Below are 55,572 nucleotides of genomic sequence, written 5' to 3' on the forward strand. Positions count from 1 at the left end.
CACACCGGAAATGAACGGGTCGAACTGGAAGAACCAGTCGTAGCCGTAGCGGTCGTAAATAAAGTCCGAGAGGTGGTTCACCATCACCTGGCCGCCAAAGTAGAACAGCAGCATCATGACCAGATCCGGCACGCCGCGGATCACAGTGGTATAGGCGGTGGCGATGCTCTTGGCGACAACGTTGGATGAGAGCTTGGACGAGGCGCCAAGCAGGCCGAGAAACAGGGAAAGGGCAAGGGACAGGAACGCCAGCTCTACGGTGACGACTGCGCCGTCCAGCAGTTCCGGGCCGTAGCCTTTGAGGTCGAACATGGAAGTATCCGGTCGGGCGGGGCGGCCGGCGTGGCCGCCCCTGTCACGTTACATCTTGACGTCGTAAGCGAAGTATTTCTTCATGATGGCGTCGTAGGTACCGTCTTCCTTGATCTTGTCCAGGGCTGCGTTGACCTTGTCCGCCAGGTCGGTGTCGCGCTTGCGCATGGCCACGCCAACGCCTTCACCCAGCTTGACCGGCTTGCCCACTTCCACGAAGGCGTCCTTGGTCAGGATGGTCTGCTCACCCACCGGGTAGTCCACGAAGACCACGTCCAGGCGCTGACCTTCCAGATCGAGGACCATGTCGTCCGCGGTGGTGTAGCGCTTGATGGTGGCAATGCCGCCGAAGGTTTCGGTGGCGTAGGTGTCCATGGTGGTGCCACGCTGAACGCCGATGATCTTGCCTTTCATTTCGTCTTTGCTGGTGACGTCGGCGTCGAAGCCTTTACGGGCAAACCAGCCGCCCGGGGTGTTGTAGTAGGGCTTGGAGAAGTTCACCCGCTCCGCCCGCTCGGGCGTGATGGACATGGAGGACATGATGGCGTCGAATTTGCGGGCCAGCAGGCCGGGGATCATCCCGTCCCAGGACTGGATCACGAAGTCGCACTTGGCCTGCATTTCCTGACACATGGCGGTGGCCAGCTCGACTTCGAAGCCGGTCAGGTTGCCGTTCTCATCTTTGTATTCAAACGGCTCGTAGGGTACGTCGAACGCAATGCGCACTTCGTTCCAGTCCTTCGCCTGGACGGAACCGGCGACGAGGGCGAGAGCACAGCTCGCGGCGACAAACAGTTTCTTCATGGGTCACTTCTCCAGTGAGTTGCCTTGTGGGCTTATCGTTGTGTTGGAAGTTTGCGGTTTGCTACCGATTCAAGATAGCACCGGTGATCAGAAGTTGGGAGCCAGGAACTGTTTCATCCGCTCGGAACTGGGGTGATCAAACACCTGCTCCGGGGTTCCCTGTTCTTCTATCACGCCCTGATGCAAAAACAGGACCTTTGTGGACACATCACGGGCAAATGCCATTTCGTGGGTGACCACAATCATGGTCCGGCCCTCTTCGGCCAGCCCCTGCATCACCTTCAGAACCTCGCCCACCAGCTCCGGATCGAGGGCGGAGGTGGGCTCGTCGAACAGCATGACTTCCGGCTCCATAGCCAATGCCCGGGCAATGGCCGCTCGCTGCTGCTGGCCGCCGGACATCTGGGCCGGGTAGTAGTCCTTGCGTTCGTAGATGCCGACTTTCTGCAGGTAGGCCTCGGCGCGCTCAATCGCTTCCTTTTTGGGGACCTTGAGTACGTGCACCGGTGCCTCGATGATGTTCTCAAGCACCGTCATGTGAGACCACAGGTTAAAGCTCTGGAACACCATGGACAGGCGGGCACGGATCAGTTCCACCTGGCGGTTATCGGCCGGGATGCGCTCGCCGCGACGGTTCTCGGTGAACCGTATCGGGTCACCGTGCACAATAATGTCACCGGAGGTGGGGGTTTCCAGAAGATTGATGCAGCGCAAGAGGGTGCTCTTGCCGGAGCCGGAACTGCCGATCAGGGACACCACGTCGCCCTTGCGGGTTTCCAGTGATACACCCTTTAGAACCTCGAGCTGATCGAAGGTCTTGTGAATGTCTTTACAGATCAGGGGCGCCTGGTCCGCCATGGGTGACTCCTGAGCGTTGATCAAAGGCGCCTGTTTTACGGACTGTGGCGGCGGAAATCAAGACCTGATTGCCCGCCCGGGTGCCCCGGGGGCAGCGGCACAGCGGGCACCGGCGCCCGTATCAGAGGCGTTCCTTCCCGTTCCATATCCCGCAGCGCATCGGCCACGAAGCGCACGTGGGCCATGGCCACTTTGCGTGCGGCCAGGGGCTTGCCGGCGGTGACCGCCTCGAACAGCTGGCGGTGATGCCGCTCGATCGTCTTGCGCATGGTCTCGCGGGGATTGAGGTTGGACACCGCCGCCTGCACCGTCAGCAGCATCATATTCTTCAGGCCGCTGAGCACATGCACCAGGATAGGGTTGTGGGAGGCCTCCACAATGGCCAGGTGAAAACCGTGGTCGGGCCGGGCGTTACTGAGGGGGTCGGTGTCTTCCAGGGCCCGGTAGGCCTTGGTGATGCGGTGCCGGTCCAGGTTGGTGGCCCGCTGGGCCGCCAGGAACGCGGCCTGGCCTTCCAATTGCTCGCGGACCTCCAGCAGGTCGTAAAGGGTGCGCGGGTGGCCCTCGAACAGGTGCATCAGCGGGCTGTGTTCGCTGACGTCAGAGGTGCCGGGCACCAGGCTGGCCACAAACGAGCCTTTGCCGTGGCGGGTTTCAATCACGCCCCGGCCCTGGAGCTCGTGCAGCGCCTCGCGGATGATGGCCCGGGACACCTGAAGCCGGGCGGCCAGCTGGCGCTCGGACGGGATTTTCTGGCCAGGTGCAAGCCCGCCGTCGAGGATCAGGCGCTCCAGCCGATAAGACACTTCCTGGGAAATCGCCATGGGGAATACCTGTTCTTGTCGTTTTTAGGGCCTGTGGTCAGACCAGTGCGGCGTTCACGGCAGGGAACAGAGGCCCTCGTGTCCAGGGCGCCGAACGCAGTAACTATGGCCGATTCCGGGCATTTCGTCTATTTGCGATGCCGGAAAAACTGGTCTGACCAGTGAGCCTGTGGCTGGACTAAACCGCGATTGGCGACGAATATTTTACCGGATACCGGCGCGGCCGGTGTTGCTCTGACGCTGACATAAAAACAACGCTTACGGAGACGTCTCAATGATTTCCATAATAAAGACGCGTAAACACAGTGACTCGGGCGAGAGCGCTGCGCCCCGTCGTCGCTTCCTGAAAACCGCGGTGACCGGCGCCGCCCTTGCGGGCGCGATGCTGTTCGGTGCCGGCCAGGCCCAGGCAGCCACGACCTGGAAAATCCAGTCGGTGTGGGACGCCGGCACGGTGGGTTACACCCTGTTCGAAGAGTGGTGTAACAGCATCAAGGAAAAATCCAACGGCGAACTGATTTTCAAACCCTACCCGGCCAAAGCCGTCGCCGCTGACAACAACGCGCTGTTCGACGCCGTTCGCAACGGTGTACTGCAGGGCATGAACCCGTTCACCCTGTACTGGTCCGGCAAGATTCCGGCCTCTGTGTTCCTGACCTCCTACCCGGCCGGTCCGGACCAGCCCGCCCAGTGGGACACCATGTTCTACTCCCTGGGCCTGTTGGAAAAGACCCGGGAAATATACAAGAAGTACGGCCTGTTCTACGTGGGCCCGATCCAGCACGACGCCAACATCATCCACTCCAAGAAGCCGGTCAACAGCCTGGATGACCTCAAGGGCATGAAGATCCGTCTGCCCGGCGGCATGGTGGCGGAAGTGTTCCAGCAGTTCGGCGTGTCCTCCGTGAGCCTGCCGGGTTCTGACATCTTCCCGGCGCTGGAGAAAGGTACCATCGACGCGGCCGACTTCGTAGGCCCGGCGGTGAACTACGAGCTGGGCTTCTCCCAGGTCACCAAGTACATCCTGTTTGGACCTCCTGGTGTGATGTCCATCTACCAGCCGGTGGACCTGATGGACCTGACCGTGAACCTGCGGGCCTGGAACGCGCTGGATCCGAAACTCCAGCAGTTGGTTGAGGACGAGCTGCGGATCTACTCCCAGAAGCACTACCTGACCATCCAGAAGCGTAACGTGGAAGCCATGGAGAAGTTCAAGGCCGACGGCAACACCGTTACCCGTCTGAGCCAGGAAGACCTCCAGAAGTTCCGCCGTGCCGCCATTCCCATCTGGTACGAGTGGGCCAACAAGGATGAGGACGCCAAGGCCGTGTTCCAGCTTGAGCTGGACTACATGATGAACGACCTGGTGGGCTACGTGAGCAAGGAAGACCTGGAAGCCGCCAAGAAAGAAATGTAATCGCTTCAATCAACAACAATAAACCGCGGGGAAGGGCAGGGAGCGCCTGCAAAACAGGGCTCTCTCCCTTCCCCGCGTTGCGACTGAAATGGTGACGCTATGTCTGATTTAAGTGACTTCGGTTTCGTGCTGCCGCACTGGTTCTACTGGGGCTGGCTGGCCATCATGCCGTTGATCATGATCGCCTTGGACCGCCGGGCGTCCAAGCGGGGCGTTCAGGCCATGGACAAGAACGCTGAGGCCAACGAAAAGCTTCAGCAGATCGAGGCGGAGATCTCCAAGACGATTCAGTCGGATTACCAGAACGGGCTGACCCGGGTGATCGACTGGTTCAGTGAAAAGTCCGGTCTCTTCATTGCCTTCTGGACGGTGAACGCGGTGGTGTTCTACTTCTTCGAAGTGACCATGCGCTACATCTTCAACATGCCAACCATCTGGGTGCATGAAGCCAGCTACCTGCTGTTCGGCATGCAATACCTGCTGGCCGGCGCCTATGCCATGCTCCACGGCGCTCACGTTCGGGTAGACGTGGTGTACAACCTGCTGCCGGTGCGCGGCCGGGTGGGCATGGATATTTTTACTTCCATGTTCTTTTTCATGTTCTCCATCGCCCTGGCCATCACCGCCTGGACCTTCTTCAAGGATTCCTACGGCATGGATGAGCGTACGGTGGAGACCTGGGGCATCCAGTACTGGCCGGTGAAGGCCATGATGCTGCTGGGCGCCGTGCTGATTACCCTGGCGGGCCTGTCCAAACTGATCAAGGACATCGCCCTGTTCGTGAAGCTTGGCCGGGAGCCGCAAGCATGAGTGCGACGACAACTGTTTCCAAAGCCGGCGACGGCACCAACCTGCGGGGCAAACTCGGCACCTGGCTGATGATCATCGCCACGGTGGCCCTGGGCTTCGTGATGTGTGTTGAATTCATCAACATCCTGTTCTACGACCCGTACAGCGACGACCACTTCCTGTTCAAGCTGGCCGGAAGCCTTGCCGGTGTGGACATCGGCACGCTGACCTACCTGATGTTCGGCTCCCTGCTGGTGGCCCTGATGGCGGGCCTGCCGCTGGCGTTCGTCACCGGCGGTCTCGGGGTGGCGTTCATCTACCTGGTGGGCGACGGCATGATGCTCAACATCATCCCCAGCCGTATCTTCCCGATGATGACCAACTCGGACCTGGCGGCGATACCGCTGTTCATCTTCATGGCGTCCATGCTCGAACGGGCGGGCCTGATCGAAGAGATGTTCAACGTGGTCTACAAGTGGATGGGCGGCGTCGGTGGCGGCCTGGCCATTGCCACCATTCTGGCCTCCACCATCCTGGCGGCCATGGTCGGCGTTATCGGCGCGGCTGTGGTGACCATGGGCATTATCGCCCTGCCGGCGATGCTCAAGCGCGGGTACGATCATAAGATCGCCCTGGGCTCGATCATGGCGGGCGGCACCCTGGGTATCCTGATTCCGCCGTCGATCCTGGCCATCCTGTACGCGGTGGTGGCCCAGCAGTCGGTGGGTGAGCTGTACCTGGGCTCGGTAATCCCGGGCATCCTGCTGTCCAGTCTTTACGTGTTCTACGTGTGGATCCGCTCCACCATCAACCCGCAGCTGGGCCCGCCCATTGCCAAGGAAGACCGGATCAGCTTCAAGCAGAAAATGGGTTTGCTGAAAGACCTGATCGCCCCGCTGATCCTGGTGTTCCTGGTGCTGGGCCTGCTGTTCGGCGGTATCGCCACCCCGGTGGAAGCCGCCGGTATCGGCTCCTTCGGTGCGATCCTGGTGGCCATGAAGCACAAGGTGTTCAGTGTCGCGACCCTGCGGGATGCCTCCGTGACCACCGCCAAGGCGTCCGCCATGGTGCTGTGGATCATGTTCGGTGCCTCCGTGTTCGTGGGCTTCTACATCCTTCAGGGCGGCCAGGACTTCATCACCCGGTCCATCCTTGGCACCGGCCTGCACGCCTATGGCATCCTGTTCCTGCTGATGCTGCTGCTGGTGGTCCTGGGCATGTTCCTGGACTGGGTCGGCATCCTGCTGCTGGCGGTGCCCATCTTCATCCCCATCGTCCAGGCGCTCGAGTTCCCCGGCCTGTTCGGTTTCCCGGCGGTTCCGGGTGACGACGTGGTGCTCTGGTTCGGCGTGCTGTACCTGGTGAACATGCAGATGTCGTTCCTGAGTCCACCGTTTGGGTACGCGCTGTTCTACATCCGCGGCGTTTGCCCCCCGGAAATCTCCATGGGTACCATTTTCAAATCGTCGCTGGTGTTCCTGGCGATCCAGGCATTCGGCCTGTTCCTGTGCATCCTGATCCCGGGGATTGTCACCTGGCTGCCGAACCTGGTTTACGGTTAAACAAGAGGAGTAACTGACTATGTTGACGATCAACCGGCTGGACATTGCCGACGCCCGCATTCTGATTGAAGGCGCCGCGCAGAAAGCCCGCGAGATCGGTGTGCCCATGTGCATCGCCATCGTGGACGAGTCTGGCAACCTGATTGCGTTCGAGCGCATGGACGGTGGCAAGATCACCAGCGTGACCATAGCCCAGGACAAGGCGTTCACCGCCGCGGCGGCCAAAAAGGCCACCCACGATTACAACAAGGTGAACGTACCCGGCAGCCTGGCGTTTGGCATCCACACCGAAGTGGGCGGGCGCATCAGCTCCGTGGGCGGCGGCCTGCCGGTGATCGTCGACGGTGAGGTGGTCGGGGGCATCGGTATCAGCTCGGGCACGCCCCAGCAGGATATGGACTGCGCCCAGGCCGGCCTCGACCATTTTGAATCCCAACGCAAGTAACCGCTTATGAATACCAAGGCCAAGGCCAGCAAGGCCCAGCTGGCAGAACAGTTCCGGTCGTTTATCGACCCGGACTACGTGATCACGGACGACGAGACCCTCAAGCCCTACGAGTGCGACGGTCTGGCCATGTACCGCGAGATGCCCATGCTGGTGGTGCTGCCGGAAACCGTGGAGCAGGTGCAGCGGGTGATGCGCATCTGCCACGACAACGACGTGCCGGTGGTGGCCCGTGGCGCAGGCACCGGCCTGTGCGCGGGTGCCATGCCCCACAAGGAAGGGGTGGTGCTGTCCATGGCCAAGTTCAACCAGATCCTGAAGGTCGATCCGCTGGCCCGGACCGCGCGCCTGCAGCCGGGGGTGCGCAACCTCGCCATCAGCGAGGAGGCGGCTCAGTACGGCCTGTACTACGGCCCGGACCCGTCGTCGCAGATTGCCTGCACGATTGGCGGTAACGTGGCCGAGAACTCCGGCGGCGTGCACTGCCTCAAATACGGCCTGACCGTTCACAACCTGATGAGCGTGCAACTGGTGACCGCCGAGGGAGAACTGGTCACCCTGGGCAGCGCCGGCCTCGACAGCGCGGGCATGGATTTGCTGGCCCTGTTCACCGGCTCCGAAGGCCTGCTCGGCGTGGTCACGGAAGTGACCGTCAAGCTGCTGCCCAAGCCGGAAGTGGCCCGGGTGATCATGGCGGGTTTTGATAACATCGAAAACGCCGGCGACGCCGTGGGCTCGGTGATTTCCGAGGGTATTATCCCCGGTGGCCTGGAAATGATGGACAGCCACGCCATTGTTGCCGCCGAAGACTTCGTGCACGCGGGCTACCCGCGGGATGCCAAGGCGTTGCTGCTGTGCGAAGTGGACGGCACCGAAGAGGAAGTGGACGAGCACATTGCCGCCGTGGAGGGGCTGTTCCAGCGCCTCGGCGCCACCTCCATCCGCACCTCCCAGAGCGAGGAAGAGCGCGCGCTGCTGTGGAAAGGCCGCAAGGCCGCGTTCCCGGCGGTGGGCCGGATTTCCCCGGACTACTACTGCATGGACGGCACCATTCCGCGCCGTTACCTGGCGCATGTGCTGCTGGAAATGGAAAAGATGTCCGATCACTACGGCCTGCGGGTGGCCAACGTGTTCCACGCCGGCGACGGCAACCTGCACCCGCTGATTCTGTTCGATGCGAACGTGCCCGGTGAGTTCGAAAAAACCGAGGCGTTCGGCAGCAGCATCCTGGAGCTGTGCGTCAAGGTCGGTGGCTGTATTACCGGCGAGCACGGTGTTGGCGTCGAGAAGATCCGGCAGATGGCGGTGCAGTTCAACGACGAGGAACTCCAGCAGTTCCACGACGTCAAGGCCGCGTTCGATCCCACCGGTATCCTGAACCCGGGCAAGGGCGTGCCCACGCTCCGGTTCTGCCAGGAATACCGGTCCATCGACCACAAACAGCCGCCTCAACCCTCTCAACCGGAACCCACGGACGCTGCCCATGGCTGATCTGACCCAATCGTTGCAGGAGCAAGTGCTCCAGGCCCGCAGCAACGGGCGCAAGCTGAACATCGTTGGCGGTGGCACCAAGGCCTTCCTCGGCCGTGACGCCGACGCCGATGCGGATACCCTCAGCCTGGCCGAACACACCGGCGTGGTGGAATACCATCCGGTGGAACTGGTACTGACCGTTCGCGCCGGCACCACTCTGACGGAGATCGACGCGGTGCTGGCCGAACAGGGCCAGTGCCTGCACTTTGAACCGCCGCGTTTTGGCGATGCCACCACCATTGGCGGTACCCTGGCGGCGAACCTGTCCGGCCCGGCACGGCCCTGGACCGGTTCAGTGCGGGACCAGGTGCTCGGTGTGCGCCTGCTGAACGGTAAGGGCGAGCACCTGCGCTTTGGCGGGCAGGTGATGAAAAACGTCGCCGGCTACGACGTCTCCCGGCTCCAGGCCGGTGCCATGGGCACCCTGGGCGTGATTACCGAGATCAGCCTGAAGGTGCTGCCGAAACCCGCCGCCACCGTCACTCTGGTGGAGGAGATGTCCCTGGCGGAGGCCATTCCCTACATGAACCGGCGGGCCGGTGAGCCCAAGCCCATCAGTGGCGCCTGCTGGTGGGACGGCAAGGTGTACCTGCGTCTGTCCGGCGCCCGGTCTGCCGTCGATGCCACGGCCCAGAAATGGTCCGGTGAGGTTCTGGCGGACGCCGATGCCTTCTGGCAGCAGGTCCGGGATTTTCAGCACCCGATGCTGGCGGACACAGACTCGCCCCTGTGGCGGTTCTCCGTAGGCGCCACGGCGGACTTGCCGGAGCTGGACGGGCAGTGGCTGGTGGATTGGGCCGGCGCCCAGCGCTGGTACCGGGGACCGGCCACCATGACCGACCTGGAGCCGATCGCCCGGCGCGCGGGCGGACAGGTCAGCCTGTTCCGGGGCGGCGACCGCTCCGCCGAGGTGTTCCCGACCCAGCCGGACGCCCTCAAGGCGATTCAGCGCCGGGTGAAATCCTCGTTTGATCCTGACGGCCTGTTTAATCCCGGCCGTCTCTATCGCTGGTTGTAATCATGCAGACGAATCTCGTTCAACAATTTGCCAATACCGCCGAAGGTCAGGAGGCCGAATCCATTCTGCGGGCCTGCGTGCACTGCGGTTTCTGCACGGCCACCTGCCCGACCTATCAGGAGCTGAACGACGAGCGTGACGGCCCCCGTGGCCGCATCTACCTGATGAAGATGTTCCTGGAGGGGCAGGAGATCACGGAGAAAACCCGGGATCACCTGGACCGTTGCCTGACCTGCCGCAGCTGTGAGACCACCTGCCCGTCGGGCGTCCAGTACGGTCGCCTGGTAGACATCAGCCGGGGCCTGATTGAAAAAGAGCTGCCCCGTGCGCCGAAGGACAAATGGCTGCGCTGGGCGCTGGCCCGGGTCATCCCCAACCGTCGGCTGTTTGGTTTCCTGCTGAAACTGGGCCAGACGTTCCGCCCGATCCTACCCGGCGCCCTGCGCACCAAGGTGCCGCCGGCCAAGACGGCACGGCCCTGGCCGGCGGGCAGCCATAACCGGGTGGTGCTGGCCCTGGCTGGCTGCGTCCAGCCGTCCGCCACGCCCAACACCAACGCGGCGGCCGCACGAGTGCTGGATCGTCTGGGCATCACCATGGTCGAGGCGCCGGAGGCCGGCTGCTGTGGCGCGGTGAACTATCACCTGTCCGAGCACGAGAAAGGCCTGGAGCGGATGCGCCAGAACATCGACGCCTGGTGGCCGGCTATTGAAGCGGGTGCCGAAGCCATCATCATGACCGCGTCCGGCTGTGGCGCCATGGTGCAGGACTACGGCCACCTACTGAAGGACGATCCGGCCTATGCGGCTCGGGCGGCGAAAGTCAGCGAACTGTGCATTGACCTGGGGGCGTTCCTGCTCAAACAGGACCTGGAGCCCCTGAAGGTGGCCCAGAGCCCTGGCAAGGTGGCGTTCCATTGCCCCTGCACGCTGCAGCACGCGATGAAGCAGAGCGGCGTGGTGGAGCAGGTGCTGACCCGCGCCGGCGTTGAGCTGGCACAGACCAAAGACAAACACCTGTGCTGCGGCTCGGCCGGCACCTATTCGGTGACCCAGCCGGAGATGAGCCAGAAGCTGCTGGCCAACAAGCTTAAGGCCCTGACCATCGACAATCCGGACCGCATCGTCACGGCCAACATCGGCTGCCAGATGCATCTGGAGACCAAGGCCCAGGTGCCCGTGCAGCACTGGATTGAGCTGCTGGACCGGTAAACGCGTTTTGATCACCTGAATTCCGGCTGACCCCGGACCCGGGGGCGGGCGCAGGATGCGTTCCGCCCCCTTCTTTTTTTTGGCGGAGCCCAGGCGTTTTCCCCGGGTCGCCCTGGCCGCTATACTGCCCGCTCATTCAAAAACCACAGGATGTGGACCATGTTGCCAAGGACGCTGGCGCCCGCCGTGTTTTGCCTGCTGTTTTCCCCCGCCGCACTCAGTGCGATCTATCAATGGACCGATGCCTCCGGCGCGGTGCATTTCTCCGACCAGCCACCCCGCCCGGGCAGCGGCCAGGCCGCGGTGCCGGCGACGGCCATTGAACTGAACGCACCCTCGGTGGTGCCGATGTCCGATAACCTGGGGCAGTCCCGCCGGGTCAGTGCCACCCGCCGTTCGGTGGAGGGCCTGCTGGCCCGCCCCAAGGGCACCGGGCGCACGTCGGCTGGCCCGAGCCGCGAGGCTCAACAAGCCACCTGCGACGGCTACCGCAAACGCTTGGCCCGCATCCAGAGCCGCCTGCGAGCCGGGTACAGCGTGTCCCAGGGCAACCGCCTGCGGCAACAGCGCCGGGAAGCCAGCCAGGCTTACAGCCGGGAATGCATTCTGAACTGAATGGCGAACGCTGACGCCGGTCCTGCTGGACCGGTCGCCCGACCCCGTCTCAGGCGGTCCGCTTGAAGCTCGCCAGAACCACGGCGGCGGTCACAAACAGGCTGCCAAACAGGCGGTTCATCTGCCGCTGGCGGGCGGGGGTGGTCATGAACCGGAACAGCTTGCTGGCCAGCAGCGCGTAGCCGGACATCACCACGCAATCCACCAGAATCAGGGTGGCGCCCATGGTGGCCAGTTGTGGACCCTGGGGCGCGCCGGCGGACAGAAACTGGGGGAACAGGGCAATCAGAAATACCGTCGCCTTGGGGTTGGTGAGATTCACCAGTACGCCGTTCCAGAATTGCTGGCGGTGGCTGGCGGCGGGTGCATCCTCACTGCCTGCGGCGATAACGGGCTCCCGCCACTTCTGAATACCGAGCCAGATCAGGTAGGCTACCCCGGCCCACTTGATCACCATGAGTGCGGTCGTGGAGGATGCCACCAGCGCGCCCAGACCGGCCCCCACCATCACAATCTGCAGGCCATAGCCGACCTGTTGGCCAAGGATGACCGACGCCGACCGCCGCAGGCCAAAGCGCAGGCCATTGCTCATGGAGTTCACGGCGCCGGCGCCGGGGGACAGGCTGATCAGCAGGGCAGCCATAAGGAAGGTGAGCCAGACGGTCAGGGTCATAGTGACGGGTTCCGGTAATCCGAAGGTTTGAATCGGTACGTGGGCTGATAGAGGGTGATAGACTCCACGGTTTTGATCGTAAACTAACAAATTCAGGCCTGCCAAGTCCCAGGCCTTTCTATCCTGTTTCCGGAGTCGTTGATCTTGCCGCACTTTCAACTTGCGATTCTGTTGGGCATGACCGTGGCCCTCGGTCCACTGGCCCTGGACGCGTACCTTCCGGCGTTTCCCAGCATTGCCGGCACCCTGGGCATCGCCCACGGCCAGGTGGGCTTGACCCTGAGCGCGTACGTGGCCTCCCTGGGGCTGGCGCAGCTTGTGGGCGGGCCGCTGTCTGACCGCTACGGCCGGCGGCTGATCCTGATGGCGGGCCTGACCGTGTTCGCCGGCGCCTCCCTGATGGTGTCCCAGTGCCAGAGCCTGCACGAGATGATGGGCTGGCGGTTGATCCAGGGCATTGGCGGCGCCTTCTGTGCGGTGTCCGTGCCGGCGATCGTGCGGGACCAGACCAGTGGGCAGGACGCCGCCCGGCTGTTCGGCATGATCGGCCTGGTGATGTTCATTGCGCCGGCGCTGGCGCCCTCGATGGGCTCCCTGATGCTGGCCATCGCGGACTGGCCGGCGATCTTCTGGACCCTGTCGGGCTACGCCGTGCTGCTGGCGCTCGTGCTTAATCTGGCCCTGTTCCGTCGGCTGCCGGTGAGGGCGCCGGTGCGGACCCCGCTGAGTACGCTGGTGACCAATTACTCGCTGGTTCTCCGGCACCCGGTGACCATGCGTTTCATCGGGCTCCAGTCTCTGTGCTTCAGTGCCATGCTGGTGTTCATCACCAACGCGTCCTACATCTATCAGGACTGGTTCGAGCTAAGCCGCAGCGCCTTCTCGGCACTATTTGCGGCCAATATCGCGCTGATGGCGACGTTGAACCTGCTCAACCGCTGGCTCCTTCAGCGTTTTGAATCCGTGACAATCCTGCGGGCGGTTGTGGCGGTGCAGGCGCTGGCGATTTCGGCCCTCGTTCTGGTCAGTTGGGCCGGCCTGCCGGTGTGGGCAGTCGCCGCCTGCATCATCGCCAGCGTGGGCTGTATGGGGGCGATTGTGCCGAACAGCATGGCCAACGCCCTGGAGTTCTTTCCCCACCTGAGCGGCACCGCCGCCGCCATGCTGGGGGCCACCCAGTTTACCGTTGCCGGGCTGATCAGCGCGCTCTCCACGGTGATCTTCGGTGAGTCCCTGTTGGCCATCGTCGGCACCATGGCTGCCTGCGTGTTTCTGGCTCTGTCACTGGCCCTGGGCGCGCCGGCTGCTGTTCAGAAGGCGGTTGCTGCCAGATAGCCCGTGTACCCGATGAAGGTGGCCAGCAACAGGCCGCCTTCGACGCGATTGATGCGCCCCGGCCCGCGGAACCCGTAGCCGATGACGAACAATGCCAGGGTCAGGGCGGTCATCACCGGCAGGTCCCGCACCAGAATGTCGTCGGGTACCCGCATCGGATGGATCAATCCGGCGATACCTACCACCGCCAGGGTGTTGAACAGGTTGGAACCCAGAATGTTGCCCAGGGCCAGGTCGTGCTCGCCTTTTCGGGCGGCCAGAATCGACGACGCCAGCTCCGGCAGGGACGTGCCTACCGCGACAATGGTCAGGCCGATGAACAGATCACTGACGCCAAAACCGTGGGCCACTGCCACCGCGCCCCAAACCAGCAGGCGCGAACTCAGAATCAGCAGCACCAGCCCAGTCACCAGCCAGAACAGGGCCGGCCGCAGCGGCATGGGGTGGGCCGCCAGTTCGTCGCCTATGTCGGCGGCCAGGGCGTCGTCCGGCCTGGACCGGCCGGTCCAGATGCTCCATCCCAGCAGCGCGGCAAACACGACCATCAGGCTCACCGCATCCCAGCGGCTCAGCCAACCGTCCAGCAACTGCCAGGCAGCGCCCAGGGTCACCAGAGTCAGCACCGGGAGCTCTTTTCGCATGACCTGGGAGTGCACGGCGATGGGAGCCATCAGCGCGGTAATCCCCAGGATCAGCGCAATATTGGTGATGTTCGAGCCATAGGCGTTACCCAGCGCCAGCCCCGGATTGCCCTGGGAGGCGGCGAGCGCTGAGACAACCATCTCCGGTGCGGAGGTGCCAAAGCCCACGACAATCATGCCGATCAGCAGCGGCGGCATGCCAAAGTGCCGGGCCGCGGCTGCTGAGCCATCCACAAACCGATCGGCGCTCCAGACCAGCAGTGCGAGTCCGGCGACGATGGCAATCAAAGGCATTAACATCGGTAGATTCCTTCTAACCCTGGGGCCGGCCATGGGAGCCGGAATGGCGCCATTGAACGGCAGGCTGTTCCGGGGTGCAATTACCCAGAACTACCTATGGCGCCCGCGAGGCCTCTGGCGCGCCAGATATTCCCCGGGCCTGGAGGTCAGGAGCGCCGTTGCCCGGAACGGGCGTCAGTGCGATGATCACGGGAACCAATAACAAGAACCGAAACGATTGACGGTGTCTTGGCCGTCGTCGAGCGACCCCGGGGGTGTCAGGACGTGTTCATCAAGGTCTCGAAGGGGTTGGCCGACCCGGCCATGCCCATTGGCCGCACCCGGCTGTCGGTGCTGATTGGCGCCGCGCTCATTCTGCTGTTCATGATCGCCGATCTCGAGCTGCTGCCTGCCCGGTTGCACGATGTCTATGTGTTTAACCGGCTGGCCATTCAGTTGCCCCTGGTGCTGGCGCTGCTGGCCTTCAGCTTTCATTCTGCCTTTCACCGATTCTGGCCGGTGGCGGTGCTGCTCACCATCGTCGGGCTGACATACGCGAACTACGGGCTGATTTATCAGTGCTGGGTGAAGGCCTCATTCAACTTTCCCTACGAGGGGACCCTGCTCTACGCCTTTTTCGGTTTCTTTGTCATCGGGCTGTCGTTTCGCTACGCCCTGGCCCTGATGCTGGTCAGCTCCATCGGGTTTATCGCGCTGACGGCGGCCCTGCCGATCTACGGTGACCGCACGGCCATCGCCAACGGGTTTGTCGTCGGCTCCCTGTTTATCGGTGTGATTGGCCGGTACGGCATTGATTCCCTGATGCACCAGCTCCAGAGCGCCAACGAGCAGTTGGTTGCCCTGAGCACCACCGATCCTCTTACGGGGCTGCTGAACCGGCGGGCGCTCATGGACGATGCCGGCGCCCTGTTGTCGGTCGCCCAGCGATCCGGCCAGAGCGTGGGCGTGTTCATGCTGGATATTGATCATTTCAAGCAGTTCAACGACGGATACGGCCACCAGGCGGGCGACCGGATCATCGCGGATCAGGGCCGAACCCTGGCGTCGGTGTTCCAGCGGGCGGGAGACGTGATCGGCCGTTACGGCGGGGAGGAATTCCTCGTGGTGGTGTCGGGGCTTGGCCTTGATACCTGCGAGCGCAAGGCTCTGGAACTGCTGCGTTACTGGCGGGGCCAGGCGGTTGCCAACGAGCAGGCGCCGGCGCCGGGTATTGTGACCTGTTCGGTGGGTGTCTGCTGGCTGGCCCCCGGATTTGACGTGTCTCTGGACGAGGCCATCCGGCAGGCCGATGAAGCGCTGTACCGCGCCAAGGCTCGGGGTCGGAATGCCGTGGAGGTGGTGGCGGACGCGGTATCAGCGAGAGCTGAGCGAGCCAGTGCCTTCACGAAACGGTAACGCTGACCTGTTGGTATAGGGCCCCATCACGGACGAGCCGGTCGCGGTCTGCCCAGGCCCGCTGCCCCACCTCAGGATGAGATCCACCCCGCTCAGCAAACGAAGGTGCCACAGTGTCGGCGATGAATGATGTTCTCCGATCCGTTGCGGTTCAGACGCTCTGGCAAGGGGAGGCGGTCGAGTTGCTGGCCATTGGCCAGACGGATGAGACCGGCTACCTCTCGCCGGGCTATTTTGAAGTGCGGCTCGCGGATGGCGCCGTGCTTTACCAGACCCGCAGCCGCAACGCCGCCCACCATTATCTGACGCTGCTGCTGGGGGCCGATCAGGCGTTCGCCGCCTGAACCTCAGCCGGTGCGGAACCGCTCCACAAGGGTCGACAGGGCCTCGGCGTTAGCGAGCAGGGTTTCCGCCGAGACATTGCTCTCGCGGCCCTTCTCGCTGGTTTCCTTGGATTTGTCGGAGATGGTCACCAGCCGCTGGGTAATGTCTTCGCAGACGCTGGTCTGTTCCTCGGAGGCGGACGCCACCTGCTCGTTCATCTGATTGATCTGGCCGATGGCGTCGACCACCCGTTCAATGGCTTCCACCGCCTCCTGATTCGCGCTCAGCGCCTTGCCGCTGCGCTCGGTGGAGGTGCGGATGGACTGTACCGCTGCGGACGCTTTTTTGGTGAGGTCGGTGATGGTGTTGGCGATTTCCTCGGTGCTCTTCTGGGTCTTCTGGGCCAGGTTGCGGACTTCATCCGCCACCACCGAGAAGCCCCGACCGTGCTCGCCGGCCCGGGCCGCCTCAATGGCCGCGTTCAGGGCGAGCAGGTTGGTCTGCTCGGCAATCGCATTGATCACCTGGATCACGGTGTTGATGGAATCCACCCCTTTGCCCACTTCCTCAACCTCATAGGCCGAGGCGCCGATGTCGTTGTTCAGGGCGTTCATCTCGGCCGCGGCGTTGGCGATGATTTCCTTCGAGCGGGTGGTCTCCTTGGAGGCCTCGGAAGCGGAGCTGGCGGCACTGGCGGCACTGGCCGAAATCTCGCTGGCGGCCGACGTCATCTCGGTCACCGCGGTGGCGACCTGGTCGGTTTCCGCGTCCTGATCGCTGACCAGCCGGGACAGCGCGGTGGTGTGCCGGGTAATGGTCTCGGCGTTCTGGTGGGTGAGGGCGGAGTTTTTCTTTACGTCCTGGATCAGGCCCGCGAGCAGGGCCATGAAGGTGTTGATGTGCTCCGCCAGTTGCCCCAGTTCGAAGCGGTCGTTGACCGTGACCCGGGTCGTCAGGTCGGCGTCGCCGGCCGAGAGCTGCTCCACCGATCGGGAAATGCTGGCGATGGGCCGGCTGATGGTCAGGCTGATGGCGTAGCCGATGATGCCGGCCAGGATCACCACCAGGGCGGCGATACCGGCGAACGTGGCGTTGCTGGCCTGCACGCTGCTGCGGCCCGCCTCGGACAGGCTGTTCAGCACGGTGGACACGTCGTCCAGGTAGAAGCCCGTGCCCAGCATGATGCCCCAGCGATCCAGGTAGATGGAGTAGGACTCCTTCGGTTCGGCTTCTGAGTCGTCCTTGCCCGGGCGCGGGAACCAGTAGGTGTAGTACCCGTCCCCATTTTTGGCGGCGTTCACCAGCCCGCGCACCAGGTAGTTGCCCCGCTTATCCTGGAGGTCCCAGAAATTCTCGCCAAGGCCCTTGTCCGACTGGCCCAGCAGCACGCGCTTGCCGTCGTCCGTGTAACCGAAAATGTAGCCGCTGTCGCCGAACTTCAGGTTGCGCAGGATCGGCAGGGCATCGTCCAGGGAGCCGCCGTTCTCGTAGATGTGCTTGATGGACGCGTAGGTCATGTCCATCAGCTCCTTGAGTTCCTTGCGCTGCAGGTCGGTGACGCTCGATTCGACGCTCGCCATTTCACTGTCGACCAACTGGCCGGTCTGGTAGCGGACGGTAAAGAACAGTGCGACGGCCATCAGGATGACCGGCAAGAGCGCCAGGATGAGTAGTCGGTTTCGGATGGAGATGGGCATGGTGGTTTCAGAACCCGTTGACGTGGTTGTTGTGCCGCGCCGGCGCGGCATCGAAATTGACCGCACCGGCGCTGTCCGTGCCTGACTGTCCGCTCCCTGATGTTCAGTATATCGGCGATTGGCCGAAGGCCTTTAACCAGTCATGTTTCGGAATGTGTTTACCTGTAACCGGTTCTGGCATGTCGCCTGAGGGCGGCCGTGGCGAGCCGGGAAAACGGCGGTCAGTGCCCGCCGCTGGCGCCTGCCCTGGGCGGATTCATGAACAACAGCAGGGGGACGGCCACCAGGTAAATGATGCCCATCCACAGGAAGATGTCGTTGAACGCCATGGTCTGGGCTTCCGTGCCGATCCGCTGGGCCAACAGGGCCACCGCCCCCGCCTGAGGGTCTGGAGAGGCGCCGGTGAGCGTGAGTTGAAGGCTTTGCAGCCGTTCGAGCACCACCTCACGCCCGGTATCGATGTGGGGAATCAGCGCGTTCCAGTGCACGTCGAACTGGACGTCCCGGGTGGTGTCCAGCATGGCCAGGCCAACGGCGCCGCCGAGGTTACGCAACACGTTGAACAGCCCGCTGGCGTTGCCCACCTCGTGCTTGGGCAGGGTGCCGAGGGCAATCCGGGTGATGGGAATGATACAGAGCACCAGCCCGATACCCCGGATAACCTGCGGCCAGAAGAAGTAGTCGTAGCCGGCCTGGCTGTCCAGCGTGGAGTTCATCGCCGTTCCAATCCCCACACAGGTCAGGCCGACCGCCAGGAGAATGCGGGGGTCCATGTAGTCCGACGCCCGCCCGGCCACCGGCGCGAAACAGAACATGGCGGCGCCGGTGACAAACATGATCTCCCCGATCTGCAGGGCGTTGTAGTGGCGGACCACGCCAAAGAACTGGGGCATCAGGTAGGTGAGCCCGTACAGGGCGATGCCGACACAGAACCCGAGGCCGGCGCCGATGGCAAAGTTGCGGTTGCGGAACGCCCGGAGGTCCACGATCGGGGTCTCCACGGTCATCACGCGGACGAAAAACGCCACCGCGGCAACCACGGTCACGAGGCTCAGGGAGCGGATCAGGGTGCTGTCGAACCAGTCGTCGCCGGGACCTTCTTCCAGCACGTATTCCAGGCAGCCAAGAAACGTCGCCATCAGGGCCAGGCCGACCACGTCCAGCCGGCGAATCAGGCGCCGGTCACCGGTGTCGATGTCCAGCGTGTTCCAGACCGCAACACTCACGAGGATGCCCGGCAGCACGTTGACAAAGAACAGCCAGTGGTAGCTCAGGGTCTGGGTGATCAGGCCTCCGACGGTCGGCCCAATGGATGGGGCCATGGTGGCGACCAGCCCCATCACCGCCTGAACCATGCCAAGCATGCGGCTGGGGAACACCGAAAAGCTGACCGCGTAGGCAATGGGGATCATGGCGCCCCCGAGGAATCCCTGCAGGGCCCTCAGGGCCACCAGCACGGGCAGGGACGTTGCCAGGGCGCAACCGACGCTGGCCAGCGTGAAACCCGCGCAGGACAGCACAAAAGCCACCCGGGTGGACAAAATGCGGGTGAGCATACCGGACAGGGGAATCATGATCACTTCGGCGATCAGGTAGGCGGTCTGCACCCAGGAAATCTGGTCCCGGGTGGCGGACACACCGGCCTGGATCTCGTTCAGGGAACTGGCGACGATCTGGATGTCCAGAATCGCCATGAACATGCCGAAAACAACGGCGATAAACCCGATGCGCTGCTTCCAGCTGGGCACCTGCTCGCTCACGGCTGCGACGGTCCTTCCTGGGCCTCGGCCTTGTGGGCAGGGCTGGCGGAGCGATAGCTGTCGCCGCTCGCGGGCTCTCGCGTGTCGACCGCCGGGATGACCGACAGGCCCGGCCGGAGTTTGGGCAGTGCCTCGGCCGGCCCGGTCAGGCGAATGCGTACGGGCACTTTCTGGACGATCTTGTTGAAGTTCCCCGTGGCGTTATCCTGGGGCAACAGGCTGAACTGGGTGCCGGTCCCCGGTGAGAGGCTGTCGACCACGCCTTCAAACACCTGATCCGGGTAGGCGTCCACGTGCACCTCCACCGGCTGGCCGATGGCCATGCGGCCAATCTGGGTTTCTTTGAAGTTGGCCACCACGTAAACATGGGGAATGGGCACCAGGTGCAGCAGGGTACGGGCCGGTTGTGCCATGGCGCCGGTCTCGACCGTCAGGTCGCCGACCACGCCGTCCGACGGCGCCCGAATCACGGCTTTGGCCAACTGATCGGTCGCGTCGGCCAGATTCGCCTGGGCTTGCACCAGCTGGGCCTCAGCGCTGTCGATGTCGGACTTGAGCACCGGCATTCTGAGCCGTTCCGCCGCCAGCGTTGCCTCAGCGGCCTTGCGCCGGGCCACGGCCACCGCGTAATCCGCCTCGGCGTTCTGTAGCGTCTGCTCCGAGCTGTAGTTCCGGGCCTTCAGGGCTTTGGCGCGCCCCAGGTTCAGTTGGGCGCGGTGTTCCTCCGCCTGGGCGGAGTCAACGTTGGATTGCGCCTGCGCGATGCGGGACTGCTGCAGCGCTACCTGTTGCCGGGCTTTGGTGAGCGTTGATTGGGCCAGGTCCACGTTGGCGGCAGCGGCGTTCTGGCGGGCTTTCAGGCCCGTATTGTCCAGGGTCACCAGCACATCACCCTGGTGAACACGCTGGTTTTCGGCCACCGGAATGCTCGTGATACGGGCGCTGATATCGGGCTGGATGGCCACGGAATCGGCCCGTAGATAGGCGTTGTCGGTTTCCTCGATAAACCGGCCGACCCGGTACCAGTGCACCGCGTACGGGGCCCCGGCGATCAGCAGGACGATGACGAGGCCGGCGGCGCTCAGTTTTTTGACGGTCACATTCCACCTCGAAGCGTAATCAGTGTTACACTTCGAGAGTGTAATGGATGTTACACTTAGTGCAAGTGGTATTCTGTCGGTGAGTCAAAATTGGAGCGTTGCATGACGTCTGCGGTTTCCATTAAAGCGATGACCCCTCGCGGCCGGGAGCGCGCCGAGCGCATACTTGCGGCGGCCACGGCGGTGTTTCTTGAGCAGGGCTATGGCGCCGCTACCATGGGTGAAATTGGTCGGCGGGCGGGCGGTTCCATGCAGACGCTGTATCGCCTGTTTGGCAGCAAGGAAGGATTGTTTCAGGCCATCATGGCGCAGAAAGGCGCCACGGTGTACGGCCAGATGGAAGACCCCGCCATTTATGAAAAGCCGCCAGAGCAGGCACTGTTTGAGCTGGGGATTCGGCTGAACGAGTTGATCCTGAATCCGGAAACCCTGGCGACGCACCGGATCGTCATGCTTGAGGGGCCGCATCATCCGGAACTGCAGCGCATCTTTCACGACAGCGGCCCAGGCCGTACCCGCCAGGTGCTGGCCCGGTATTTTGCGGCGGAGTGCCAGCGGGGACGGCTACGGCTGGCCAATGTGGACGCCGCCGCCGGCCAGTTCCTGGACATGGTGAAAGGCGCCTATTTTCTGCCGGCCATCCTTGGGCGCCTCGACGCCAGTACCGAAATCGACATTCCCGGCTCGGTGCGCCAGGCGGTCGATATTTTCCTCTACGGCGCGCTCACCCGCTGAGCGCCCGACAGTCCCTGCCCTCAAGTCCAAGCCCAAGCCCAAGCCCTGGCCGCAGACGGCGGTCAGGGCCCGACGACGTACCCCAGGGATGCCGGCAGCCACAGGGCGATGGCCGGGAACGCCATCACCAGCAGCAGGCTCACCAGCATGGCGCCGATGAACACCAGCGACCAGCCGACGGTGTGTTCCAGTCGAATATTGGCAATGCGGGTGGTGACCATCAGGTTTACCGCCACCGGCGGCGTAAACTGCCCAATGGCGATGTTCATGGCCAGCAGGATGCCGAACCAGACCGGGTTCCAGCCAAAGTGATTCATCATCGGCAGCACGATGGGAATCAGGATCAGGTAGATGGAAATGGCGTCCAGCAGCATGCCGGCAATCAGTACCAGCACCATGACCAATCCCAGCAGCACCCAGCCGTTGTCGGACAGGGACAGCAGCGCGTTGGCCAGGTGGCCGAAGGTGCCCAACGTGGTGCCGGCCCAGGCAAAGATGCCCGCCAGGGCGATGATGAACATCACCACGCCGGAGGTCAGCGCCGCCTCGCTCATCAATTGCCACAGGTCCTTCAGGCTGAGATTTCGGTACACCAGGCACCCCACCACCAGGCCGTAAGCGACCGCCACCACGGCGGCTTCCGTGGGGGTGAACAGGCCGGAGCGGAGCCCGCCCAGAATGATGACCGGGGCAAACAGGGCCGGAATGGCCGCCTTGAAGCTGGGCCAGAGGGCCGGGCGCTCCACGGTGGCGGGATCTTCCCAGCGGTATTTGCGGGCGAAGAACAGGGCCGGCACCAGCAGCGACAGGCCGGCGAGGATGCCGGGGAACAAACCGGCGGCGAATAGCGCCCGCAGATCCACTCCCGGCACCACAATGGAATAGAGGATAAGCGCGATGGACGGCGGAATCAGGATGGCGGTGGACGAGGACGCCGCAATCAGCGAGGCCGAAAACGGCTTCGGATAGCCCGCCCGTTGCATGCTCGGCAGCATCACCATGGCCACCGCGGCGGCGTCCGCCGGCCCGGAGCCGCTCATGCCGCCCATGATCAGGCAGACCAGCACCGCCACCACCGTCAGCCCGCCGTGGCGGGGGCCGATCAGGGCCTGGGCAAAGCGCACCAGGCTGGCGGCCACGCCGGCCCGTTCGAAGATCAGGCCAGTGAGGATGAACAGGGGGATCGCTATCAGCGGGTATTTCGCCACGCTGTTGTAGGTGTTGGTGCCGAAGGTGCCGAGCATGGCCGGCGGCAGCCCCGCCACAATGCCCACCAGCCCGCCAAAGCCCAGGGCCATGGCCACCGGCACGCCCAGCAGCAGGGCGGCCAGGAACGCGATGATCATCAGCCAGTCAGGACTCATGAATCACCTCCGGCTCGGTTTTGCCCCGCAGGCGGTCCACCAGGTTCTGGGTGAGCCGGATCAGAATCGCCAGCGACAGCACCGGCAGCCAGATCACGTAGATCCAGTTGGGCAGGCCCAGCCCCGGTGACAGCGACTCCCACTGGTACTCCTGCCAGGCAAAGGTGCTCCCGTACCAGACCATCACGCCGAGCACTGCCACGCCCACCGCCCACTGCAGCACGTATACCGCCTTGCACAAGGCGGGCGGCAGCCAGTGCTCGATCAGTTCGATGCGGATGTGCTGGTTGTGCCGTGCGGCAACGGCAGCACCGCCGAAGGTGAGCAGTACCAGGCAGAACACCGAGAATTCCTCGGTGAAGGCGAAGGAAGCGTCCGTGGCGTAGCGGACAATCACGTTGCCAAGGCTGATCACACAGATAGCGGCAAGGGCCAGAGTGGCCAGCCAGGATTCCGGCTGGAAGGAGCGGGGACGGCGCGACGGCATGACAACTCCGGTGGTTCAGGGCGCGCCCGCCGGGTAGCGGGCGCGGAGCTGGCCGGCAGGCGCCGGCCAGGTTACAGGCCGATAACGGGGCTGGCCCGTTATCGGGTTACTGGGCGCGGTTGGCGACTGCGTCCTGGGCCTGCTTGACCAGGTCCTCGCCAATGCGGGGCGTCCAGGTGGTGTAGACGGACTGGGTCGCCTTCACGAACGCGTCGTGTTGGGCCTGGGTGAGCTCGGTGACTTCCACGCCGCGGGCCTTGATGGCGGCCAGGGTGTCATCCAGCTCGGCGCGGGACTTTTTGATTTCCCACTGGCCGGCGTCGATGGCGGCCTGCTTGAGCAGTGCCTGGTCTTCCGGGCTGAACTGGCTCCACACCTGGTTGCTTACCGCAAACACCAGCGGGTCTGCCATGTAGTGCCAGAGGGTCAGGTGGGTCTGGCCAACCTGATCGATGCGGGCCACGTCAAACACCGACAGCGGGTTCTCCTGGCCGTCTACCGCGCCGGTGGTCAGGGCCGGTTTCGCGTCCGCCCAGCTCATCTGGGTGGGGTTGGCGCCCAGGGTGGTGAAGGTGTCCTGGAACAGGGGAGAGCCTACTACGCGGATTTTCAGACCGTCCAGATCCTTGGGCTCGCTGATGGTGCGCTTGGAGTTGGACAGCTCCCGGAAGCCGTTCTCGCCCCAGGCGAGGGGCGTGACGCCGCGCTTTTCAATGGCGGCGAAGATCGCCTTGCCGGCGTCGCCCTGGGTGATCGCGTCGATGGCGGCGTAGTCCGGCATCAGGAAGGGCAGGGAGAACAGGTTCAGCTCCGGCACCTGGGGTGACCAGTTGATGGTGGAGCCCACGGCCATGTCGATCAGGCCCGAGCGCATGGCGGAGAACTCCTTGGTCTGATCGCCGGCCACCAGCTGGGAGTTGCTGTAGATCTTCATGTTAATGCGCCCGTCTGAGCGCTCTTTCACCAGCTCGACCCACTTGTCCGCCGCCTGGCCCCAGGGAAACGCTGAGGGCAGTACCGTCGAAACGGTGTACTCATCTTTATACTGGGCGTTGGAGGCGGAGCTGAACAGGACCGTGGCTGCGACGGCAGCCCACACAGAGCAACGTTTCAACATGTTGTTTTCCTTGTTTTTTCGTTTGGGTACTTCTACGAGAACGCGGCGATCAACCGGTGGGGAAGGCCGTCATCGATTATAGGAAGGCGCCAGACGGACTGCAAAACATGAGAAGGTCACTCACTGTATACGGCACGCCACTTCCCGATTATGCTGAGGGCCACCATGAGAGAAGAATTTGGTTTCCTCGAACTGCAGCAGCGCATTCACGAGCTGATCGCCCGTAACGCGCCGGTGCCCGACACCCTGGCGGACATTGCTCGCCTGGCGGAAACCCTGCTGCCCGGTGCCATCGTGTCGATCATGCGCTATGAGCCGGAGTCGGATACCCTGAACCTGGTGCCCAGCCCCCGGTTCTCCGCTCAGTTCACCGAATCCCTGCAGCGTATTCCCCTGGGGCCGGATAAAGGCACCTGTGGCACCGCCGCCCATCAGCGGTCCCTGGTGATCACCCGGGATATCCGCGAAGACCCGCGCTGGGATGGATATCACGACGTCGCCGAGAGCGAAGGCGTTCGGGCCTGCTGGTCCATGCCCATCGTCACCGGCGATGACGAACTGCTGGGCACCTTCGCCACCTATTACCGCAACCCGACCGCGCCCTCCGCCGAGGCTCAGGCCCATCTGGCCCGGGGCGCGGGCCTGGTGGCGCTGGCCTTTTTACGGGAGCGGGACCAGCGCGACCACCGGGCGCTTTCGGAGTGGCACCGGACGCTGTTCGAGAACCACCCGGACGGTGTCTACACCTTCAGCCTGGACGGCCTGTTCCGAAGCTGCAACGCCGCCCTCGAGCGCATCACCGGCTACCCGGAGAGCGCGATGCTCGGGCAGCATTTCCGGGGCTTTGTGGCGCCGGCCTATCAGGACCTGACCCAAGGCTATTTCGACCGGGCCTGCCAGGGCGAGGCGGTGACCTACGAGACCCGGGGCATCCACGCCAACGGCCACGAATACTTTCTGGAGATCACCAACTTCCCGGTGGTCATCGACGGCGAGATTGTCGGGGTCTACGGCGTCTGCCGCGACATCAGTCGCCGCAAGGACCGCGAGGCAAAGCTGGCGTTTCAGGCCAGCCACGATCTGCTGACCGGATTGCTCAACCAGGTGGCCTTCACCGAGGCTCTGACGGTCGCCGCGCAGACCTACCGGGAACAGCCCGGTCGGCTGGCGGCGGTTATGGTGAACCTGGATGGCTTTAAACCGATCAACGCCGAACTGGGCCATGTTGCCGGTAACGCGGTGCTGGTGGAGACCGCCCGACGCCTCAGCGAGGTTGTTTCACCGACCGAGTCGGGCCTGACCGTCGAGGCGGCACGGTTGGCCGGCGACGAGTTTGCCCTGCTGGTGCGGGACGTGGCCTCGGAAAGGCAGCTCCAGCGGTTAGCCGGCGCTTTGGTTCGTACTCTGGGTGAACCGTTCGAGGTGAATGGCCAGACCGTCTACCTGAGCGCGAGCATTGGTGTGGCTGGCAATACCCCGCCGGTGCGCGAACCTTTCGAACTGTTGCAGCGCGCCGACAGTGCATTGCAAAGGGCCCGCAGCCAGGGCCGTAATCTCTGGGCGTGGCACAGCGTTGGCGAATACGAGGAGCCGCGTCAGAGTGTGGGGCTGCGGACGGAGCTGCATCAAGCCCTTGAAGCGCAACAGTTTGACGTGCATTTCCAGCCGGTGGTGGACGCTCATTCTGGCCGGCTGTGCAGCGTTGAGGCCCTGGTGAGGTGGCGACATCCGACCCGGGGCCTGATCTTCCCGGGCGAGTTCATTCCGCTGGCGGAGCAGACCGGGCAGATTATTCCCCTGGGCCGCTGGATTCTGGGCCAGGCCTGCCGGGACATCGCTGAGCTGAACCGCAATCGGGAGCATCCGCTGACCGTGGCGGTGAACATCTCCTCCTTGCAGTTTCGGCGGGACGGCTTTCTGACCGATGTTCGCGCGGCGCTGGCCGACGCCGGACTGCCGGCGTCCTGCCTGGAGCTGGAAATTACCGAAAGCGTCCTGCTTGACGGGGTCGCGCCGATTCTTGAATTGATGGACGCGCTCCGGGAAATGGGCGTCCGCGTGGCCCTGGACGATTTCGGCACCGGGTTTTCCAGCCTCAGCTACCTGCGAGACCTGCCTGCCCAGAAGGTCAAACTCGACCGCAGTTTCATTCATCGGGCCCGCACCGATGCCCGAACCGCCGCCATCATTGACGGCGTCATCGCTATGGCCCATGCGATGAACATGGTGGTGGTCGCCGAGGGCATCGAAACCGGGGATGAATGGGACGAACTCGCGCGCCATCACTGTGACTTGCTGCAGGGTTTCCTGTTTGCCCGTCCGATGCCGGTGGCGGAATTGGCGTTGCTGCCGGAGCATTTGCCCGCGAACAGCGGCAGCCATCGTTAAGTTTCCTGGCAAGCGGTCGTGGTATCCTCCCGCGCTTTACGAACCACGACGACAGGATTTTGGTTGGATGAACACCCCCGATCCCCACCAGAGCGGTACCGCGTCTTCCCTCAAGGGCGAGCGAGGCATCGCCCGGGTCCTCAAGGCCACCGGGTATTCCATGATGGGCCTGAAAACGGCCTTCCTGAACGAGGCCGCCTTCCGCCAGCTGGTGCTGATTAACGTGATCCTGCAGCCGATCGCGCTCACCCTGGACGTGACCCGGGCCGAGCGTGCCATCCTGATGCTGGTGCCGCTGCTGTCCCTGGCCATCGAGCTGCTCAACACCGCCATCGAAAACGTGGTCGACCGGGTCTCTCTGGACCTGCACCCTCTGTCCAAGAACGCGAAGGATCTGGGCAGCGCGGCGCAGTTTGTGGGGCTGGTGATGATTGCGGTGGCGTGGGCGGTGGTGTTGATCTAGCGGGCCGCTACCCCGCCGCCTTGATCATAGCCGCCGCCTTCTCCCCGATCATGATGCTGGGCGCGTTGGTGTTGCCGCCGGTCACCGTTGGCATGATCGAGGCGTCCACCACCCGCAGCCCTTCCAGGCCGTGGACCCGCAGCGCCGGGTCTACCACCGCCATGTCGTCCACGCCCATCTTGCAGCTGCCCACCGGGTGGTAGACCGTATCCACCCGCTCCCGGAGCACGGCGCGGATGTCGTCGTCCGTGCGCACGTTGGCGGTGAACATGTCCTTGGTGATGAAGCGCCCGAGCGGGTCGGCCTTCATCAGTTTGTCGGTCATCTTGTAGCCCTGCACCAGGGTCTCGATGTCGTCCGGGTGGCCCAGGAAATCCGGATCGATCAGGGGCGCTGACGCGGGGTTGGCGTCCCTCAGGGTGACGGTGCCCCGGCTCTTGGGGTGCAGCAGGCACACGTGGCAGGAGAAGCCGTGGCCGGTGTGCAGGGTGCGGGCGTGGTCGTCCACCATCGCCACCACAAAGTGCAGTTGGAGGTCCGGTTCGGCCAGGTCCGGCCGGGATTTCAGAAAGCCGCCGCCTTCGGCAAAGTTGGAGGTGATCATGCCCCGGCGCTCCCGCCGGTACTGGCCGATCTGGCGCAGCAGGTCCACGCTGCCCATGGGGGTCAGGCCCAGCAGGCTGCGCTCCTTGGATTTGTAGGCAAAGATGAAGTCCGGGTGGTCGTGCAGGTTCTTGCCCACGCCCGGTAGCTCATGCACGGTCTCGATGCCATGGGTTTTCAGCTCCGCCGGATCGCCGACCCCAGAGAGCATCAGCAGCTGGGGCGACTGGAACGCGCCGGCGCTGAGGATCACTTCCCGGCGGGCCCGGGCGGTCACCAGCCGGCCGTTCTGTCGGTACTCAACGCCCACCGCCCGCTTGCCTTCGAACAGGATGCGCTGGGTCTGCGCGCCGGTTTCCACCTGCAGATTCGGGCGTTTGCCCATATGCGGCTGCACGTAGCCCCGGAAGCTGCTCCAGCGCTCGCCATTGTCTTCCGTCACCTGGTACAGCCCAACGCCTTCCTGCTCCGGACCGTTAAAATCCTCGTTGATCGGGTAGCCCACCTGCCGGGCGGCTTCCAGGTAATACTGCTGGAACGGGTTGTCCGTGCGCAGGTTGCTCACCCGCAGCGGCCCGTCGGTGCCGTGCCATTCGTTGTGGATGTCCCGGTTGCACTCGGATTTGATGAAGTAGGGCAGCACCTCATCGAACGACCAGCCCTCGTTGCCCAGCTCGGCCCAGTGATCGTAATCGCCCTTCTGGCCGCGGATATAACACAGCGCATTGATGGCGGAGGAACCGCCCAGCGCCTTGCCCCGGGGCTGATACCCTTTGCGGCCGTTCAGGCCCCGCTGGGGCACCGTCTCGAATGCCCAGTTGTGGATTTTGCGGGGTACGGTCATGACAAAGGCGGCGGGCGTGGTGATGGTCCAGGCGTCACCACGGCCACCGGCTTCCAGCAGCAACACGGAGCGTTCGCTGTCCTCGCTCAGGCGGCCGGCCAGGGCGCAGCCTGCGGAGCCTGCGCCAACGATGATGTAATCCGCTTCTATGGACACGGGGGATTCCTTCTGTTTGTTTTTGTGGAGCATCCAACCAGTATAGGGTGGAGAAACGGCCGATGCCTGCGACCGAGTGGGCCAAAGTGGCGGCAAGTGACGTATCCCTCATCACACCAGCATCACACCCGCAAAAAAGGAGCGTACTCCCATGAGCAATCAACCCGTTATGCTGATCACCGGCGCGTCCTCTGGCATTGGCGCCGAGACCGCCAGACACGCGGCAAAACAGGGCTACCGGCTGGTGCTGGCCGCGCGCTCGACGGACAAACTCAGCGGATTACAGAACGAGCTCGGAGGATCGGACGGTGTCCTGACGGTTCAGTGCGACGTGCAGAACGCCGACGACCAGAAGCGGATGGTCGACCAGGCCCTCAAAACCTTCGGCCGGATTGATGCCGTGTTTGCCAACGCCGGGCGGGGCGGCGAGCCGGGCGGTTTCAGCAAGGCGGACCCGGACGTCTGGAAGGATATGATCCTGACCAACGTGCTCGGCGTCGGCCTGACCATCCAGCACTGCCTCCCGGCCCTGCGGGAGAGCAAAGGCCACCTGCTGCTCACCGGTTCCGCCGCCGGCCGGGTCACCATTCCCGGTTCCATGTACAGCGCCACCAAGTGGGCAGTCTCCGCCATCGGGTATGGCGTGCGGGAAGAGCTGCGGGGCTCCGGCATTCGCGTCACGCTGATCGAGCCAGGCATGGTGGACACCCCGTTTTTCGATGAGCAGCCGGCCCACGCCCTGAAGCCGGAAGATGTGGCCGCGGCGGTGATGTACGCGGTATCCCAGCCGGCGCACGTGGATGTTAACGAAATCCTGGTGCGCCCGACGCCGGCGCTGGACAAATAGGTTGACGTCTCTCACCGGGAAAGCGCCACCGTGGCGCTACCCCGGTGATCGGCTGGGCGAACGAGATGGAAGGTGACGCGGGTAGAACGGTGAGAGCAGCGCCATCAGCATGCCGATGGTCGACACGGTGGCGAACCCATTGGCGTAGCCGAGCCTCTCGATGAGCAGGCCGACCACCGGCGATCCCACCGCCTGCCCCAGGGAGACCGCCATGAACGGCAGCACGGGCCCGGCGGACAGGCGGCCCGGCAACAGGCGAATGCCGGTCATCAGGTAGAGCCCGGTCAGGCTCATGTAGGCCAGCCCGAACACCATCGCGGACACCACCGACAACGCCAGCACGCCGGGGCTGGCGGCCACCAGGGCAAGGCTGGCCGCCAGCATCATCAGCATCAGCGCCTGGGTGATGGGCGGGTTGTTGCGATCCGCCAGGTCCGCCACTACGGCGCCGCCGAGGCCGGCCGCACCCACCGCGAGCCAGAGCCAGCCGGTGTGGTTCGCCGGCAGTGACCCGAGCGTGACCACCAGGTCCGGCGCGAAGATCCAGTAGGCCGCCGACACAAACCCCATGGCAAACGCGAAGACGAACAGCCGGCCCAGCCCCCACCACTGCTGCGCGGTGATCCGGGGCCGCTTAACCGCAGCGGTGGGCGCCACCCTCGATACCGATGGAATAAACCGCCAGGCCGCGGCCACGGCCAGCAGGGCCAGAGCGGCAAACACGCCATAGGCAAGACGCCAGGCGTCCGACAGAAACACCACGGCGGGTACCGCCATCGCAACGCCAACGCTGGTTCCGGCGTTCATGATTGCGCTCACCCGCCCGTGCACGGACCGCTTGACCACGGCCTGCATGGCCGCCGTCAGCGCCGGCATCATCAGGCCGGTACACAGGCCACAGCCAAACACACCCAGCCCCAGAGACAGCGCGCCGGACGCCTGGCTGATCAGCGCCAGCCCCGCCGCGCCAAACGCCCCGGACAGCATGGCGGCCTTCCGCGCGCCCAGCCGGGTTGCCGCCATTGGCGCCAGCGGCGTGGCAAGGAGAAAGCTGATCAGGGGCAGGGCGCCAATCACCCCAATCTTCGACGGCGACAGCGCCAGGTCGTCCCGGATTGGCGGCACAAACAGGCCGAAGGCAAAGCGGGCAAGGCCGTAACTGAGTGCCGTCAGCGCGGCACCGAACAGGGCAAAGCGGGTGCTCGAGGGAACGCGCATGTCGCCTCCGCCTGCGGGGGAGTGGAGCGACCGGCCATGGGCATGGATGGCGAGCCAAATGGCTGGCCGATGGGCGTCAGCGTAGGAGTTGTGGGTGGGCGGTGCAAGGGGCGCAACTTGGCGGACTCCTGGTAAGAGTTACGTAATCGCCTGGGAATGGCGCTTGCATTCCATGTGCCGCCAGAGGTACTTTCCACGGAGCTCAGGAGAGCACAGGGATAGACAAGCGGACAAGGAAATGGAATTGTGTCCTACCAGCTATACGTTACCGGTGGCTACGGCGTTACCGAAAGCATTCTGCCGTCGCTACTGCACCCCTCCGAAGCCGTGTCCGTTGCACGGGATTACTTCTCACGCGGTTACCAGGGCGCGCACATAGAGCCACCTCCGGATGGTGGTTACCGCGATCTTGGGCGATCAACCAACAGTGAGCGCCAGGCAATACTCGACGCACTCCAGAGTGGCCAGCTGGTTCTTGGCCGGCCAGGCGCCGCTGCGTTTGGGATTTTTAAAGACTGCACCGCCAGTCCTGATGACCTGCGATCTGACCTTCCACAGATTCTTGCGAAACGCCTTCGAGACCGCTGGCCCGCTGGCCGAGGTGGTGGGTCGGCCATCCGATCGGACTCACTTCATGCTGCGGTTTCACAGAAAGCCCGGCGTGCGCCGGAGCCGATTGCGGAGCCCGCTCCCGGCCAAGGTCCCTACAAGCTGACCATTGAGTATCAATGGCCCGATGGTACAGGCGTTGCCGGTCTGCCCTTCGAGGTGGGCACGGATCTGGATAGCGCTAGCGGGGTGCTGGATCATCAGGGAACCGCGTCAGTGGAGGGCAAGGTAGTTGAGGCGATAAGGACTTAATGCAGAGGAAAGGAAGGCCTTCAATACACGCTTTAGCATTCAGAGCAACACGGGAGCCAATGAACACTATTCGGGTAATGGACTGACCAAAACGGTCAGGTTTTCTGCAGGCCAACCAGCTTATGGCGCCGTTGAGGCATTCAGTCTACAGAAGAGTCCTAAAACGTTTCGGCAGATGACAGGTATCGATGGAGGCTGTCATTGGGTGGAGCTGGTGGATCTTGAACCGATTAACTTTGGAATTTAATGATGGCGCATCCAAAACTGCCCGAGTGGCGGATTATTGATCCAGATAATCCCCCAAGGGGATACCTGGAAGTAGCATGTGTAATGGATCCCGAATTAACGTCGGCCCCGTGGCACTTCTTTGTGTCGGGTAAACATTTGCTTATTGTCAGGAAAAAATGGGTTCAATTCGACAACGGTGATCCGGGAGAGTTCGTTTCGGGCCAGTATGAGTATCCCATCCGAGCCGCTGGCTGGTTTCTCGAAACTCTGGACCGTTTTTTCTTGGAGCCAGATCATCCAAATGCCGTTCCTCGTGGTGCAATCACAATAGAAGAGGACGTTGACGGCGAAATGTTGGGTGTTACCCGAGGTGCGCAATATGGCAGCATGCTAAAGGGTATACCCGGCTATTCCCTGGATAACCTGAACCGCTTTTCCCACACATCTATTCGAGTGAGCACAAACTGGTGCCAGATGTTCAAGATGGGCGATCCCTGGTTATTTGAGCAGGGCTTGCTGGATGTGTTCAAGCGCATCGCCGAGCGTCATGCAAGGGGCGAGTTTTGATAAGCGGCTGGTCAGGAGGTTGGCGGTTTATCATGGGGCGAATTCGCCGATTGAAACGAGTGCTGCATCAGGCTTAAAAATGGCATATCCGAAATTACCTGAGTGGCCGATCGTAGATCCTGAGAATCCACCAAAGGGTTATCTTAAAGTTACGGAGATGAGGGATCCGGAGGTGCCGGATTCGGTCTGGCACATTTTCATTTCCGGTAGACATTTGGTCATTGTTTCCCGCGACTGGATTCAGCTCGACGAGAGTGATCCTGGAGAATATGTCGCCGAGCAGTATGAATACCCGATTGCTGCGGCAAGCTGGTTTGTGGCGACTCTTGGGCGTTTCTTTCTCGAGCCAGATCATCCAAACGCTGTTCCTCGTGGCGCAATAACCATAGAGGAAGAGGTGGATGGTGAAATGCTAGGTGTCACTCGTGGCGCGCAATATGGCAGCATGCTAAAGGGTATCCCCGGCTATTCCCTGGATAACCTGAACCGCTTTTCCCACACGTCTATCCACGTCAGCACAAACTGGTGCCAGATGTTCAAGATGGGCGACCCCTGGTTATTTGAGCAGGGCTTGCTGGATGTGTTCAAAGACATCGCTGACCGTCATGAGAAAGGCGAATTCTAGACAGGCGTTGCAAGAGTGAAGTGCGCGGATGTTGAAATGATTGTCCCGACATACCGTGAGTTGACGAAGTTTATTATGGGGCTGAACAGGCCTTCAGCTTACATAAGAATCCAAAAACATTTCGCCAAATGACCGGGTTGGAAGAGGGCGGAAACTGGGATGAGCTTACCGACCTTAAACCAATAAATCTTGAAGGTTAAGAATGGCATACCCGAAACTGCCAGAGTGGTCGATTATCGATCCTGACAACCCTCCTGAAAGTTATTATCTGGCCGCCAAGATAGTCGATCCGGAGGACGACACCGCACCTTGGCATGTTTTTGCTCTGGGGCGACATCTAATATTTGTTCAAAAAGTATGGGTGAAGCTGGGCGATGAAGATCCGGGCGAATTCGCAACGGCGCAATATGAGTTCCCGATAGGGGCGGCCAGGTGGTTTGTCGAAACGATACAGCGCTTTTTCCTTGCATCGGATCACCCGAATTCGGTTCCCCGAGGTGCTATCACTATCGAGGAAGAGGTGGACGGAGAAATGCTAGGTGTCACTCGTGGCGCGCAATATGGCAGCATGCTAAAGGGTATCCCCGGCTATTCCCTGGATAACCTGAACCGCTTTTCCCACACGTCTATCCACGTCAGCACAAACTGGTGCCAGATGTTCAAGATGGGCGATCCTTGGTTATTTGAGCAGGGCTTGCTGGATGTGTTCAAAGACATCGCTGAACGCCATGAGAAAGGCGAGTTCTAAATGGCGTACCCGAAACTGCCCGAGTGGCCAATTATTGATCCAGATAATCCTCCAAGGGGATACCTGGAGGTAGCATGTGTAATGGACACCGAATTAACGTCGGCCCCGTGGCACTTCTTTGTGTCGGGTAAACAATTGCTTATTGTCAGGAAAAAATGGGTTCAATTTGACAACAATGATCCGGGAGAGTTTGTTTCGGGCCAATATGAGTATCCCATCCGAGCCGCTGGCTGGTTTCTCGAAACTCTGGACCGCTTTTTTTTGGAGCCAGATCATCCAAACGCTGTTCCTCGTGGCGCAATCACAATTGAAGAGGACGTTGACGGCGAAATGCTGGGTGTTACCCGAGGTGCGCAATATGGCAGTGTACTGAAAGGTATACCTGGATACTCATTGGATAATCTGAATCGCTTTGAACACACCTCCTTTGGCCCCGATACAAACTGGTGCCAGATGTTCAAGATGGGTGATCCCTGGTTATTTGAGCAGGGCTTGCTGGATGTGTTCAAAGACATCGCTGAACGCCATGGGAAAGGCGAGTTCTAGACAGGCGTTGTGAGATGGCAAAAACAACAAAGCCCGCACAAGGCGGGCTTTGTCTGAATTCGGATGGTGCCCGGAGGCGGAATCGAACCACCGACACGGGGATTTTCAATCCCCTGCTCTACCAACTGAGCTATCCGGGCGTGTTGCGGTCAGTGCTGCAACGGGGCGCTATTAAACCGGTTTCGGTTCGGTGAGTCAAGGCCGGCCGGTGAAAATTTTCTGGCGTTTCTGTCCGTTACGCCGGCCCGGCCAAAACCGGAGCCGGCGCTGGTTTACGGCGTTATTTTTCCGGCGGTACGTAGCCTTCCGCTTTGTCGAACGGCTCGTTGTTGAAGAACCTGTCCATCTGGGCCTGGAGGTATTTGCGGCTGTTCGGGTCCATCAGGCTCAGGTGCTTTTCGTTGATCAGCATGGTCTGCTGGGCCTGCCATTCTTCCCAGGCCTGCTTCGAGACGTTCTCGTAGATGTCCTGGCCCTTGGGGCCGGGCATGGGGGGCTGGTTCAGGCCTTCCAGCTCTTTCTGGTATTTGCGGCAGAATACGGTGCGGCTCATGGGGTCTCCAGTAGCAGTTGGGGCGATTGGGTCAGCAGCGTGCGAATGGGGGCGGGCAGGCCCAGTGCCAGGGCCTCGTCCCGGTGTACCCAGCGCTGGTCGTTGTGGTCGGCGACGGCGGTCGTGGTCGCCAGGGGCAGCCGTGCCGGCTGGATGTGCAGGTGGTAGTGGCTGAAGGTGTGCCGAAAGCCTTCGTACAGCTCGGGCTCACCGCAGGCAAGGCCGAGGGTGGATGCGCAGGCGTCCTGCAGCTCGTCGGCGCCGTAGGCCGGGTCCAGCTCCGGCAGGCTCCAGAGGCCGCCCCAGATGCCTGAGGGCGGGCGGCGCTCCAGCAGGATGCGGCCGTCCGGCGCTTCCACGATGACCATCCAGGTGGTCTTCTCCGGTTTGTCCTTTTTCGGTTTGCGGCCGGGGTAGAGTGCCACCTCATCCCGCTGGCGGGCGAGGCAGCCAGCGGCCACCGGGCAGCGGTCGCAGGCGGGTTTGCTGCGGGTGCAGAGCAGGGCGCCCAGGTCCATGATCGCCTGGGTGTAGTCCCGCACCCGCTGGTGCGGCGTGTGGGCTTCGGCGTGTTCCCAGAGCTGGCTGAGCACGGCGGTCTGGCCGGGCCAGCCGGGGACGGCGTGGTACCGGGCCAGCACCCGTTTCACGTTGCCGTCCAGAATCGCGGCCCGCTCGTTATAGGCTTGCGCGACAATGGCCGCGGCGGTGGAGCGGCCGATGCCGGTGAGGGCTTCCAGGGCGTCCACATTCCGGGGAAATTCGCCGCCGTAGTCCGCAACCACCTGCTTTGCCGCCTTGTGGAGATTGCGGGCGCGTGCGTAGTAGCCCAGGCCAGACCAGTGGCTGAGTACGTCGTCCACCGGGGCCTCGGCCAGGGCCTGTACGGTCGGAAAACGGGTCATGAAGGCCCGGAAGTAGGGAATCACGGTGGTTACCTGGGTCTGCTGGAGCATGATCTCCGACACCCAGACCCGGTAGGCCGTGCGTTCCTCGTGCCAGGGCAGGTCGTGCCTGCCGTGGCGGTCGTACCAGTCGAGCAGTTGCCCGGCAAAGCGGTCGGTCATTGGTTGAACAGGCCTTTGAGTTTATCGCCCAGTTTTTCCTGGACCTTCTCCTGAACTTTCTCTTTGGCCTTCTCCTTGGCTTTGTCCACTTCCTTCTTCACCTTGGCCTTGGCGGCGTTTTCGGCGATGGTCTTGAGAGTATCGCGGAAGCGGGAGCCGTCGAAGGAGCACAGTTTGGCGGCGTCCTTGGTGAAGTCACCCCGGCACTCCACCGGAATCACCACGTTCTGCACGTATTCGGTGACCCGGCAGGCCGGGTCACGATGCACTTCGCCCACGATGCGCAGGCCGGCCTCGTAATCCAGCGCGGTCTTCTTCAGATCCACGGAGCCATTGCCTTCCAGCTTCATGCCAGCCAGTGCGGCGACTAGGCTGGTGTTGTTGAGGGTGTTGCCGTTGATGTCCAGGGTGCCGCTCATGTCGTTGAAGGGGGTGGTGGTGCCCCAGTCGGTGGTGGTGAGCTTGTCCTGGTTGACCAGCGCGATGCCCTGGCAGGCCATGTGGGTCAGGTTCATCTTGCGGAACTCACCCTTGGCCAGGTTGAAGGTGATCTTGCCGTCCGCGTTCTCCCTCAGGGCGGAGATGCGATTACCCCGGCTGGTGGCGTTGATGTTGATGTTGGCGCCGCCGGAGAGCATGTCCACCTCGGCCAGGTCGGTCAGTAGGGGCAGCGTCTGCACGTTGGAGACGGCGGCATTGAAGGCCCAGTCCGGGGTGTTCTTGCGGGCGTCCAAGGTGGCGTCAGCCTTGAAGCCGCCCTCGTACAGTTTGCCGCTGAACTCATCCAGTTTCACCAGGCCGTCTTTCGCGGTGCTGGCCGCTTTGATGTCGTTCAGGGTGAGGTTGCTGACAATCAGCTTGCCCAGGCCGAACTTCACGTCCAGCAGCAGTGTGCGCAGGGTGTCCAGGGGCAGCAGGTCGCTCTCGGGGGCGTTGCTGGCGGTGGCCGGTGCGCTCTTTTCGCCATCGGTGGCGGGCTGGGCGGCGGCATCGCCTTCGGCCTTCGGCGGCAGGTAGCGGTCCGCGTTCAGGCTATCACCCTGCAGGTTAAACACGATGCCGCTGTTGGCCAGGGTGTAGCTGCCGGAGCCCTTAAATGTGGTGTCATCCAGCTTCAGGGTCAGATCGCTGAGGGCGACCTTGCCAGGGCTGCCGCCCAGGTTGGTGGAGAACGCCAGGGATTTGAGCACGTCCGGGTCTGCGGTCGGAACGGCTTTCTGGCCCAGGTTGCTGAGCAGTTCCTTCAGGGAGAAGTCGGCAATGGCGATCTTGCCGTTCACCGCCGGCTTGTCGCCGAAGCCTTTCACCTGAAGGTCGGTGGTGAGGGACAGGTTAGCCAGGCTGGCGCTGAAGCCGGACAGCGCGGCGGTCTCGTCGTTCAGGTTGGCCTTGGCAGAGCCTGACAGCTCGGCGGTCACCGATTTGCCGCCAAACGGTTCGCCGTTCATGTCGAAGGTGGCTTTCAGGCCAGATACGGCGAACTGCTTGAGGGCCTGATCGGCGGCCAGACGGGCGCTGATGCTGCCGTCCACCGCCAGTTGCGGCTTGGCGGTTTCCACCTTGAAGGCGATATCCAGCGGGAACTCGCTGCCCAGGGTAATGTCGCTGGCGTTGACGGTGACGTTGGTCAGGGTGACCGACTGGCCACTGCGCTTATCCTCGTAGTGCACGCGAGCGTCGCCGATCTGCACGCTGTCCACATTGAAGTTCAGCGGCGTACCGCCGCCGGCCGTCTCTTTGGCCTGCTCGGCCGGTGCTTGCTCGGGTTTGCTGTCCGCGCCCTTGGTTGCGGCCTGGTCGCCCGCCTTGGGCTCAGGCATGATCCGGGTCCAGTTGCCCTGGCCCTGTTTGTCCATCACCAGGTTGGCGTCCAGCCCGTTCAGCACAAAGGTGCTTACCTGGGGCGAAAGGCTGATCAGCGACCACAGGTCCACCTGGGCCACCAGTTGTTTGAGTGCCACCAGGCGCTGCCCGTCCAGGGTCGCCTGCACGTCGTTCACGTCCAGGCCCAGCGGGAAGAACGACCAGCCGATGTCGCCGTTCAGGTCCAGCTTAAGGTTGGTGTTGCTCTCCACCGCCTGCTTGATCTGCGGTTTGTAGTCGTTCGGGTCAATCACCGCCGTGGCGATGACAACCGCCGCGACCAGCAGCAGTACCAGGGCGACGATGGCGATCAGGGCGTAACGCAGCGCTTTCATAGACAAGGCTTCCCTTTCCAGTTTCTGTTGATCCGGTGAGCGACAAGGCCGGCGGGGTCGTGCTGTGCCGGCGCAACGCCCGGGCAGATAGCCCAAGGATAACGCAGGGTTAACAAATTAACAGCGCAGCCCTATGACAATCCGGTAGGGATGGGCCAAAATACTGGCACCAACGACGACCCTGGGCACGTTCCCGGGGTTTACGAGACAAGGATAATAAGGAGTAGGTTGTGGCAATTACCGTGTCCATCGAGCTGAACCGTGAGCTGGAACTGCCCGCCGGTTACGACGAGGTGTTTGAACTGCTGGCGGACGTGCCCAAATCGGCCAGCCACTTCCCCAAGGTGCACAAGCTGACCGACCTGGGTGGCAACGCCTACCGCTGGGAAATGGAAAAAGTCGGCGTTGATAAACACGCCATCCAGTCCGTTTACGCCTGCAAATACCACGCGGACAAAGACGCCGGCAAAATCACCTGGGAGCCGATCCGGGGCGAGGGCAACGGTGTTGTCAGTGGCGCCTGGGTCATCAAAGCGAAGGGCGACAACGCCACGTCGGTGAAATTCCAGACCAGCGCCGAGCTGACCGTGCCTCTGCCCAGCCTGCTCAAACTGGCCATCAGCCCGGTGATCAAGCACGAGTTCAACAGCCTCGTGGACACCTACATGAACAACCTGAAAAAGGCCTTCTGACGCGGCGGCGGAAACGCCCACGCAACGGGACTCCGGCGCCCAGAAGCGGTATAATCCCGCAACATCTTTTCACGGCGCCCGGCCGCGCCGGCATCGCATTGGCGTTGCCAGACCGGGGCCGGTTGATAACCACGGAGTCTCCATGGCCGAACGTAAGGCTCGCGTAGAACGCAACACCCTTGAAACCCAGATCACCGTTGAGATCAATCTCGACGGCACCGGCGTGTCCAGGTTCGACACCGGTGTCCCGTTCCTGGAGCACATGATGGACCAGATCGCCCGGCACGGCCTGGTGGATCTTGACATCGTCGCCAAGGGCGACCTGCACATTGATGACCACCACACCGTCGAGGACGTGGGCATCACCCTGGGCCAGGCCTTCAAGCAGGCCGTGGGGGATAAAAAGGGCATTCGCCGCTATGGCCACGCGTACGTGCCGCTCGACGAGGCCCTGTCCCGTGTGGTGATCGACCTCTCCGGCCGCCCCGGCCTGAGCATGAACGTACCCTACACCCGCGGCTCGGTCGGCGGGTTCGACGTGGACCTGTTCGAGGAGTTCTTCCACGGCTTCGTGAACCATTCCATGGTGACCCTGCACATCGACAACCTGAAAGGTAAGAACACGCACCACCAGATTGAAACCGTGTTCAAGGCCTTCGGCCGTGCCCTGCGCATGGCGATCGAGAAGGACGAGCGCATGGCGGACATCACCCCGTCCACCAAAGGCTGCCTGTAACCGATCTCCCGAGGACATCCGCACCACATGAAAACCGTCGCCATCATTGACTACGGGATGGGCAACCTGCATTCCGCTCGAAAAGCCGTGGAACACGTGGCCCCGGACTGCACCGTACTGGTCACCGACAACGCCGATCAGATCCGCGAAGCCGACCGGGTCATCCTCCCGGGCGTTGGCGCCATCCGCGACTGCATGGCGGAAATGCACCGCCTTGGCGTGGTGGAACTGGTGCGGGAAGTCTCCCGGGACCGCCCGTTCCTGGGCATCTGCGTGGGCATGCAGGCGCTGATGGCCCGCAGCGAAGAAAACGGCGGCGTCGAAGGCATTGGCCTGTTCCCCTCGGAAGTGCGGTATTTCGGTGACCACCTCACCGAAAACGGCCAGCGACTGAAAGTGCCGCACATGGGCTGGAACCAGGTCTGGCAGACCGTCGACCACCCGCTGTGGCGGAACATTCCCGACGGCGACCGGTTCTACTTCGTGCACAGCTATTACGCCGAAGCCGAGGGCAACGACGACATGGCCGGACGCACCCGTTATGGCGTCGACCTGGCCGCCGCTGTGGCCCGGGACAACGTCTTTGCGGTTCAGTTCCACCCGGAGAAAAGCGCCCGGGCGGGATTGCAACTGCTGGAAAACTTCACCAACTGGAACGGCAAGTAAACACCCTCATGCTCATTATTCCCGCGATTGATCTGAAAGACGGCAAGTGCGTTCGCCTGCGCCAGGGCCGCATGGAAGACTCCACCGTATTTGGCGACGACCCCATTGAAGTTGCCGCCAAATGGGTCAACGCTGGCGCCCGCCGCCTCCACCTGGTGGACCTCAACGGTGCGTTTGCCGGCGAGCCGGTCAACGGCGAGATCGTCACGGGCATCGCCAAGCGCTTCCCGGACCTGCCGATCCAGATTGGCGGCGGTATCCGCTCCGCCGAGACCATCGAGGCTTACCTCAAGGCCGGCGTCCAGTGGGTGATCATTGGCACGAAGGCTGTGAAAGAGCCGGAGTTTGTCACCGAGATGTGCAAGCGCTTCCCCGGCCATATTATCGTCGGTCTGGACGCCAAAGACGGCCTGGTTGCTACCGACGGCTGGGCTGAAGTGTCCCAGGTGCAGGCGGTCGATCTGGCCCGGCGGTTCGCCAACGACGGCGTGGACGCCATCGTCTACACCGACATTGCCCGGGACGGCATGATGCAGGGCGTGAACGTGGAAGCCACCGCCAAGCTCGCCGAAGACGGCGGCATCCCCGTGATTGCCTCCGGCGGCGTGACCAACATGGACGACCTCAAGCGCCTGGCCACCGTGGCCGACAAAGGCGTGATCGGCGCCATTACCGGCCGGGCCATCTACGAAGGCACCCTGGACGTTGCCGAGGCCCAGGCCTACTGCGACACGCTGACTCCGTAAAACGCTGAATCACTGAGCGACCCGAGGACCGACCATGGCACTGGCCAAACGCATTATTCCCTGCCTCGACGTGGACAAAGGCCGCGTGGTGAAAGGCGTCAACTTCGTCGATATCCGGGACGCGGGCGATCCGGTGGAAGTGGCCCGTCGTTACAACGAGCAGGGCGCGGATGAAATCACCTTCCTCGACATTACCGCCAGCCACGAAAGCCGGGATACCACCTACGAGACCGTGGAGCGCATGGCCGCAGAAGTGTTCATTCCGCTGACCGTGGGCGGCGGCGTTCGCACCGTGGACGACATCCGCAAGCTACTTAACGCCGGTGCGGACAAGGTGTCCATCAATACCGCCGCCGTGTTCAACCCGGAGTTTGTCCGCGAAGCGGCCGACCGGTTTGGCAGTCAGTGCATTGTGGTGGCCATCGATGCCAAGAAGGTCAGCGCCGAGGGCGAGGCCCCGCGTTGGGAAATTTTCACCCACGGCGGCCGTAAGCCCACCGGCCTGGACGCCGTCGACTGGGCCCGGAAGATGGTGGAGATGGGCGCGGGCGAACTGCTGCTCACCAGCATGGACCGGGACGGTACCAAGATCGGCTTTGATCTGGGGCTCACCCGCGCCATTAGTGACGCGGTGGCGGTGCCGGTGATTGCGTCTGGTGGCGTTGGCGAACTGCAGCACCTGGCGGATGGCGTGACGGAGGGCGGCGCGGATGCCGTGCTGGCCGCCTCCATCTTCCATTTTGGCCAGCACACGATTCCGGAGGCCAAGGCGTTTATGAAGGCCCAGGGGATTGAGGTGCGGTGATGGGCCGAGGGGTCAGATGAAAAACGAAAAAGGGGCAGATGATTTCTCATCTGCCCCTTTTTCGTTTTTCATCTGACCCCGTTTCCCCGGCTTTTCATCTGACCCCGTTTTACTGCTTGCGGGCATACGCCGGTTGAACCGGCTGTTTAGAGCCATCCACAAACATGCTGCGGTTGTCGTTGCGCAGGGCCCACAGGCCGCTGACGGTGGCCACGGCGATGCCCTGTTCGTCCAGCTCCGGCAGGTGCTTGGTGAGATAATCCACGGTGGCCTTGTGGGGATGGCCGATGGCGACGGCGCTGCCGTTCTTTCGGGCCAGCTGGATCAGCCGTTTGAACTGCACGTCGATGGCGGCGTCGGTTTGCTCGTTATCCAGGAATACATCTCGATCAATGCTCGGAACGCGGTAGGCGCTGGCCACCTTGCCCGCGACCGTCGTCGCGATGGTCCGGCTGTCAACGAAATACAGCGGATACTTCTCCAGCTCCGCCATCACCCAGTCCATGGGCTTGAGCTGTTGGGTCAGCAGACTTCCCATATGGTTGTTGACGCCCGCGACGTAGGGAATCGCCTGCAGGGAACGCCGCAACACGGTGGTCATGGTGTGCTGATCCATGTCGGGCGTCAGCCCACCGGCACCGAGCTCGTAATGATGGGTGTTGGCCATCGGCGCGTGCAGCATGATTTCCTTGCCGTGCTCATGGGCCAGACGGGCCAGCGCCACGGTATGGGGGCGAAAGGGCAGGAAAGCCAGGGTCAGCGGCTGCTCCATGCGCGCCAGGCGCTCGCCCTGGGTGGCATCGAACCCCATGTCATCAATGATGATGGCAATGGTCGGCGGCGTGCCCGAAGGCGCCCGCTGGGCGCTGACGGGGCCGCTGGCCAGGGCGCCAAACGCCGCAACGCCGAGCGCCGTCAGGACATGGCGTAAGCGCATACGTCGGATCACTCCCCCATGGCTCCCGTGTGGGTGTTCTTGCCCAGGATATGGAGCCCTTTGAGCAGGTTCAGCGCGGAGCGCAGCTGATAGTCTTTCTGGGCGGGCGCCGGCATCCCCGTGTCCGTGCTCGCTTTCGAGCCCTCGTCCGGGCCGGTCAGGTGGCCCTCAAGATCCGCCTCGGTAAAGAAAGGCTGGCCGTCCAGTTCCTTGAGTTCCGCCGGGCGTACCAGGATGTCCGGGGTAATACCCTTGGCCTGGATGGAGCGCCCGCTCGGGGTGTAGTAACGGGCCGTAGTCAGCTTGATGGCGTGGGTGTCGTCCATGGGGATCACCGTCTGCACGCTGCCTTTGCCAAAAGACTGGGTGCCCATGATCACCGCCCGCTTCTGGTCCTGCAGGGCGCCCGCCAGGATTTCCGAGGCGGAGGCTGAGCCGCCGTTGATCAGAACCACCACCGGCGTACCGTTGATCTCATCGCCCGGCGTAGCGGAGAACCGCAGGCGGGAGCTTTGAATGCGCCCTTCGGTGTAGACAATCAGGCCGTCGTCCAGCAGGGCATCGGCGGTGGCGACCGCGGCCTGCAGCACGCCACCGGGGTTGTTGCGCAGGTCGACGATCAGGCCGTCCAGAGGGCCGCCGTTGTCGTCCTTCAGTTTCTGCAGGGCCTGGCTGAACTGGTCGCCGGTCTCGGCCTGGAACTGGGTGATGCGCACGTAGCCGTAGCCGTTTTCCAGCAGACGCTGTTTTACGCTGGTGACCTTGATGACGTCCCGCTTGACGGTAATCTCAATGGGGGCGTTCTCGCCCTCCCGCAGGATCGTCAGGGTTAGCGGGCTGCCAGGTTTGCCCCGCATCAGTTGAACGGCTTCTTCCAGGGACATGCCCTTGACCGGCTTTTCGTCGAGTTTGATGATCAGGTCGCCCGCCTGCACGCCGGCCTTCTGGGCCGGGGTGTCGTCGATGGGGGAGATGACTTTGACGAAGCCATCTTCCATGCCGACTTCAATGCCCAGGCCGCCGAATTCTCCGGTGGTGCTTTCCTCCAGCTCTTCGTAGTCCTTAGGGGCCAGATAGGTGGAGTGCGGGTCCAGGTCCGCCAGCATGCCTTTGATGGCGCTTTCCAGCAGCTGCTGGTCAGAGACGTCCTCCACGTAGGCGTCCTTGATGCGGGCAAACACTTCGGTGAATTTGCGCAGCTCGTCCAGGGGCAGCTGTTTTTCCGGGTCCGGCAGGGTGACTTCCACCTGGCCATTTTCCTGCAAGCCCTTGAGCAACTCGGCGGCCGGGTTGTCCTGGCCGAGGGCGAGTCCGGGGGAGAGCATGAAACAGGCGGTGAAGGCGAGGGCGGTGAGCGGCGATAACGTGGAGAGACTTCTGACCCGTTTCATCAAGCGTTCCCGTTTTATTTCCAGTGGTTGGACGACGTTTCCCTGAGTCCGGACAGTATGGCGCCAGCCGGGAGGTTTGTCAGCCCTCGAAGGCGGGTCTGACTACCTTGCAAGCCACCCCAGGGGGTTCGTCGGCTTGCCGTTGTGACGGATTTCAAAATAGAGCTCGGGAGACGCGGCGCCGCCAGTCTGCCCGGCCTCGGCGATGGTCTGCCCGGCGCTGACCCAGTCTCCGGGGCTGGTGAACAGGCTGCTGCTGTGCCCGTATAGGGACAGGTAACCGTCACCATGATCAATGATGGTCAGCAGGCCAAAGCCCCGGAGCCAGTTGGCGAACACCACGCGCCCGTAATGGACGGCCTTGACCGGCGCTGACTCGGCGGTGCTCATGAGCAGGCCGGTGCGCCGGAGCTTGCCGTCGGCGTAGGATTCGCCGTAGCGACTGATCACCTTGCCTTTCACCGGCCAGGGCAGCTTGTGGCGGAGCGACCGGAACGGGCTGGACTCGTTCGGGGCCGGGATGTTGGCGATGGCTTCCTGTACCTGGTTGAGCAGCTTTTCCAGGCGTTTGCGGTCTGCCTCCAGTCGGTCACGTTCGGACTGCTTGCTGCGGATGTCGTTTTTCAGGGCGGCCAGGGCCTGGGCCCGCTGCTTGCGGGAGGCGTCCAACTGCTGCTGTCGGTCCGCGAGGGTCTGTTCGGTGTCGGTCAATTGCTGTTGGGTGGCGAGAACTTGTTGCTGAGTATCCCGGAGCTTGCGCAGGGTGCTCTGGTAGGCCTGTAGCTGGGCTACGTTGTCCCGGCTGAGGTACTCGTAATAGGTCATGGTGCGCGCCAGCTGGTCCGGGTCGACTTCGTTCAGCAGCACTTTGATGGCGGGTGCGTCACCGGCCATCCAGGCGGCCCGGATCTGCTGCTTGAGGCTGTCCCGCTGCTGATCCAGCTGGCGGCTGAGTTCACCCTGCTGGCGGTCCAGGTCGTCCAGCTTTTTCTGTTGCTGATCGAGCTGCTGGTTGAGGGACTTGCGCTCCCGGGTCAGTTCGCCGATCCGGCGCTCAGCGCCGGACAGCTGCTGTTCCAGCTCCGATCGGTCTTTCTCGGCGTCCGACAGCCACTCGTTGATGTCGCTGATGCGGGACTTGAGGGCTTCCACCTGAGCCGGGGTAACGTCCGGCTGGGCGTATAACGGCAAAGCCCCCGCCCATAGGGCGAGGGCCAGGCCGGCGGCCATGATGCGTCGCAAAGCAGGCGCCCGGATCAGTCGATGCGGACCAGGCTGTGCCCGGTCATTTCCTTCGGCTGTTCCAGCCCCATCAGGGTCAGCAGGCTCGGAGCGACGTCGCTCAGGCTGCCATCGTCCGACAGGTGCACCGGACGGTGCCCGGTGTAGATCAGCGGCACCGGGCCGGTGGTGTGGGAGGTGTGGGCCTGCCCGGAGTTCGGGTCGGTCATCTGCTCACAGTTGCCGTGGTCGGCGGTGATCAGCGCTTCGCCGCCCACCTCGTCCAGGGCCTCAACCACTCGCTTGAGACAGGCGTCCAGGCATTCGGCGGCTTTCACCGCGGCATCCAGCTTGCCGGTGTGGCCCACCATGTCGCCGTTGGCGTAGTTGCACACCACCAGGTCAAACTTGCGGCTTTTGATGGCCTCCACCAGTTTGTCGGTGACTTCCGGCGCGCTCATCTCGGGCTGCAGGTCATACGTGGCAACGTTCGGGGACGGCACCAGAATGCGTTCCTCACCTTCGAACGGCGATTCCAGACCCCCGTTAAAGAAGAAGGTCACATGGGCGTACTTCTCGGTCTCGGCGATCCGAAGCTGGGTCTTGCCCAGCTTGGAGACGTACTCGCCCAGGCCGTTGGTGAGCTGCTCCGGCGGGTAGGCGCAGGAGGTTTTGATGTCCGCCGCGTACTCGGTGAGCATCACGAAATCCGCCAGTTCCGGGTGTCTGCGCCGTTCGAAACCGTCGAACTCCCGATCGACGAAGGTGCGGGTCATTTCCCGGGCGCGGTCTGCGCGGAAATTCATGAACAGCACGGTATCGCCATCGCTGATCAGGCCGTCCGGCTCGCCCGGGCCCTGGATGTGGGTGGCCTTCACAAACTCGTCGTTCTCGCCGCGCTCGTAGGCGTCTTCCAACGCACTCACCGGGTCGGTGGCGGTAAATTCGGTCTCGCCGGTGGTCATGGCGTTATAGGCGGCCTCGACGCGATCCCAGCGGTTGTCCCGGTCCATGGCGAAGTAGCGGCCGACGATGGTGACCACGCGCCCCACGCCCAGGCTTTTGAGTTTCGCGGCGGCTTTTTCCAGGGACGGCTTGGCGCTGCGGGGCGGCATGTCGCGGCCGTCCAGGAACGCATGTACGTAAACTTCCTTCGCACCCCGTGCGGCGGCCATTTCGGCGGCGGCCAGGATATGGTCCTCGTGGGCGTGCACGCCGCCGGGGGAAAACAGGCCCATCAGATGCACCGCCCGGCCGCTGGAGACGGCCTTGTCGATGGCTTTACAGAGCACCGGGTTCTTCTGGAAGTTGCCGTCTTCGAGGTCTTTGTCGATGCGGGTCAGGCTCTGGTATACCACGCGGCCCGCGCCCAGATTCATGTGGCCCACTTCCGAGTTGCCCATCTGGCCCTGGGGCAGGCCCACGAACATGCCGGAGGTGTTGATCAGCGTTTTTGGATGCTTGGCCCAGAGTTCGTCCCAGAATGGGGTGTTGGCGTTGCTGATGGCGTTGTCTTCCGCCGGGTCGCGATGGCCCCAGCCGTCAAGAATGATCAGTGCGGTTGGCGTGCGAGTCTCAGTCATCGTGCTGTCCGGATGTAAAAATGTTAGTAAATTTACGAAACCGAAAATGGAGTGTACTCATTTTCGCATTTTCGGGCCAGCGCCGTCACCTTCTGTCCCGGGAGGTGCCTGTGTATAATCCGGCCAAACTCATTGTCAGGGCAGTTCCATGGATCGCTTGTTTGAATTTGTCGTCAACCACTACATTCTGGCCTCGCTGTTCGTCGCCTTTCTGCTGGCCATCTTCGTTCTCGAAACCCGTCGCGGGGGCTCCAAGATTTCCGCCCAGGCCGCGGTGAGCCTGATCAACAAGGACGAGGCCATTGTGGTAGACATCCGGGATCGCAAGGAATTCACCGCCGGCCGCATCACCGGCTCCGTGAACATCCCGCTGAACAGTCTCAAGAGCCGGGCCTCCGAGCTGAACAAGTACAAGGACAAGCAGATCATTGTCGCTGACAAGATGGGCCAGCACGGTGGCATGGCGGTCAAGCAGCTGAACGCCGAGGGCTACACCAACGTGGTGCGGCTCGGCGGTGGCATCAGCGAGTGGAAGGAAGCCAACCTGCCGCTGGTAAAGAAGTAGCATCTTGCTGATAATGGCCGCTCTGTCATCCGACCATGAACGCGAATAACGTATAAGGAACGACCATGGCTGAGAACCAGCAAGCCGCAGGCAATGAAAACCAGAACCAGCCCCAGTTTGCGCTCCAGCGCATTTACCTGAAGGATCTGTCGTTCGAGTCCCCGAACTCGCCGCTGGTGTTCCAGGAGCAGTGGAAGCCGCAGGTGAATCTGGATCTGAACACCGGCCACACCAAGGTCAGCGACAACCAGTACGAAGTGGTGCTGTCCCTGACGGTGACCACGAAGCTGGGCGACAAGGTGGCCTACATCGTTGAGATTCAGCAGGCCGGCGTTTTCCTGGTGCAGGGTATTGAAGGCCCGCAGCTCGGTCAGATGCTGGGTGCCTACTGCCCGAACATCCTGTTCCCCTATGCCCGTGAGGCCATCGACAGCCTGGTGAACCGCGGCAGCTTCCCGGCCCTGATGCTGGCGCCGGTGAACTTCGACGCCATCTACGCCCAGGCCCTGCAGCGCAAAGAGCAGGAAGGCGAAGACGCAGGCCAGTCCCAGCACTGACGCGTTCGCCACCCCGGGTAGATCCCGGGACGTATGAAAAACCCGGCCATGGCCGGGTTTTTGCGTTTTCGGGTGTCACACGTTCCGGCCGCTAGACGGCGCCGGCAAAACCGGTCTGGCGCCAGGCCTCGTACACCACCAGCGCGACGCTGTTGGACAGGTTCAGGCTCCGGCTGTCCGGGCGCATGGGCACCCGCAGCCGACGGTCGGGTGGCAGGCCGTCCCGTACCTCTGGCGGCAAGCCCCGAGTTTCCGGGCCGAACATCAGGTAGTCGCCGTCTTCAAACGCCACCTCGTGGTAATGGCGTGTGCCCTTGGTGGTCAGCCCGAACAGGCGCCGGGGCTGCTCGCTGGCCAGGAACTGGTCGTAGCTCCCGTGCACTTTGACGGTGGCGTACTCGCCGTAGTCCAGGCCGGCCCGCCGCATCTGCTTGTCTTCCAGGGAGAATCCCAGTGGCTCAATCAGGTGCAACTGGCAGCCGGTGTTGGCGCACAGCCGGATGATGTTGCCCGTGTTGGGGGGAATCTCCGGCTCGTACAGCACCACATGAAACACCGGCTCAGCGTTCCACCGCCAGGGCGACACCCATGCCGCCCCCGATGCACAGGGTGGCCAGGCCCTTGCGGGCGTCCCGACGCACCATCTCATGCAGCAGGGTCACCAGGATGCGGCAGCCGGAGGCGCCGATGGGGTGGCCCAGGGCAATGGCGCCGCCGTTGACGTTCACCTTGCTGGTGTCCCAGCCCAGGTCCCGGTTGACCGAGATGGCCTGGGCGGCGAACGCCTCGTTGGCTTCAATCAGGTCCAGCTCGTCCACGGTCCAGCCGGCCCGCTGCAGACAGCGCTGGCTGGCGGGGATGGGGCCGGTGCCCATGATGGCGGGGTCAACGCCGGCGTTGGCGTGTGCGCGGATGGTGGCCAGCGGTGTCAGCCCCAGGGCGCGGGCCTTCTCGGCGCTGCAGACGATAACCGCCGCCGCGCCATCGTTCAGGGACGAGGCGTTGCCGGCGGTCACGGTACCGTCTTTGCGAAACGCGGGCCGGAGCTTGCCCAGGCTGTCCGCGGTCACGCCGGCGCGGGGGCCCTCATCCTGATCCACGACAACCGGATCGCCCTTGCGTTGGGGAATGCTCACGGGAACGATCTGGCCAGTGAAGTGGCCGGCCTCGCGGGCGGCGACGGCCTTCTGCTGGGAGGCGGCGGCAAAAGCGTCCTGCTCGTCCCGGCTGATGCCGTATTTGTCGACGATGTTCTCGGCGGTGATGCCCATGTGGTAATCGTTGAAGGCGTCCCACAGGCCGTCGTGCACCATGGTGTCAATCATGGTCCAGTTGCCCATGCGCTGGCCATTACGGCTGTTGGGCAGCACGTGCGGCGCCTGGCTCATGCTCTCCTGGCCGCCGGCCAGGATCAGCTCGGCGTCGCCGCACTGGATGGCCTGCACCGCCATGTGCACGGCTTTCAGGCCGGAGCCGCAGACCTTGTTGATGGTCATGGCCGGAACCGACGCGGGCACACCAGCGTGGATGGCGGCTTGCCGGGCCGGGTTCTGGCCACAGCCGGCGGTGAGCACCTGGCCAAGAATGACTTCGTCAATCTGGCCGGCGTCGATGCCGGTCTCGTCCAGCAGTGCGCGAATCACCGCGCTGCCCAGTTGGTGGGCCGGCAGGCTTGAGAGCCCGCCACCAAAGGTTCCGATGGCCGTCCGCTTGGCGGCCGCAATCACGACGTCACGCATGGTTCTTCTCCGTCACGGTAGGTGCGGCGCCGGCTCGTTGGGCGCGGGCCGCACGTGGGGTGACGGCATTGTAGCCGCAAAGCCCAGACCGACCCAAACAGGGCAGGCTTACATGTTCAGGCTGCGACCGCCGTCCACGGACAGAATCTGTCCGGTCACAAAGGGTGCATCGCAGACCAGGAACACGATCGCGCCGGCGATGTCGTCGGGCTGGCCGGTGGTGGCCAGGGGCGTTTTCTCCAGGATGGCCGACTGGTAGCCCTTGTCGATGGCACCCTCGTTTTCCGGCCAGAGAATGGCGCCCGGAGACACGCCGTTTACCCGCAATTCCGGCGCCAGGTCCTTGGCCCAGGACCGGGTCATGGCGGCGAGGCCCGCCTTGGTGGCGCAGTAGATCGGGTGGTTGCCCAGGGGCTTTTCGCTGTAGATGTCGATCAGGTTGACCACGCTGCCTTTGCTCTGGCGCAGGGCCGGCAGGCAGGTCTGCAGCAGGAAAAAGGGCGCCCGCAGGTTGGTGTTCATCAGGTGGTCCCAGTCCTCCCGGCTGGCTTCGCCAGTGGGTGTGGGGTAGAAATCAGACGCGTTATTGATCAGGGCGTTCAGGTGGCCCCAGCGAGCGGCCGCTTCTTTGCCCAGACGATGCACGTCATCAAGCCGGGTCAGATCCGCCTGAAGGGCGATGGCGGAGTCGGCCCGCGCCTCGTTCAGCCGGGCCACTAGCGCCTCCGCCTGCTCACGGCGCGAGCGGTAGTGAATGACCACGCGCCAGCCGCGCTCGTGCAGGCGCTCGGCGGTGCGGGCGCCGAGACGATGGGCGGAGCCGGTGATAAGGGCGACGGGGGCTTCTGTGGTCATGGGCGGAACCTCGCAAGCAAGTGAGTTAATTCAAGTGTTCTTCTATACGGCGCAACCGCGCCGCACGGATGGCTTTGCCGAGTTCGGGGCCCTTGTAGCCTTCCGCCATTAGTGGCTTCGGGGAGACGGCGCGGGCATTGTCGGCGGCGGCCCGCAAGGTCTCTAGCGTGGGTGCCAGGGCCTGGGGCAGGGCGTAGCCCAGGCTCTGGAGCAGGCGTTCGAAACGTTCCGGCCGGCGCCAGGCATCGGCCCGGTCCAGCCAGGCAAGGGCCTGCTCGGCGGACGGCGCGGATCCTGCCCGCTCCCGGTCCTGCGTCAGCCATTCGACGCCATGGGCCGCCAAACGGGCCAGTTCCTGGCACTCGGCGGGCGCTTTCAGCGCGGCGGCGCGCCCGGCCGCCAACGCCCCACCAACGCCGGCGAGCAGCGCGGCAAAGCGGACGGCCAGGGGCGCGTCGCTCTGGCTGGCTCGGCGAAGGGCGCCCATGGCAGCGTCCAGCGCCGGCTGAGCCGCCAGCTCTGGAAGCAGTGCGGCGAGGGCGCCGCAGGCCGCCAGCACGTCAAAAAACACGCTCGGCCGAGCTTCCATCAGGGCCCGCTGGATTTCCTGCCAGACCCGCTCGGGCACCAGGTGTTCGACCTCCCCCGTGGCCACCATGCCCGCCATCAGCGCCTGGGTTTCGTCGCTGACGGTAAACCCCATGGGTGCCAGTCGGGCAGCAAACCGGGCGGTTCGTAAAATGCGCAGGGGGTCTTCGGCGAAGGCCGGGGACACATGGCGAAGCCGGCGCGCACGCAGATCGTCCTGTCCGTGGAACGGGTCGATCAGGGTGCCGTCGGCGGTCTGGGCCATGGCGTTGATGGTAAGGTCACGGCGCCGAAGGTCATCCTCCAGCGTCACGTCCGGGGCGCTGTATACGGCGAAGCCGTGGTAGCCCCGGCCCTGTTTGCGTTCGGTGCGGGCCAGCGCGAACTCCTCGCCGGTGTCCGGGTGCAGGAACACCGGGAAGTCCGCACCAACCTGGCGAAAGCCCCGGGCCAGCATATCCTCCGGCGTGGCGCCGACGACCACCCAGTCCCGGTCTTTGACCGTCAGGCCCAGCAGGCTGTCTCGAACGGCGCCGCCGACAAGGTAAATGCGGAGGTTGTCTGTGTCGGTGGTCATGGCCGGCCCTGGTATTGGTTTGGGAATGCTGCTGATGGGATTATCCGGGGCCGACGCCAGGGGCGCAAACCATGACCGGCCGTGGTCCGGCGCCACTGGCAGGAATTTGCCGCACGGCCCCGTAGCCGCCAACCTTTCTGCGGAGAAACGGCTGACTATCAAAGGCTTGAAGAAACTGGCGCGAATTTTTCATGGCTACCCCACTACGTATGATCGGAGAACGACTATGACTCTGCACCGGATCCTGGTGCCGCTGCTGGCCCTCACGTTGGCGGCCTGCGCCAGCACGGATCGACGCGCCGACGATGACACCGGGCGCAACCTCGACCCCATCATCGTCCGGGTCAGTGGCTTTGGCACCTATGAGGATGCCAGCAAAGACCGCCTGGATACCCGCAAGCGTCTGCTGGCGCGCCGGGCCTCGCAGCTGGATGCCTATCGCAACCTGGCGGAACGGGTCTATGGCACCGTGATTTACGGCAGTTCCACCGTGAACGATTTTGTGCTCCAGAACGACCGGTTCCGCACCTATGTGGACAGCTACATCCGGGGCGCCAAAACGGTGGCGGTGAACGAGCACAGCGATGGCGTGGTCGAAACCGTGATGGAGCTGAAACTGGAACCCCGGTTCCGGGCCTGCGTGGCGGCGGTGGCGGACGAGCAGGTGCGCGAACGGTGCCCGATTCCTATGCCCAGGGCGAATGATTCAGTGGGGGACGTGGAAAGCCGGAATGTCGATTCGCTCTACTATCTGGAATAACGTTTGGCTCTCGCCTTTGTTCAACGAGATGAACCCTGTGAGTAAACCACGGTGATAACAACGCGCTTTTGCAAACGGTTCGGGCGGCCATTGGTTGCCGCTCCGGTGTCCACATGGCCGGCGGCGCCGCTTTTGCTGGCGCTGATTCTGGCGCTGGCCGTGGGTGCCCCTGCGGCGAGGGCGGTGGTCCTCGAAGGGGTGGGCCACGCCACGGTGGTGAACGGCGACCTGGATCGGGCCCGGTCCCAGGCCCGGGAGGCGGCGCTGCGGGATCTGGCCTTGCAGTATGAGGCCAGCGTGAGCACCCGGGATACGATGGAGAACGGCGTGCTTACCGAATCGCGGACCGAGCTGGCCGCCCAGGCCCGGGCCCGGAACGTGCAGGTGGTGGACGAGCAGCGCTCCGGTAATCGCCTTCGGCTGGTGGTCCGGGCCGACGTGACCGACGGGCAGGGCAGTTGCCAGGCGGGTAGCGCCTATCGCCTGAAAAAGCGCGTGGCGGTGCTTGGCTTCCCCCTGGTGCAGCCAGACCAGGCCCGTGTCGGGCAGATTGGCGATGTGAATACGGCGCTGCCGGAGCAGATTCAGGCCCGTCTGCGGGCCAGTCAGGGGCTGCAAGTGCTGTCCGCCACTCAGTCTGGGCTGTTCGAAGACCCGGTGGATGCGCCTACTCGCCAGCTCAGCAGCAATCAGCTCACCAACGTGGTCGCCCTGGCCCGGGAGCTGGGCGCTCAGTTCGTGGTGGCCGGCGTGGTGCGGGACGTGGGCATCTCCGATCCGGCGGCCTGGAACACGTCCCTGTGGGCGGGCCTCAAGCGGGGCATCGGGGCGTCGGACCGAAGTCGCCGATTCGTGGTGGACCTGATGGTCTTTGATGGGCTGAGTGGCTCACCCGTTTATCAGGAGCGCTTCCGGGCAGCGGGAGACTGGAACGCCGAACCGGGCAGTTCCACCGGCTTCGCGTCGGCCGGTTTTCTCAAGACGGATTACGGCCGGGCGGTGTCCGGCGCTGTGGACCGCATGGCGTCGGCGATTGACGCCGCGCTGGCCTGCCAGCCGTTCATGACACGGGTGGTGCGGGTGGACGACCGCTCGATTACGCTCGCCTCCGGCGCCACCGCCGGGCTGCGGCCGGGGGACGAGCTGCACCTGTATCGAAGCGGGCGGCACTGGGACGCGCTGGATCAGGCGCCGGAACTGAATGATGCGGAGGCGACGGTAACGCTGGACCGCGTGCATCCGGACGTGAGCAGCGGGACGCTCGGTCAGGGTGGGCAGGGTGCGCCGGAACTGAACATCCAGCGGGACGACATCGCGATTATCTGGTAGCGGCCGGTAGCCCGGCCGTCCGGATCAGCTCGCCGCCACCTGCGCGGCAGCGATGTCACGGATCTTGCCCACCATGGCCCGCAGGCCATTGCCCCGGGTCGGGGAGATATGGCGGAACAGGTCCAACCGCTCGAACAATTCGTCGATATCGGTGCTCAGCAGGTCCCGGGGCGTACGACCGTTCAGGGCCACCAGAATGATGGCGGCCAGACCCCGCACGATCATGGCGTCCGAATCAATCAGCAGGTACAGCCGGCCGCTGGCCTCATCGTACTGGTGAATCAGCCAGACCTGGCTCTGGCAGCCGTGCACGTAGTTCCCTTCCACCCGCGCCTCGTCCGGAAACGCCGGCAACTGCTTGCCCAGGTCGATGATGTAGGCGTAGCGCTCTTCCCAGTCGTCCAGGAATTCGAACGCGTCCAGCACGTCTTCCAGGGTGGTGGACGTGCCCAGGGGATTGTTCAGGAAGGTGTCTGTGGTGGCGGTCATATCGGTCGAGTGGCCTTCGGTCTGATCGTTACGTCGGGGGCCGATGAACATCGGTAAATCGGGGTCAGATGAAATCTCATCTGACCCCAGGGCTCCAGTCGGTCGGGGTCAGATGAGTTTCATCTGACCCCTGTCTGTATCTTCGGGGTCAGATGAAATTTCATCTGACCCCAGATCCGGACGCTCCCCAAGCTTACAGCATACCCAATTCAAGTTTGGCTTCGTCGGTGAGCATGTCATTGCTCCAGGGCGGATCAAAGGTCAGCTCCACGGTCACCTTGTCGACGTTGGGCACGTGCTCCAGCTTGCGGCGCACATCCTCGGTAATCACCGGGCCCATGCCGCAGCCGGCGGCGGTGAGGGTCATCAGCACGAAGATGTGGTTGCCGTCCTCACCGCCGTTTTCAATGCGGCAGTCGTAGATCAGCCCCAGGTCCACCACGTTCACCGGAATCTCCGGATCGTAGCAGTTGCGCAGGGCTTCCCAGACCTGGTTTTCGTTGACGGTACCGTCCGCCGGAGTTTCGAAGCTGCTTTCCAGGGGCTGCTTGCCGAGGGCGTCGGCATCGTGGCCTTCCACACGGGCCAGGTTGCCGTTGACCGCGACCGTGAACGTGCCGCCCAGGGCCTGGGTGATGGTCACGAAGGTGTCCGCCGGAATCATGATCTCGGTTCCGGAGGGCACCAGCCGGGCTTCCACCTCGCGTTTGGTCAGGACAACTTCACGTTCTTGCATGCCTGGTCTCGTCGTCTTCGTTGATGTGGGTGGCGTTGGGGTCAGATTTCGTTGGGGTCAGATGAAACTCATCTGACCCCTGTTTGCCTGATGCCCGCGTAATGTCGGGGTCAGTTGAAAGCGTTCATCTGACCCCAGGCTTCTTACATCTGACCCCATGCCCGGCGCCGCTGGCCCCGGGCTCACGCCACGGTAAAGCTTTCCCCGCAGCCGCATTCGGCGGTGGCGTTCGGGTTGCGGAAGCGGAACAGCTGGTTCACGCCTTCGGTGACAAAGTCGATCTCGATGCCGTTGACCATGGGCAGGTGCGGCTCGCGGATGTACACGTCCACGCCGTCAATGTGAAACACCCGGTCGTCGGCTTCGGCGGCT

Annotated in this window: 56 protein-coding genes and 1 tRNA gene (2 of these 57 cut by a window edge); 28 read left to right on the plus strand and 29 right to left on the minus strand. The window is 63.3% G+C overall.

All coding sequences use genetic code 11. The features are described 5' to 3' along the window. The 4 genes from V3388_RS02245 to V3388_RS02260 form a co-directional block, all read right to left on the minus strand. Positions 1–312, minus strand: partial view of an ABC transporter permease gene (locus V3388_RS02245; protein WP_336365889.1) — the 5' portion only. It extends 402 nt beyond the left edge of the window; only the first 312 of its 714 coding nucleotides appear in the window; its start codon is at positions 310–312; the stop codon falls past the left edge of the window. 48 nt (positions 313–360) lie between these two features. Beyond that, on the minus strand, positions 361–1,116 hold the full coding sequence (locus V3388_RS02250) for a transporter substrate-binding domain-containing protein (protein ID WP_336365890.1): 756 nt from the start codon (positions 1,114–1,116) through the stop codon (positions 361–363). An 87-nt stretch (positions 1,117–1,203) separates the two neighbouring features. Beyond that, entirely contained in the window at positions 1,204–1,974 is a 771-nt protein-coding gene (locus V3388_RS02255) for an ABC transporter ATP-binding protein (RefSeq protein ID WP_336365891.1), read from the minus strand. Between the two features lie 35 nt (positions 1,975–2,009). Then, complete coding sequence (locus V3388_RS02260; protein ID WP_336365892.1) at positions 2,010–2,798, minus strand: FCD domain-containing protein; 789 nt, start codon at positions 2,796–2,798, stop codon at positions 2,010–2,012. Between the two features lie 274 nt (positions 2,799–3,072). Here V3388_RS02260 and dctP point away from each other — a divergent pair, with 274 nt between their 5' ends. The 8 genes from dctP (at position 3,073) to V3388_RS02300 (ending at position 11,388) form a co-directional block, all read left to right on the plus strand. Further along, positions 3,073–4,215: a TRAP transporter substrate-binding protein DctP gene (dctP, locus tag V3388_RS02265; protein ID WP_336365893.1), complete on the plus strand. Its 1,143-nt coding sequence runs from the start codon at positions 3,073–3,075 to the stop codon at positions 4,213–4,215. 99 nt (positions 4,216–4,314) lie between these two features. Continuing rightward, positions 4,315–5,025 carry a TRAP transporter small permease subunit gene (locus V3388_RS02270; protein WP_336365894.1) on the plus strand — a complete coding sequence of 237 codons (711 nt, stop codon included), beginning with the start codon at positions 4,315–4,317 and terminating at the stop codon, positions 5,023–5,025. Beyond that, entirely contained in the window at positions 5,022–6,566 is a 1,545-nt protein-coding gene (locus V3388_RS02275) for a TRAP transporter large permease (RefSeq protein ID WP_336365895.1), read from the plus strand. Before V3388_RS02270 ends, V3388_RS02275 begins: the two co-directional genes overlap by 4 nt. 19 nt (positions 6,567–6,585) lie before the next feature. Further along, positions 6,586–7,011, plus strand: coding sequence for a GlcG/HbpS family heme-binding protein (locus V3388_RS02280; RefSeq protein WP_336365896.1), 426 nt, complete (start codon positions 6,586–6,588; stop codon positions 7,009–7,011). A gap of 6 nt (positions 7,012–7,017) precedes the next feature. Beyond that, positions 7,018–8,502 carry an FAD-linked oxidase C-terminal domain-containing protein gene (locus V3388_RS02285; RefSeq protein WP_336365897.1) on the plus strand — a complete coding sequence of 495 codons (1,485 nt, stop codon included), beginning with the start codon at positions 7,018–7,020 and terminating at the stop codon, positions 8,500–8,502. Then, positions 8,495–9,562 (plus strand): glycolate oxidase subunit GlcE, encoded by a 1,068-nt coding sequence (glcE, locus tag V3388_RS02290; protein ID WP_336365898.1) that lies wholly within the window; start codon positions 8,495–8,497, stop codon positions 9,560–9,562. Before V3388_RS02285 ends, glcE begins: the two co-directional genes overlap by 8 nt. Positions 9,563–9,564: 2 nt before the next feature. Continuing rightward, positions 9,565–10,773 (plus strand): glycolate oxidase subunit GlcF, encoded by a 1,209-nt coding sequence (glcF, locus tag V3388_RS02295; protein WP_336365899.1) that lies wholly within the window; start codon positions 9,565–9,567, stop codon positions 10,771–10,773. A 159-nt stretch (positions 10,774–10,932) separates the two neighbouring features. After that, the gene (locus V3388_RS02300) at positions 10,933–11,388 is read left to right on the plus strand and encodes a DUF4124 domain-containing protein (RefSeq protein WP_336365900.1); all 456 of its coding nucleotides are present in this window, start codon (positions 10,933–10,935) and stop codon (positions 11,386–11,388) included. A 49-nt stretch (positions 11,389–11,437) separates the two neighbouring features. Here the strand turns inward: V3388_RS02300 and rhtB are convergent, their stop codons facing one another. Further along, positions 11,438–12,061: a homoserine/homoserine lactone efflux protein gene (rhtB, locus tag V3388_RS02305; RefSeq protein WP_336365901.1), complete on the minus strand. Its 624-nt coding sequence runs from the start codon at positions 12,059–12,061 to the stop codon at positions 11,438–11,440. A 144-nt stretch (positions 12,062–12,205) separates the two neighbouring features. On the opposite strand from rhtB, the gene V3388_RS02310 reads away from it, so the two are divergent. Continuing rightward, entirely contained in the window at positions 12,206–13,396 is a 1,191-nt protein-coding gene (locus tag V3388_RS02310; RefSeq protein ID WP_336365902.1) for a multidrug effflux MFS transporter, read from the plus strand. Here V3388_RS02310 and V3388_RS02315 read toward each other — a convergent pair. Beyond that, a complete protein-coding gene (locus tag V3388_RS02315; RefSeq protein WP_336365903.1) occupies positions 13,372–14,337 on the minus strand; it encodes a calcium/sodium antiporter in 966 nt (321 codons plus the stop codon). The two genes, V3388_RS02310 and V3388_RS02315, sit on opposite strands and share 25 nt — an antisense overlap. Before the next feature lie 264 nt (positions 14,338–14,601). Here V3388_RS02315 and V3388_RS02320 point away from each other — a divergent pair, with 264 nt between their 5' ends. Continuing rightward, complete coding sequence (locus V3388_RS02320) at positions 14,602–15,732, plus strand: GGDEF domain-containing protein (protein WP_336365904.1); 1,131 nt, start codon at positions 14,602–14,604, stop codon at positions 15,730–15,732. A gap of 122 nt (positions 15,733–15,854) precedes the next feature. Beyond that, on the plus strand, positions 15,855–16,076 hold the full coding sequence (locus tag V3388_RS02325; protein ID WP_336365905.1) for a hypothetical protein: 222 nt from the start codon (positions 15,855–15,857) through the stop codon (positions 16,074–16,076). 3 nt (positions 16,077–16,079) lie between these two features. On the opposite strand, the gene V3388_RS02330 is transcribed toward V3388_RS02325, so the two are convergent. From V3388_RS02330 to V3388_RS02340, 3 genes are all read right to left on the minus strand, one after another. After that, on the minus strand, positions 16,080–17,753 hold the full coding sequence (locus tag V3388_RS02330) for a methyl-accepting chemotaxis protein (protein WP_336365906.1): 1,674 nt from the start codon (positions 17,751–17,753) through the stop codon (positions 16,080–16,082). A gap of 221 nt (positions 17,754–17,974) precedes the next feature. Next, the gene (locus tag V3388_RS02335) at positions 17,975–19,513 is read right to left on the minus strand and encodes a DHA2 family efflux MFS transporter permease subunit (RefSeq protein ID WP_336365907.1); all 1,539 of its coding nucleotides are present in this window, start codon (positions 19,511–19,513) and stop codon (positions 17,975–17,977) included. Next, complete coding sequence (locus tag V3388_RS02340) at positions 19,510–20,613, minus strand: HlyD family secretion protein (protein WP_336365908.1); 1,104 nt, start codon at positions 20,611–20,613, stop codon at positions 19,510–19,512. Before V3388_RS02340 ends, V3388_RS02335 begins: the two co-directional genes overlap by 4 nt. A gap of 102 nt (positions 20,614–20,715) precedes the next feature. On the opposite strand from V3388_RS02340, the gene V3388_RS02345 reads away from it, so the two are divergent. Then, positions 20,716–21,348 (plus strand): TetR/AcrR family transcriptional regulator, encoded by a 633-nt coding sequence (locus V3388_RS02345; RefSeq protein WP_336365909.1) that lies wholly within the window; start codon positions 20,716–20,718, stop codon positions 21,346–21,348. A gap of 62 nt (positions 21,349–21,410) precedes the next feature. On the opposite strand, the gene V3388_RS02350 is transcribed toward V3388_RS02345, so the two are convergent. From V3388_RS02350 to V3388_RS02360, 3 genes are all read right to left on the minus strand, one after another. Further along, positions 21,411–22,712 (minus strand): TRAP transporter large permease, encoded by a 1,302-nt coding sequence (locus tag V3388_RS02350; protein ID WP_336365910.1) that lies wholly within the window; start codon positions 22,710–22,712, stop codon positions 21,411–21,413. Then, positions 22,702–23,199: a TRAP transporter small permease gene (locus V3388_RS02355; RefSeq protein ID WP_336365911.1), complete on the minus strand. Its 498-nt coding sequence runs from the start codon at positions 23,197–23,199 to the stop codon at positions 22,702–22,704. Before V3388_RS02355 ends, V3388_RS02350 begins: the two co-directional genes overlap by 11 nt. 106 nt (positions 23,200–23,305) lie before the next feature. After that, complete coding sequence (locus V3388_RS02360; protein ID WP_336365912.1) at positions 23,306–24,316, minus strand: DctP family TRAP transporter solute-binding subunit; 1,011 nt, start codon at positions 24,314–24,316, stop codon at positions 23,306–23,308. Between the two features lie 165 nt (positions 24,317–24,481). Between V3388_RS02360 and V3388_RS02365 the strand changes: the two genes are divergently transcribed. Both V3388_RS02365 and V3388_RS02370 read left to right on the plus strand, forming a co-directional pair. Next, complete coding sequence (locus V3388_RS02365) at positions 24,482–26,704, plus strand: EAL domain-containing protein (RefSeq protein ID WP_336365913.1); 2,223 nt, start codon at positions 24,482–24,484, stop codon at positions 26,702–26,704. A 67-nt stretch (positions 26,705–26,771) separates the two neighbouring features. After that, positions 26,772–27,167: a diacylglycerol kinase gene (locus V3388_RS02370; protein WP_336365914.1), complete on the plus strand. Its 396-nt coding sequence runs from the start codon at positions 26,772–26,774 to the stop codon at positions 27,165–27,167. Positions 27,168–27,174: 7 nt separating this feature from the next. Here V3388_RS02370 and V3388_RS02375 read toward each other — a convergent pair whose 3' ends face one another. Then, positions 27,175–28,764, minus strand: a complete 1,590-nt coding sequence (locus tag V3388_RS02375) for a GMC family oxidoreductase (protein WP_336366451.1) — start codon at positions 28,762–28,764, stop codon at positions 27,175–27,177. Positions 28,765–28,921: 157 nt separating this feature from the next. Between V3388_RS02375 and V3388_RS02380 the strand changes: the two genes are divergently transcribed. Continuing rightward, entirely contained in the window at positions 28,922–29,617 is a 696-nt protein-coding gene (locus tag V3388_RS02380) for an SDR family oxidoreductase (RefSeq protein WP_336365915.1), read from the plus strand. A 36-nt stretch (positions 29,618–29,653) separates the two neighbouring features. On the opposite strand, the gene V3388_RS02385 is transcribed toward V3388_RS02380, so the two are convergent. Next, positions 29,654–30,835 (minus strand): MFS transporter, encoded by a 1,182-nt coding sequence (locus V3388_RS02385; protein WP_336365916.1) that lies wholly within the window; start codon positions 30,833–30,835, stop codon positions 29,654–29,656. Positions 30,836–31,945: 1,110 nt separating this feature from the next. On the opposite strand from V3388_RS02385, the gene V3388_RS02390 reads away from it, so the two are divergent. The 4 genes from V3388_RS02390 to V3388_RS02405 all read left to right on the plus strand — a co-directional run bounded on the left by V3388_RS02390 (position 31,946) and on the right by V3388_RS02405 (position 34,410). After that, complete coding sequence (locus V3388_RS02390; protein WP_336365917.1) at positions 31,946–32,491, plus strand: hypothetical protein; 546 nt, start codon at positions 31,946–31,948, stop codon at positions 32,489–32,491. Next, positions 32,472–33,116 (plus strand): hypothetical protein, encoded by a 645-nt coding sequence (locus tag V3388_RS02395; RefSeq protein ID WP_336365918.1) that lies wholly within the window; start codon positions 32,472–32,474, stop codon positions 33,114–33,116. The genes V3388_RS02390 and V3388_RS02395 overlap by 20 nt, the downstream gene beginning before the upstream one ends. A gap of 202 nt (positions 33,117–33,318) precedes the next feature. Beyond that, a complete protein-coding gene (locus V3388_RS02400) occupies positions 33,319–33,864 on the plus strand; it encodes a hypothetical protein (protein WP_336365919.1) in 546 nt (181 codons plus the stop codon). Then, positions 33,865–34,410, plus strand: coding sequence for a hypothetical protein (locus V3388_RS02405; protein WP_336365920.1), 546 nt, complete (start codon positions 33,865–33,867; stop codon positions 34,408–34,410). A 64-nt stretch (positions 34,411–34,474) separates the two neighbouring features. On the opposite strand, the gene V3388_RS02410 is transcribed toward V3388_RS02405, so the two are convergent. The 4 genes from V3388_RS02410 to V3388_RS02425 all read right to left on the minus strand — a co-directional run bounded on the left by V3388_RS02410 (position 34,475) and on the right by V3388_RS02425 (position 38,228). Then, positions 34,475–34,550, minus strand: a tRNA-Phe gene (locus tag V3388_RS02410). Between the two features lie 140 nt (positions 34,551–34,690). Further along, positions 34,691–34,963 carry an oxidative damage protection protein gene (locus V3388_RS02415; RefSeq protein ID WP_336365921.1) on the minus strand — a complete coding sequence of 91 codons (273 nt, stop codon included), beginning with the start codon at positions 34,961–34,963 and terminating at the stop codon, positions 34,691–34,693. Beyond that, entirely contained in the window at positions 34,960–36,030 is a 1,071-nt protein-coding gene (gene mutY / locus V3388_RS02420) for an A/G-specific adenine glycosylase (RefSeq protein WP_336365922.1), read from the minus strand. Before mutY ends, V3388_RS02415 begins: the two co-directional genes overlap by 4 nt. Then, positions 36,027–38,228 (minus strand): AsmA family protein, encoded by a 2,202-nt coding sequence (locus V3388_RS02425; protein ID WP_336365923.1) that lies wholly within the window; start codon positions 38,226–38,228, stop codon positions 36,027–36,029. Before V3388_RS02425 ends, mutY begins: the two co-directional genes overlap by 4 nt. Before the next feature lie 230 nt (positions 38,229–38,458). On the opposite strand from V3388_RS02425, the gene V3388_RS02430 reads away from it, so the two are divergent. The 5 genes from V3388_RS02430 (at position 38,459) to hisF (ending at position 41,873) form a co-directional block, all read left to right on the plus strand. Then, entirely contained in the window at positions 38,459–38,920 is a 462-nt protein-coding gene (locus tag V3388_RS02430) for an SRPBCC family protein (RefSeq protein ID WP_336365924.1), read from the plus strand. 142 nt (positions 38,921–39,062) lie between these two features. After that, positions 39,063–39,656 carry an imidazoleglycerol-phosphate dehydratase HisB gene (gene hisB / locus V3388_RS02435; RefSeq protein WP_336365925.1) on the plus strand — a complete coding sequence of 198 codons (594 nt, stop codon included), beginning with the start codon at positions 39,063–39,065 and terminating at the stop codon, positions 39,654–39,656. Between the two features lie 27 nt (positions 39,657–39,683). Further along, entirely contained in the window at positions 39,684–40,322 is a 639-nt protein-coding gene (gene hisH / locus V3388_RS02440) for an imidazole glycerol phosphate synthase subunit HisH (protein WP_336365926.1), read from the plus strand. An 8-nt stretch (positions 40,323–40,330) separates the two neighbouring features. Then, a complete protein-coding gene (gene hisA / locus V3388_RS02445; protein ID WP_336365927.1) occupies positions 40,331–41,068 on the plus strand; it encodes a 1-(5-phosphoribosyl)-5-[(5-phosphoribosylamino)methylideneamino]imidazole-4-carboxamide isomerase in 738 nt (245 codons plus the stop codon). A 34-nt stretch (positions 41,069–41,102) separates the two neighbouring features. Continuing rightward, positions 41,103–41,873, plus strand: a complete 771-nt coding sequence (hisF, locus tag V3388_RS02450) for an imidazole glycerol phosphate synthase subunit HisF (protein WP_336365928.1) — start codon at positions 41,103–41,105, stop codon at positions 41,871–41,873. 109 nt (positions 41,874–41,982) lie between these two features. Here hisF and V3388_RS02455 read toward each other — a convergent pair whose 3' ends face one another. From V3388_RS02455 to gpmI, 4 genes are all read right to left on the minus strand, one after another. Continuing rightward, positions 41,983–42,810, minus strand: a complete 828-nt coding sequence (locus tag V3388_RS02455) for a divergent polysaccharide deacetylase family protein (protein ID WP_336365929.1) — start codon at positions 42,808–42,810, stop codon at positions 41,983–41,985. Between the two features lie 8 nt (positions 42,811–42,818). Next, positions 42,819–44,201 carry a S41 family peptidase gene (locus V3388_RS02460; RefSeq protein ID WP_336365930.1) on the minus strand — a complete coding sequence of 461 codons (1,383 nt, stop codon included), beginning with the start codon at positions 44,199–44,201 and terminating at the stop codon, positions 42,819–42,821. Between the two features lie 102 nt (positions 44,202–44,303). Further along, positions 44,304–45,431: a murein hydrolase activator EnvC family protein gene (locus V3388_RS02465; protein ID WP_442915609.1), complete on the minus strand. Its 1,128-nt coding sequence runs from the start codon at positions 45,429–45,431 to the stop codon at positions 44,304–44,306. Positions 45,432–45,457: 26 nt separating this feature from the next. After that, a complete protein-coding gene (gene gpmI, locus V3388_RS02470; protein ID WP_336365932.1) occupies positions 45,458–47,005 on the minus strand; it encodes a 2,3-bisphosphoglycerate-independent phosphoglycerate mutase in 1,548 nt (515 codons plus the stop codon). 148 nt (positions 47,006–47,153) lie between these two features. Here gpmI and V3388_RS02475 point away from each other — a divergent pair, with 148 nt between their 5' ends. Continuing rightward, positions 47,154–47,570: a rhodanese-like domain-containing protein gene (locus V3388_RS02475; RefSeq protein WP_336365933.1), complete on the plus strand. Its 417-nt coding sequence runs from the start codon at positions 47,154–47,156 to the stop codon at positions 47,568–47,570. Positions 47,571–47,635: 65 nt separating this feature from the next. Next, on the plus strand, positions 47,636–48,127 hold the full coding sequence (secB, locus tag V3388_RS02480) for a protein-export chaperone SecB (RefSeq protein WP_336365934.1): 492 nt from the start codon (positions 47,636–47,638) through the stop codon (positions 48,125–48,127). Positions 48,128–48,218: 91 nt separating this feature from the next. On the opposite strand, the gene trmL is transcribed toward secB, so the two are convergent. The 4 genes from trmL to V3388_RS02500 form a co-directional block, all read right to left on the minus strand. Next, positions 48,219–48,683: a tRNA (uridine(34)/cytosine(34)/5-carboxymethylaminomethyluridine(34)-2'-O)-methyltransferase TrmL gene (gene trmL / locus V3388_RS02485; protein WP_336366452.1), complete on the minus strand. Its 465-nt coding sequence runs from the start codon at positions 48,681–48,683 to the stop codon at positions 48,219–48,221. 4 nt (positions 48,684–48,687) lie between these two features. Continuing rightward, complete coding sequence (locus V3388_RS02490; protein WP_336365935.1) at positions 48,688–49,866, minus strand: acetyl-CoA C-acetyltransferase; 1,179 nt, start codon at positions 49,864–49,866, stop codon at positions 48,688–48,690. A gap of 108 nt (positions 49,867–49,974) precedes the next feature. After that, positions 49,975–50,721 carry a pteridine reductase gene (locus V3388_RS02495; RefSeq protein ID WP_336365936.1) on the minus strand — a complete coding sequence of 249 codons (747 nt, stop codon included), beginning with the start codon at positions 50,719–50,721 and terminating at the stop codon, positions 49,975–49,977. 25 nt (positions 50,722–50,746) lie between these two features. After that, the gene (locus tag V3388_RS02500) at positions 50,747–51,886 is read right to left on the minus strand and encodes a multifunctional CCA tRNA nucleotidyl transferase/2'3'-cyclic phosphodiesterase/2'nucleotidase/phosphatase (RefSeq protein WP_336365937.1); all 1,140 of its coding nucleotides are present in this window, start codon (positions 51,884–51,886) and stop codon (positions 50,747–50,749) included. Between the two features lie 226 nt (positions 51,887–52,112). Here V3388_RS02500 and V3388_RS02505 point away from each other — a divergent pair, with 226 nt between their 5' ends. Together V3388_RS02505 and V3388_RS02510 are read left to right on the plus strand one after the other, a co-directional pair. After that, the gene (locus V3388_RS02505; RefSeq protein ID WP_336365938.1) at positions 52,113–52,646 is read left to right on the plus strand and encodes an LPP20 family lipoprotein; all 534 of its coding nucleotides are present in this window, start codon (positions 52,113–52,115) and stop codon (positions 52,644–52,646) included. Between the two features lie 105 nt (positions 52,647–52,751). Next, entirely contained in the window at positions 52,752–53,975 is a 1,224-nt protein-coding gene (locus tag V3388_RS02510; protein WP_336365939.1) for a flagellar assembly protein T N-terminal domain-containing protein, read from the plus strand. Positions 53,976–53,999: 24 nt separating this feature from the next. Here V3388_RS02510 and V3388_RS02515 read toward each other — a convergent pair whose 3' ends face one another. The 3 genes from V3388_RS02515 to V3388_RS02525 all read right to left on the minus strand — a co-directional run. Next, complete coding sequence (locus V3388_RS02515) at positions 54,000–54,464, minus strand: SufE family protein (RefSeq protein WP_336365940.1); 465 nt, start codon at positions 54,462–54,464, stop codon at positions 54,000–54,002. Between the two features lie 193 nt (positions 54,465–54,657). Continuing rightward, the gene (sufT, locus tag V3388_RS02520; protein ID WP_336365941.1) at positions 54,658–55,200 is read right to left on the minus strand and encodes a putative Fe-S cluster assembly protein SufT; all 543 of its coding nucleotides are present in this window, start codon (positions 55,198–55,200) and stop codon (positions 54,658–54,660) included. A gap of 182 nt (positions 55,201–55,382) precedes the next feature. Next, positions 55,383–55,572: the 3' portion of a HesB/IscA family protein gene (locus V3388_RS02525; protein ID WP_336365942.1), read on the minus strand. 170 nt of this gene lie beyond the right edge of the window; the window shows 190 of its 360 coding nt (coding positions 171–360); its start codon lies beyond the right edge, outside the window; the stop codon is at positions 55,383–55,385.

The sequence above is a fragment of the Marinobacter sp. C2H3 genome, assembly GCF_037080155.1.
Lineage (GTDB): Bacteria > Pseudomonadota > Gammaproteobacteria > Pseudomonadales > Oleiphilaceae > Marinobacter.

Excerpts from the sequence above, each read along its gene's own strand:
- V3388_RS02255 (WP_336365891.1), bottom strand. The coding sequence starts at position 1,974 with ATGGCGGACCAGGCGCCCCTGATCTGTAAAGACATTCACAAGACCTTC.
- V3388_RS02280 (WP_336365896.1), top strand. The coding sequence starts at position 6,586 with ATGTTGACGATCAACCGGCTGGACATTGCCGACGCCCGCATTCTGATT.
- glcE (WP_336365898.1), top strand. The coding sequence starts at position 8,495 with ATGGCTGATCTGACCCAATCGTTGCAGGAGCAAGTGCTCCAGGCCCGC.
- V3388_RS02380 (WP_336365915.1), top strand. The coding sequence starts at position 28,922 with ATGAGCAATCAACCCGTTATGCTGATCACCGGCGCGTCCTCTGGCATT.
- V3388_RS02325 (WP_336365905.1), top strand. The coding sequence starts at position 15,855 with ATGAATGATGTTCTCCGATCCGTTGCGGTTCAGACGCTCTGGCAAGGG.
- V3388_RS02415 (WP_336365921.1), bottom strand. The coding sequence starts at position 34,963 with ATGAGCCGCACCGTATTCTGCCGCAAATACCAGAAAGAGCTGGAAGGC.
- V3388_RS02345 (WP_336365909.1), top strand. The coding sequence starts at position 20,716 with ATGACGTCTGCGGTTTCCATTAAAGCGATGACCCCTCGCGGCCGGGAG.
- V3388_RS02270 (WP_336365894.1), top strand. The coding sequence starts at position 4,315 with ATGTCTGATTTAAGTGACTTCGGTTTCGTGCTGCCGCACTGGTTCTAC.
- V3388_RS02425 (WP_336365923.1), bottom strand. The coding sequence starts at position 38,228 with ATGAAAGCGCTGCGTTACGCCCTGATCGCCATCGTCGCCCTGGTACTG.
- V3388_RS02475 (WP_336365933.1), top strand. The coding sequence starts at position 47,154 with ATGGATCGCTTGTTTGAATTTGTCGTCAACCACTACATTCTGGCCTCG.
- hisB (WP_336365925.1), top strand. The coding sequence starts at position 39,063 with ATGGCCGAACGTAAGGCTCGCGTAGAACGCAACACCCTTGAAACCCAG.
- V3388_RS02285 (WP_336365897.1), top strand. The coding sequence starts at position 7,018 with ATGAATACCAAGGCCAAGGCCAGCAAGGCCCAGCTGGCAGAACAGTTC.
- V3388_RS02365 (WP_336365913.1), top strand. The coding sequence starts at position 24,482 with ATGAGAGAAGAATTTGGTTTCCTCGAACTGCAGCAGCGCATTCACGAG.
- V3388_RS02315 (WP_336365903.1), bottom strand. The coding sequence starts at position 14,337 with ATGTTAATGCCTTTGATTGCCATCGTCGCCGGACTCGCACTGCTGGTC.
- V3388_RS02395 (WP_336365918.1), top strand. The coding sequence starts at position 32,472 with ATGCAAGGGGCGAGTTTTGATAAGCGGCTGGTCAGGAGGTTGGCGGTT.
- V3388_RS02400 (WP_336365919.1), top strand. The coding sequence starts at position 33,319 with ATGGCATACCCGAAACTGCCAGAGTGGTCGATTATCGATCCTGACAAC.
- V3388_RS02260 (WP_336365892.1), bottom strand. The coding sequence starts at position 2,798 with ATGGCGATTTCCCAGGAAGTGTCTTATCGGCTGGAGCGCCTGATCCTC.
- V3388_RS02465 (WP_442915609.1), bottom strand. The coding sequence starts at position 45,431 with ATGGCCGCCGGCCTGGCCCTCGCCCTATGGGCGGGGGCTTTGCCGTTA.
- V3388_RS02505 (WP_336365938.1), top strand. The coding sequence starts at position 52,113 with ATGACTCTGCACCGGATCCTGGTGCCGCTGCTGGCCCTCACGTTGGCG.
- rhtB (WP_336365901.1), bottom strand. The coding sequence starts at position 12,061 with ATGACCCTGACCGTCTGGCTCACCTTCCTTATGGCTGCCCTGCTGATC.
- V3388_RS02490 (WP_336365935.1), bottom strand. The coding sequence starts at position 49,866 with ATGCGTGACGTCGTGATTGCGGCCGCCAAGCGGACGGCCATCGGAACC.
- secB (WP_336365934.1), top strand. The coding sequence starts at position 47,636 with ATGGCTGAGAACCAGCAAGCCGCAGGCAATGAAAACCAGAACCAGCCC.
- V3388_RS02495 (WP_336365936.1), bottom strand. The coding sequence starts at position 50,721 with ATGACCACAGAAGCCCCCGTCGCCCTTATCACCGGCTCCGCCCATCGT.
- V3388_RS02385 (WP_336365916.1), bottom strand. The coding sequence starts at position 30,835 with ATGCGCGTTCCCTCGAGCACCCGCTTTGCCCTGTTCGGTGCCGCGCTG.
- hisH (WP_336365926.1), top strand. The coding sequence starts at position 39,684 with ATGAAAACCGTCGCCATCATTGACTACGGGATGGGCAACCTGCATTCC.
- hisF (WP_336365928.1), top strand. The coding sequence starts at position 41,103 with ATGGCACTGGCCAAACGCATTATTCCCTGCCTCGACGTGGACAAAGGC.
- V3388_RS02300 (WP_336365900.1), top strand. The coding sequence starts at position 10,933 with ATGTTGCCAAGGACGCTGGCGCCCGCCGTGTTTTGCCTGCTGTTTTCC.
- V3388_RS02515 (WP_336365940.1), bottom strand. The coding sequence starts at position 54,464 with ATGACCGCCACCACAGACACCTTCCTGAACAATCCCCTGGGCACGTCC.
- V3388_RS02355 (WP_336365911.1), bottom strand. The coding sequence starts at position 23,199 with ATGCCGTCGCGCCGTCCCCGCTCCTTCCAGCCGGAATCCTGGCTGGCC.
- mutY (WP_336365922.1), bottom strand. The coding sequence starts at position 36,030 with ATGACCGACCGCTTTGCCGGGCAACTGCTCGACTGGTACGACCGCCAC.
- V3388_RS02390 (WP_336365917.1), top strand. The coding sequence starts at position 31,946 with ATGGCGCATCCAAAACTGCCCGAGTGGCGGATTATTGATCCAGATAAT.
- V3388_RS02350 (WP_336365910.1), bottom strand. The coding sequence starts at position 22,712 with ATGAGTCCTGACTGGCTGATGATCATCGCGTTCCTGGCCGCCCTGCTG.
- hisA (WP_336365927.1), top strand. The coding sequence starts at position 40,331 with ATGCTCATTATTCCCGCGATTGATCTGAAAGACGGCAAGTGCGTTCGC.
- V3388_RS02275 (WP_336365895.1), top strand. The coding sequence starts at position 5,022 with ATGAGTGCGACGACAACTGTTTCCAAAGCCGGCGACGGCACCAACCTG.
- gpmI (WP_336365932.1), bottom strand. The coding sequence starts at position 47,005 with ATGACTGAGACTCGCACGCCAACCGCACTGATCATTCTTGACGGCTGG.
- V3388_RS02360 (WP_336365912.1), bottom strand. The coding sequence starts at position 24,316 with ATGTTGAAACGTTGCTCTGTGTGGGCTGCCGTCGCAGCCACGGTCCTG.
- dctP (WP_336365893.1), top strand. The coding sequence starts at position 3,073 with ATGATTTCCATAATAAAGACGCGTAAACACAGTGACTCGGGCGAGAGC.
- V3388_RS02455 (WP_336365929.1), bottom strand. The coding sequence starts at position 42,810 with ATGCGCTTACGCCATGTCCTGACGGCGCTCGGCGTTGCGGCGTTTGGC.
- V3388_RS02460 (WP_336365930.1), bottom strand. The coding sequence starts at position 44,201 with ATGAAACGGGTCAGAAGTCTCTCCACGTTATCGCCGCTCACCGCCCTC.
- V3388_RS02250 (WP_336365890.1), bottom strand. The coding sequence starts at position 1,116 with ATGAAGAAACTGTTTGTCGCCGCGAGCTGTGCTCTCGCCCTCGTCGCC.
- sufT (WP_336365941.1), bottom strand. The coding sequence starts at position 55,200 with ATGCAAGAACGTGAAGTTGTCCTGACCAAACGCGAGGTGGAAGCCCGG.
- glcF (WP_336365899.1), top strand. The coding sequence starts at position 9,565 with ATGCAGACGAATCTCGTTCAACAATTTGCCAATACCGCCGAAGGTCAG.
- V3388_RS02330 (WP_336365906.1), bottom strand. The coding sequence starts at position 17,753 with ATGCCCATCTCCATCCGAAACCGACTACTCATCCTGGCGCTCTTGCCG.
- V3388_RS02405 (WP_336365920.1), top strand. The coding sequence starts at position 33,865 with ATGGCGTACCCGAAACTGCCCGAGTGGCCAATTATTGATCCAGATAAT.
- V3388_RS02370 (WP_336365914.1), top strand. The coding sequence starts at position 26,772 with ATGAACACCCCCGATCCCCACCAGAGCGGTACCGCGTCTTCCCTCAAG.
- V3388_RS02500 (WP_336365937.1), bottom strand. The coding sequence starts at position 51,886 with ATGACCACCGACACAGACAACCTCCGCATTTACCTTGTCGGCGGCGCC.